This window comes from Acinetobacter sp. WA-87 (genome assembly GCF_039938935.1).
Lineage (GTDB): Bacteria > Pseudomonadota > Gammaproteobacteria > Pseudomonadales > Moraxellaceae > Acinetobacter > Acinetobacter seifertii.
On the sequence record NZ_JBDUVF010000001.1, the window covers coordinates 1151537 to 1209207 of the forward strand.

The 57671-nt window shown below is 36.2% G+C and carries 46 protein-coding genes and 1 pseudogene (2 of these 47 running past the window's edge); 23 read left to right on the forward strand and 24 right to left on the reverse strand.

Going from position 1 to position 57671, the window contains the following annotated elements; genetic code table 11:
- From ABFY81_RS05465 to ABFY81_RS05475, 3 genes are all read right to left on the reverse strand, one after another.
- Positions 1-1393, reverse strand: partial view of an amino acid permease gene (locus tag ABFY81_RS05465; RefSeq protein ID WP_019458197.1) — the 5' portion only. 71 nt of this gene lie to the left of the window's left edge; the window shows 1393 of its 1464 coding nt (coding positions 1-1393); it begins with the start codon at positions 1391-1393; the stop codon falls past the left edge of the window.
- 331 nt (positions 1394-1724) lie between these two features.
- Positions 1725-2819, reverse strand: a complete 1095-nt coding sequence (gene astA, locus ABFY81_RS05470; protein WP_347913270.1) for an arginine N-succinyltransferase — start codon at positions 2817-2819, stop codon at positions 1725-1727.
- Positions 2816-4051, reverse strand: coding sequence for an aspartate aminotransferase family protein (locus ABFY81_RS05475; protein ID WP_347913271.1), 1236 nt, complete (start codon positions 4049-4051; stop codon positions 2816-2818). The genes astA and ABFY81_RS05475 overlap by 4 nt, the downstream gene beginning before the upstream one ends.
- Before the next feature lie 135 nt (positions 4052-4186).
- Here ABFY81_RS05475 and ABFY81_RS05480 point away from each other — a divergent pair, with 135 nt between their 5' ends.
- The 10 genes from ABFY81_RS05480 to ABFY81_RS05525 all read left to right on the forward strand — a co-directional run bounded on the left by ABFY81_RS05480 (position 4187) and on the right by ABFY81_RS05525 (position 14668).
- Positions 4187-4609: an Lrp/AsnC family transcriptional regulator gene (locus ABFY81_RS05480; RefSeq protein ID WP_002001056.1), complete on the forward strand. Its 423-nt coding sequence runs from the start codon at positions 4187-4189 to the stop codon at positions 4607-4609.
- Positions 4610-4929: 320 nt separating this feature from the next.
- Positions 4930-6360: a gamma-aminobutyraldehyde dehydrogenase gene (locus ABFY81_RS05485; RefSeq protein ID WP_347913272.1), complete on the forward strand. Its 1431-nt coding sequence runs from the start codon at positions 4930-4932 to the stop codon at positions 6358-6360.
- 28 nt (positions 6361-6388) lie between these two features.
- Positions 6389-7159 carry a nuclear transport factor 2 family protein gene (locus ABFY81_RS05490; RefSeq protein ID WP_191000488.1) on the forward strand — a complete coding sequence of 257 codons (771 nt, stop codon included), beginning with the start codon at positions 6389-6391 and terminating at the stop codon, positions 7157-7159.
- 59 nt (positions 7160-7218) lie between these two features.
- Positions 7219-7938, forward strand: a complete 720-nt coding sequence (locus ABFY81_RS05495; RefSeq protein WP_240060731.1) for a GntR family transcriptional regulator — start codon at positions 7219-7221, stop codon at positions 7936-7938.
- A gap of 65 nt (positions 7939-8003) precedes the next feature.
- Complete coding sequence (locus ABFY81_RS05500; RefSeq protein ID WP_049064971.1) at positions 8004-8717, forward strand: cache domain-containing protein; 714 nt, start codon at positions 8004-8006, stop codon at positions 8715-8717.
- Positions 8718-8912: 195 nt separating this feature from the next.
- The gene (locus tag ABFY81_RS05505) at positions 8913-10244 is read left to right on the forward strand and encodes an APC family permease (protein ID WP_347913273.1); all 1332 of its coding nucleotides are present in this window, start codon (positions 8913-8915) and stop codon (positions 10242-10244) included.
- A gap of 19 nt (positions 10245-10263) precedes the next feature.
- Positions 10264-11709 carry an FAD-dependent oxidoreductase gene (locus ABFY81_RS05510; RefSeq protein ID WP_347913274.1) on the forward strand — a complete coding sequence of 482 codons (1446 nt, stop codon included), beginning with the start codon at positions 10264-10266 and terminating at the stop codon, positions 11707-11709.
- A 145-nt stretch (positions 11710-11854) separates the two neighbouring features.
- On the forward strand, positions 11855-13213 hold the full coding sequence (locus ABFY81_RS05515) for an amino acid permease (protein ID WP_347913275.1): 1359 nt from the start codon (positions 11855-11857) through the stop codon (positions 13211-13213).
- A 386-nt stretch (positions 13214-13599) separates the two neighbouring features.
- On the forward strand, positions 13600-13959 hold the full coding sequence (locus ABFY81_RS05520; RefSeq protein ID WP_000416091.1) for a hypothetical protein: 360 nt from the start codon (positions 13600-13602) through the stop codon (positions 13957-13959).
- Between the two features lie 238 nt (positions 13960-14197).
- Complete coding sequence (locus ABFY81_RS05525) at positions 14198-14668, forward strand: hypothetical protein (RefSeq protein ID WP_347913276.1); 471 nt, start codon at positions 14198-14200, stop codon at positions 14666-14668.
- 238 nt (positions 14669-14906) lie between these two features.
- Here the strand turns inward: ABFY81_RS05525 and ABFY81_RS05530 are convergent, their stop codons facing one another.
- The 6 genes from ABFY81_RS05530 to ABFY81_RS05555 form a co-directional block, all read right to left on the reverse strand.
- Positions 14907-15260, reverse strand: a complete 354-nt coding sequence (locus ABFY81_RS05530; RefSeq protein ID WP_347913277.1) for a hypothetical protein — start codon at positions 15258-15260, stop codon at positions 14907-14909.
- A gap of 209 nt (positions 15261-15469) precedes the next feature.
- Positions 15470-15823 (reverse strand): hypothetical protein, encoded by a 354-nt coding sequence (locus ABFY81_RS05535; RefSeq protein WP_347913278.1) that lies wholly within the window; start codon positions 15821-15823, stop codon positions 15470-15472.
- On the reverse strand, positions 15823-17070 hold the full coding sequence (locus ABFY81_RS05540; protein WP_347913279.1) for a hypothetical protein: 1248 nt from the start codon (positions 17068-17070) through the stop codon (positions 15823-15825). Before ABFY81_RS05540 ends, ABFY81_RS05535 begins: the two co-directional genes overlap by 1 nt.
- Positions 17071-17072: 2 nt before the next feature.
- Complete coding sequence (locus tag ABFY81_RS05545; protein WP_347913280.1) at positions 17073-19826, reverse strand: type VI secretion system Vgr family protein; 2754 nt, start codon at positions 19824-19826, stop codon at positions 17073-17075.
- Between the two features lie 256 nt (positions 19827-20082).
- The gene (locus tag ABFY81_RS05550) at positions 20083-20637 is read right to left on the reverse strand and encodes a TetR/AcrR family transcriptional regulator (RefSeq protein WP_347913281.1); all 555 of its coding nucleotides are present in this window, start codon (positions 20635-20637) and stop codon (positions 20083-20085) included.
- A gap of 763 nt (positions 20638-21400) precedes the next feature.
- On the reverse strand, positions 21401-22660 hold the full coding sequence (locus ABFY81_RS05555; RefSeq protein WP_347913282.1) for a ParB/Srx family N-terminal domain-containing protein: 1260 nt from the start codon (positions 22658-22660) through the stop codon (positions 21401-21403).
- Between the two features lie 585 nt (positions 22661-23245).
- On the opposite strand from ABFY81_RS05555, the gene ABFY81_RS05560 reads away from it, so the two are divergent.
- The 4 genes from ABFY81_RS05560 (at position 23246) to ABFY81_RS05575 (ending at position 27294) form a co-directional block, all read left to right on the forward strand.
- Positions 23246-24064, forward strand: a complete 819-nt coding sequence (locus tag ABFY81_RS05560) for an alpha/beta hydrolase (protein ID WP_347913283.1) — start codon at positions 23246-23248, stop codon at positions 24062-24064.
- Between the two features lie 67 nt (positions 24065-24131).
- Complete coding sequence (locus ABFY81_RS05565; protein WP_019458229.1) at positions 24132-25196, forward strand: hypothetical protein; 1065 nt, start codon at positions 24132-24134, stop codon at positions 25194-25196.
- 43 nt (positions 25197-25239) lie between these two features.
- Positions 25240-25983 (forward strand): TSUP family transporter, encoded by a 744-nt coding sequence (locus ABFY81_RS05570; protein WP_019458230.1) that lies wholly within the window; start codon positions 25240-25242, stop codon positions 25981-25983.
- A 180-nt stretch (positions 25984-26163) separates the two neighbouring features.
- Complete coding sequence (locus ABFY81_RS05575) at positions 26164-27294, forward strand: DUF389 domain-containing protein (RefSeq protein ID WP_347913284.1); 1131 nt, start codon at positions 26164-26166, stop codon at positions 27292-27294.
- Between the two features lie 69 nt (positions 27295-27363).
- Here ABFY81_RS05575 and ABFY81_RS05580 read toward each other — a convergent pair whose 3' ends face one another.
- From ABFY81_RS05580 to ABFY81_RS05595, 4 genes are all read right to left on the reverse strand, one after another.
- The gene (locus ABFY81_RS05580; RefSeq protein ID WP_347913285.1) at positions 27364-28242 is read right to left on the reverse strand and encodes a MetQ/NlpA family ABC transporter substrate-binding protein; all 879 of its coding nucleotides are present in this window, start codon (positions 28240-28242) and stop codon (positions 27364-27366) included.
- A gap of 541 nt (positions 28243-28783) precedes the next feature.
- Positions 28784-29128: a DUF3969 family protein gene (locus tag ABFY81_RS05585; protein ID WP_347913286.1), complete on the reverse strand. Its 345-nt coding sequence runs from the start codon at positions 29126-29128 to the stop codon at positions 28784-28786.
- A gap of 366 nt (positions 29129-29494) precedes the next feature.
- The gene (locus ABFY81_RS05590) at positions 29495-31243 is read right to left on the reverse strand and encodes an FAD-dependent monooxygenase (protein WP_347913287.1); all 1749 of its coding nucleotides are present in this window, start codon (positions 31241-31243) and stop codon (positions 29495-29497) included.
- Positions 31244-31963: 720 nt separating this feature from the next.
- Positions 31964-33391 (reverse strand): Na+/H+ antiporter NhaC family protein, encoded by a 1428-nt coding sequence (locus tag ABFY81_RS05595; protein ID WP_347913288.1) that lies wholly within the window; start codon positions 33389-33391, stop codon positions 31964-31966.
- Between the two features lie 114 nt (positions 33392-33505).
- Between ABFY81_RS05595 and ABFY81_RS05600 the strand changes: the two genes are divergently transcribed.
- The 5 genes from ABFY81_RS05600 (at position 33506) to ABFY81_RS05620 (ending at position 37158) form a co-directional block, all read left to right on the forward strand.
- The gene (locus ABFY81_RS05600; RefSeq protein WP_347913289.1) at positions 33506-34384 is read left to right on the forward strand and encodes a LysR family transcriptional regulator; all 879 of its coding nucleotides are present in this window, start codon (positions 33506-33508) and stop codon (positions 34382-34384) included.
- Between the two features lie 80 nt (positions 34385-34464).
- Complete coding sequence (locus ABFY81_RS05605; protein WP_347913290.1) at positions 34465-35706, forward strand: D-amino acid dehydrogenase; 1242 nt, start codon at positions 34465-34467, stop codon at positions 35704-35706.
- 1 nt (position 35707) lies between these two features.
- Positions 35708-36067, forward strand: coding sequence for a RidA family protein (locus ABFY81_RS05610; protein WP_212511760.1), 360 nt, complete (start codon positions 35708-35710; stop codon positions 36065-36067).
- A 166-nt stretch (positions 36068-36233) separates the two neighbouring features.
- Positions 36234-36551, forward strand: coding sequence for a cupin domain-containing protein (locus ABFY81_RS05615; RefSeq protein ID WP_347913291.1), 318 nt, complete (start codon positions 36234-36236; stop codon positions 36549-36551).
- A 4-nt stretch (positions 36552-36555) separates the two neighbouring features.
- Positions 36556-37158 (forward strand): TetR/AcrR family transcriptional regulator, encoded by a 603-nt coding sequence (locus tag ABFY81_RS05620; RefSeq protein WP_347913292.1) that lies wholly within the window; start codon positions 36556-36558, stop codon positions 37156-37158.
- A 480-nt stretch (positions 37159-37638) separates the two neighbouring features.
- On the opposite strand, the gene ABFY81_RS05625 is transcribed toward ABFY81_RS05620, so the two are convergent.
- The 6 genes from ABFY81_RS05625 to ABFY81_RS05650 form a co-directional block, all read right to left on the reverse strand.
- Positions 37639-38877, reverse strand: a complete 1239-nt coding sequence (locus ABFY81_RS05625; protein ID WP_199999971.1) for a hypothetical protein — start codon at positions 38875-38877, stop codon at positions 37639-37641.
- Positions 38874-39869 (reverse strand): hypothetical protein, encoded by a 996-nt coding sequence (locus ABFY81_RS05630; RefSeq protein WP_320159201.1) that lies wholly within the window; start codon positions 39867-39869, stop codon positions 38874-38876. The genes ABFY81_RS05625 and ABFY81_RS05630 overlap by 4 nt, the downstream gene beginning before the upstream one ends.
- Positions 39866-40993, reverse strand: coding sequence for an exodeoxyribonuclease VII large subunit (locus ABFY81_RS05635; RefSeq protein ID WP_199999970.1), 1128 nt, complete (start codon positions 40991-40993; stop codon positions 39866-39868). Before ABFY81_RS05635 ends, ABFY81_RS05630 begins: the two co-directional genes overlap by 4 nt.
- A 172-nt stretch (positions 40994-41165) precedes the next feature.
- Positions 41166-42902, reverse strand: a complete 1737-nt coding sequence (locus tag ABFY81_RS05640) for an alpha/beta hydrolase (protein ID WP_199999969.1) — start codon at positions 42900-42902, stop codon at positions 41166-41168.
- A 1-nt stretch (position 42903) separates the two neighbouring features.
- Positions 42904-43962, reverse strand: coding sequence for a T6SS immunity protein Tli4 family protein (locus ABFY81_RS05645; RefSeq protein WP_199999968.1), 1059 nt, complete (start codon positions 43960-43962; stop codon positions 42904-42906).
- A 19-nt stretch (positions 43963-43981) separates the two neighbouring features.
- Complete coding sequence (locus ABFY81_RS05650; RefSeq protein ID WP_199999967.1) at positions 43982-46714, reverse strand: type VI secretion system Vgr family protein; 2733 nt, start codon at positions 46712-46714, stop codon at positions 43982-43984.
- A 177-nt stretch (positions 46715-46891) separates the two neighbouring features.
- On the opposite strand from ABFY81_RS05650, the gene ABFY81_RS05655 reads away from it, so the two are divergent.
- Together ABFY81_RS05655 and ABFY81_RS05660 are read left to right on the forward strand one after the other, a co-directional pair.
- Complete coding sequence (locus tag ABFY81_RS05655) at positions 46892-47494, forward strand: TetR/AcrR family transcriptional regulator (RefSeq protein ID WP_199999966.1); 603 nt, start codon at positions 46892-46894, stop codon at positions 47492-47494.
- Between the two features lie 356 nt (positions 47495-47850).
- The gene (locus ABFY81_RS05660) at positions 47851-48774 is read left to right on the forward strand and encodes a hypothetical protein (RefSeq protein WP_199999965.1); all 924 of its coding nucleotides are present in this window, start codon (positions 47851-47853) and stop codon (positions 48772-48774) included.
- Between the two features lie 248 nt (positions 48775-49022).
- On the opposite strand, the gene ABFY81_RS05665 is transcribed toward ABFY81_RS05660, so the two are convergent.
- The 4 genes and pseudogenes from ABFY81_RS05665 to ABFY81_RS05680 all read right to left on the reverse strand — a co-directional run bounded on the left by ABFY81_RS05665 (position 49023) and on the right by ABFY81_RS05680 (position 54004).
- On the reverse strand, positions 49023-50858 hold the full coding sequence (locus tag ABFY81_RS05665) for a hypothetical protein (RefSeq protein ID WP_199999964.1): 1836 nt from the start codon (positions 50856-50858) through the stop codon (positions 49023-49025).
- Positions 50859-50862: 4 nt separating this feature from the next.
- Positions 50863-51324, reverse strand: coding sequence for an ABC-three component system middle component 2 (locus ABFY81_RS05670; protein ID WP_199999963.1), 462 nt, complete (start codon positions 51322-51324; stop codon positions 50863-50865).
- A complete protein-coding gene (locus ABFY81_RS05675; RefSeq protein ID WP_199999962.1) occupies positions 51317-52327 on the reverse strand; it encodes an ABC-three component system protein in 1011 nt (336 codons plus the stop codon). The genes ABFY81_RS05670 and ABFY81_RS05675 overlap by 8 nt, the downstream gene beginning before the upstream one ends.
- 660 nt (positions 52328-52987) lie before the next feature.
- Positions 52988-54004: pseudogene (locus ABFY81_RS05680) on the reverse strand (DUF932 domain-containing protein).
- 178 nt (positions 54005-54182) lie between these two features.
- Between ABFY81_RS05680 and ABFY81_RS05685 the strand changes: the two are divergent.
- Positions 54183-55685 (forward strand): NAD(P)/FAD-dependent oxidoreductase, encoded by a 1503-nt coding sequence (locus ABFY81_RS05685; RefSeq protein WP_347913293.1) that lies wholly within the window; start codon positions 54183-54185, stop codon positions 55683-55685.
- Positions 55686-56247: 562 nt separating this feature from the next.
- Here ABFY81_RS05685 and ABFY81_RS05690 read toward each other — a convergent pair.
- The gene (locus ABFY81_RS05690; RefSeq protein WP_347913294.1) at positions 56248-57198 is read right to left on the reverse strand and encodes a helix-turn-helix domain-containing protein; all 951 of its coding nucleotides are present in this window, start codon (positions 57196-57198) and stop codon (positions 56248-56250) included.
- Positions 57199-57593: 395 nt separating this feature from the next.
- On the opposite strand from ABFY81_RS05690, the gene ABFY81_RS05695 reads away from it, so the two are divergent.
- On the forward strand, positions 57594-57671 hold the 5' end (the start) of the coding sequence (locus ABFY81_RS05695; protein ID WP_323739518.1) for a phenylacetaldoxime dehydratase family protein. The gene runs 972 nt beyond the window's last position; 78 of the gene's 1050 nt are visible here — the first part of the coding sequence; the start codon lies at positions 57594-57596; its stop codon lies beyond the right edge, outside the window.

Below are 57671 nucleotides of genomic sequence, written 5' to 3' on the forward strand. Positions count from 1 at the left end.
CAATAAATAATCCAACAAACCATACTGGTGAAAACTCTAAAGCAATCAGTGTGTCATGATCTAAAGCTAAAATGACGATCGTAAAAACTAAAAATAGCATCGTCAGCCATGCCATAAATAAACCACCCGGCATTTTATATTTTGATTGAATATGTAATTCAGGACTTTTCTTACGATAATAAATATATGACATCACAATCAGCATAAATGTAAAAATACATAAAATTGAAGTGAGTGCTGAAATAATCGTAAAGGCAGTCATAACATTTGGAACAATAAATAAAATAGAAGTTCCAAGCGTTACACAAGCCATTGAAAAGACGAGTCCTCGAATTGGAACTTTTCTTTTAGACAGCTTACTAAAGCTTTTCGGTGCATCATTGTCTAATGCTAAACCGTATAGCATACGGCTGGTTGCAAAGATTCCACTATTTGCCGAAGAAAGAGCTGAGGTTGCGACAACGAAGTTAATTAAACCTGCCGCAATTGGTAAGCCAACTAACGTAAACATTTCCACAAATGGACTTTTTTCTGGTGAAATTTTTGCCCAAGAGGTAACTGCAATAATACAAACCAATGCGCCTACGTAGAATAATAAAATACGTAAAGGAATAGAGTTAATGGCTTTTGGCAGTGAAGTATGCGGGTCTTTTGTTTCTGCGGCAGTTGTACCAACAAGCTCAATACCCACAAATGCAAATATGGCAATTTGGAAGCCCGCTAAGAAACCTGTTACACCATAAGGAAACATAGATTGTGTTTCAAACAAATGGCTCATCGAAGCTTTGACGCCATTTGGAGAAGTAAAGCCCGTACTAATTAAATAAATACCAGCCAAAATAAACAGGATAATTGCAGTAATTTTGATGAGTGAGAACCAAAACTCAAGCTCACCAAACAGCCGAACTGCCACAAAGTTGAGTATGGTTAAAACTGCCAATGAAGTAAATGCTGGAATCCAGACAGGTAAATCGGGATACCAAAACTGCATATACCCTCCAATCACAATCACATCGGCAATCGCTGTAATAATCCAGTTACACCAATAAGACCAACCCAGAAAAAAACCTGCCCATGGACCTAAATAAGCGGTTGCGAAATCGGCAAATGTTTTAAAGTTCGTGTTGGCAAGCAATAACTCACCCATTGCTCTCATCACGAAGAAAAAGAAAAAGCCAATAATTAAATAGGTTAAAATAATTGAAGTCCCGGAAACACTTAATGTTTTTCCAGAACCCATAAATAATCCAGTACCAATTGCACCGCCAATCGCAATCATTTGAATATGACGATTGGTCAATGAGCGTTGCAACTTTTCCTCCTCTTGCTCAGTCATGTGCTGACTGCCTAGGAGGTCTCCTTCCAGGAACTGCTTTCCTTTATTATTACTCATGTAATATTAGCTCCAATTTATAGCAACCGTTATAAACGTTTTAATAATATGAGTGATATGAGCTTCGATTAAGCCGAATAAATCATCTTATCAATATTATTAAAACCACTTATAATTTAGTAAATTCCATTTTTAAATCTTAAAATAGTTATTTAAAACAATAAAATATAAACCATAGAATTATCCCGTTATACCTCATCATCTTAATATCTAAAATGAAATAATAAGTTCCATTCATTCAATTAAGATGATGTATATCCATATCAATTTTTTGACTCAGGGATAATATAATATTCCTCATAAAATGTGGTGAGTTGTAAAAACTCACTGCCTAATTAACCGCCATTTGCAAATATTGATTATTTTCCAATCTATTCATAGCTTTTGATTTTGAAACCTGTTGAACATTAATACTCAATATTCGAACCTCTGCCCCATTTTGAACATTCAACTGTTTAGCCTGCTCTAAACTAAGCTGTATTCGATTTTGATAAGGTACGCTATACACTACAATTGCCCGATAATTTTCATAATCATCATTGGCAATAATGTAAGGTTCATCACCTAAACTTAGATGACTAGGCTCTACAATCTTTACAGTTAAAATCTGACTTTCTTTAATGGCACGTAAATTTTCAATATCGGCCTGTAATGTTGCTCCGCCATCAAAAATATCGACATAGCCTTTGTAACGAAGCCCTTCTTCTAGCAAAAGATTGTAGGCTGGCCGCGTATTTGGATGAACCATACCAATTGCCGCTTTAGCATCGTCTGGCAACATATCGACATAGAGCGGATGTCTCGGCATCAGCTCGGCAATAAAAGCCTTTTGCCCTATTCCGCTTAAATAGTCCGCTTTGGTAAATTCAATATTAAAAAATTTATGACCTACCGCATTCCAAAATGGTGATTGCCCATTTACATCGGAATAGCCACGCATTTCAGCCACAATCGTTTCTTCAAAGTATTGGCGAAATGCGGACAAAAACAAGAAACGGACTTTTGATAAAAACTTGCCATTTTTATTTAAACGATAGTCTGGGTCTAAAAATAACGTACAAAGCTCACTACAGTTGGTATGGTCATTACTCAAGTACAAAGTCGGTAAAGCGTTATAAACACTTAAAGGTTCGGACGCGTGAACTTGAGTACCCACATGGAAGTTATACCAAGGTTCTTTTAGACCGAGTGCCACTTCAATACCGCAAACACCTACGACTTTGTTGAGTTCAGTATCTTCCAAAACAAATAAGTAAACCTGATCTGCTTTTGGGAGTTCGCCTGCTACTGTTTTACATGCTCGTTCAATACGTGCAGCCAACTTTTCCATATTTGGCTGCAAAGATGTCAAACCAAAACCCGCTTTTTGAGCCAAAAGGTAAAGATCATTAACATCCTTAGGTTCAATGTAGCGAATAATCATCATGCGGCTTGTTCATCCTTTTGAATTTCTACAAAGCGAGCAAGTGCACGTTCGAAGCGTTTTAAACCTTCATCAATATCAGCAAACGGAATAATTAAAGACGGCGTAAAACGTACAACATTTGGTCCAGCAATCAGACTCAGTAAACCTTCCTCACCCGCAAGGTTATTAATATCTTTTGCTTTACCAGCGAACTTGTCTTTTAAGGCACAACCAAGGAGTAAGCCTTCTCCCCGAATTGTTTTAAAGACTTCATATTTTTCATTTAATTTATTTAAAGCGTTTTTATAGTAATCATGACGCTCTTTTACGCCTTCAAGCACTTCTGGCGTATTAATAAACTCAAATACAGCACCAGCAACCGCACTTGCTAATGGGTTACCACCGTAAGTTGTACCGTGTGTACCCACTGAAAAATGCGGAGCAAATTTATCAGTTGTTAACATTGCACCGACTGGGAAACCACCACCTAATGCTTTTGCAGTGGTAAGAATATCCGGAGTAACACCTGAGTTCATGTAGGCATAAAGTGAACCTGTACGGCCTACACCAGTTTGTACTTCATCAAAAATAAGTAACGCACCAAACTCATCACAGAGCGCACGTAAACCTTTTAAAAATTCGATGTCAGCAGGAATAATACCGCCTTCACCTTGGATCGGTTCAACAATGACTGCACATGTTTGCTCATTAATCACCGCTTTTGCAGCTTCTAAATCATTGTAAGCAACATGGCTAATGCCGTTTGGAAGTGGTGCAAAGTCTTGTGAATATTTTGGCTGACCACCTGCTGAAACGGTAAATAAAGTACGGCCGTGGAAAGCATTATTAAATGCCACAATGCCACTTTTGCCTGCAACACCGCTGTCGAGTCCAACTTTACGAGCAAGCTTTAATGCTGCTTCATTCGCTTCTGCACCTGAGTTACAGAAGAATACTTTGTCTGCAAATGTATTTTCGGTGAGTTGTTTCGCAAGGCGTAGAACGGGTTCATTGGTATAACCATTGCCGACATGCCAAAGTTTTGTTGCTTGTTCTGTTAACGCATTGACTACCACTGGATGCGCATGACCTAATGCGTTTACTGCAATCCCGCCTGCAAAATCGATATATTCTTTATTTTCTTGATCCCAAATACGTGAACCTTCACCACGTACCGGAATGAAATTTGCCGGTGCAAAAACTGGAACCATCCACTCGTTAAAGTCGCTACGAGAAACTGCAAAATTATTCATCTTATCTAGTCCATTAAATTGAATTATTCGGGTGAGCTAATGCCCCTATTATTCAAAATCAAATTGATTCACAAAATTTGTAATTCAGCAAAAAATGAATTATTTTTTACCAATTTGATAATTGACAATGACATTATGGACAATATTGATCAAATTATTTTAGGTTTACTCAAAGACAATGCACGGATGTCTGTAACCGAGTTAGCCGAAAAAGTTCACGTCTCAAGAGCAACCATTAAAAAGAGAATGGAGTATCTTGAGTCTTCGGGCATCATTACTGGCTATACAGTTCGTTTTAAACCGAATGCGGAACGCAACGTTATCCGTGCATGGATGAGCATTATGGTCGAAGGTACCAAAGCACAGTCTGTGATTAAAGAATTACGCCTAGAAAGTGCGGTGGAATGCTTGCATAAAACCAATGGTAAATGGGACATTTTAGTCGAGCTACGCTCTGATACTTTAGAAAATTTTGACAAAGTTTTAGAGAGAATTAGGAATATTTCAGGTATTTATAACAGTGAAACTAGCATTCTGCTTGCGAGTCATAAGACCTGATCATTCACTTTAATTTCAAAAAATAAGAATTGATGAGCTAAGCATAAAGTTTGGCTCATCCCTCCATTCATACAAAGAAATTTCCTTGAACACCCACTATTAAAATTAAAAACCATCACAACCATAATCCACTCTAAAAAGCCTCAATAAATTTTTAATTTTTTTTAAATAATCAAATCAAAAACTTAAAATCCAATTTGATTTAAATTTTCACTTTTTTCACTCACTCCTCTCATCAAGGCATTTGACAGAAAAATTAAAACATAATACATATAGTATTATATGTTATATGTTAAAACCTAAGGACAAGGTATAAGAAAATGGCTAAAACTCAACTAAAACACTTTATTAACGGCGAATATGTTGCTAGCAAAGCAAATGATTACTTCGACTTGGTGAGCCCAGTCACTGGTGAAGTTTATGCACAGTCACCCAATGCAACCGATGCAGAAGTTGATGCAGCCTATGCCGCTGCCAAAGAAGCATTTAAAATTTGGGGACGCAATACACCATCAATGCGTCAAAAAGCATTACTGAAGTTAGCAGATGCTATCGAAGCAAATGCTGACCGTTTAATTGAAGCGCAAAGTCGCAATACAGGGCAGTTAAAACACTTAATTGCATCTGAAGAAGTCGGTGTATCAGCAGATCAAGTTCGTTTCTTCGCAGGTGCGGCTCGTTTACTCGATGGCTCAGCAACTGGCGAATATTTAGAAGGTTTAACGTCTTCTATTCGCCGCGAACCCATCGGTGTAGTTGGCCAAGTTACACCTTGGAACTATCCACTTATGATGGCAATCTGGAAAATTGCGCCTGCCTTAGCTGCTGGTAACACAGTGGTACTCAAACCAAGTGATACTACACCTGAAAGTACTCTTTTACTTGCTGAAATTGCTGCACCATTTTTCCCGAAAGGTGCATTTAACGTGGTGTTAGGCCAAGCGCAGGTCGGTTCAAAAGTGGTATCACATAAAACCCCTGCACTCGTTTCGATTACAGGTTCTGTTCGTGCCGGATTACAGGTTGCAGCTTCAGCCGCTGCAAATTTAGCAAAAGCTCATCTTGAGCTTGGTGGTAAAGCACCTGTAGTGGTTTTTGAAGATGCCGACATCGACAAAGCAGTTGAAATGATTGCTTTAACGGGCTATTTCAACGCAGGACAAGACTGTACTGCGGCAACACGTGTGATTGTGGCTGAAGCAGTTCATGATGAGTTTTTAGCTAAACTCGTTGAAGCTGCCAAAAATACCCGTTTTGGTGATCCCGATGATCAAGATGCGCTTTATGGTCCACTTAACAATGCCAACCAATTGAAAAATGTTAAAGCATTTATCGACAACTTACCTGCTCATGCCAAAGTTGAAACAGGCGGAAAACAAGCAGACCGTCCGGGCTTCTATTTTGAACCGACTGTTATTAGCGGTTTAAAACAACACGATGAAGCCATTCAAAAAGAAATTTTTGGACCAGTCATTACCGTCCAGAAATTTACCGATGAAAATGATGCCATTGAAAAAGCCAACGATGTTGAATATGGCCTAGCTTCAAGTGTCTGGACTAAAAATCATGCCCGTGCGAATCGTCTGTCACGTGAACTTGATTTCGGTACAGTTTGGATTAATACCCATATTCCTTTAACTGCGGAAATGCCACACGGCGGCTTCAAAAAATCAGGTTATGGTAAAGATTTATCTGGCTACGGTTTTGAAGAATATACCCGCGTTAAACATGTGATGAGTTCAAACGAATAATAACAATGCGTTTTGAAAGGAGATCAAAATGAATAAGCAAGAAATGAAAGACTTGGTGAGCAAAGCCCATCACGAGCTATTTAATTTGCATGACACCACTGCTTTGGACCGTTATTTTTCTGAAGACTTTATAGAGCACTCACCACTCGTTGCAAATGGTATTTCGGGTCTTCGCCAATTGGTAGAGGACTGCCCAGACATGCAACACCAAGCTGTACGCGTGCTCGCAGATGGTGATTTGGTTGCAATTCATGGCCGCTTTCAGGGATTAGATGAAAACCCTTTGGTTGGCTTTGATATTTACCGAGTAAAAGACGGCAAAATTGTGGAACATTGGGATGGGCTTGTAGCAGAAGCAGAGCCAAATGTAAGTGGTAGAACCCAATTAGACGGCCCAACCGAAATCGTCACTCACCATGACGCAGAGAAAAACCGTGAGATTGTGACGTCTTTCTTTAAGGAGTCATTAATTGATGGAAATTACGATGCTTTCAAAGAATACACCCACGGCGATCAGTTCATTCAACATAGTCCAGATATTGGAGATGGCGTTAAAGCCGTCATTGATTTTTTGAACAATATCCGTAATGAAGGACAAGGTTTGGTATACTCAAAAACGCATCGCTCCATTGCTGATGGTCAATTTGTATTGACTCATTCCGAAGGTAGTATTGCCGGAAATCGACATGCCTATTTTGAATTATGGCGTGTAGATAATGGCAAAATTGTTGAACTTTGGGATGCAATACCAGCCGTGCCTGAAGATGAACAGGCTGTCCATGGTTATGGCGTGTTTTAATAATTATTTATCCGCTTCATTAAGCTAAGTCTTTCGACTTAGCTTTTAGAGAATTCGCCATGTCAGCATATACGATAATTTTTGCACCTATTGCTCAAGCAACTCGTTCTGAACAAGTTGTAGAACGCTTGGAAAATGCAATTATCTCTGGTTTGCTCAAAAGCAATGAACAACTTCCTAATGAAGCAGACTTAGCACGTTTAATGGGCGTTTCACCCATTACCGTTCGCGAAGCTTTAAATACTTTACGTGTAAAAGGTTTAATTGATACACGTCGCGGCAGAAATGGTGGAAGTTTTGTTTGTGAGCTACCTTCAGATTTACTGTTAAACCAACATCCATTGCGCCAAGCTTCAAATGAGTATCTTGCCGATTTAGGCGAGTTTCACAGTGCAATTTTAAGTCATAGTGCATATTTAGCCGCTCAAAGAACCACAGAATATGAGCTAGGCAAAATAAAAGAGTTGATTGAACAATTTGAACAAGCCGTTGAAGCAGACACACGCGCACAGCTTGATTTACGTTGCTTGCTGACACTCACCTCATTTGCTCAATCTGCAAGACTCGCAAATCAGGAACTGACCATTCAGGCTGAATGGGCTCCACTGATAGCTGTGCTTTATCAAGACGATGATTTTCACCGTGAAGTTGTAAAGCAATATCATCATCTTTTGTCATCTTTTGTTGAAAACAATGAAAATGAAGCTGTGATTCAAGCCAGAAAAATAGTTTCAATGCTCACCGACCAAATGCTTCGCTATAAGTTATCGAGTGAATAAAAATAATAAATGAGATGGCTTATCAATAATCAAGTTAGAAATATGGAATTTTAGGAGTTATCGGAATGACCCAACACTTAGATTTAGATATAGAAGAGCTTCAAAGTTTATTAAAAAGTGTTGTTGAGGAAACAACAACAATTACGGAAACACTGGCGGCTAAAGCAAGCAAAATTCTGTCAAAGCATGCATCTGAAAAAAATGCAGATATCAAGCTTTCAACTTCAGAACGCTCTGCTTTGCAGAAGGAAATTAAAAATGCGCTAAATCAGAGCCATTATAGTCAAGGAACTGGTTTTGCGAGTTATAGTCCAGCGACTCAAGACGAGCAAGACTACTGGACACTCGAATGGTGGTATAAAAAAGAAGACCAGTTACAACAAGCGAAACTTGAAAACTACCAAAATGCGCAGCGCTTTTTAGATTTCCGCTCTTTTGAATGGTTCCACAAACCTGCTCAAGATAAAAGCCCCTGCATACATGGCCCTTACGTTGATTATATTTGTAACGGTGCCTACACCATCACCATTGCCCACCCTGTCATGATTCATGATCAGTTTATTGGTGTCATTGCTACCGATATTTTAGTTTCGGCGCTTGAAAAACTACTTATGCCAAAACTCAAAAATATCAAACAAAAAGCAGTCATTATGAATGATTCATCTCGGGTCATTACTTCAAACGACATTAGCATCCGAACTGGAACCTTATTTAAAGAAAAAGCTGTTCAACAGTTTTTCTCGCGACCCTGTCCATCTTTCCAGTTGGTTGTGATCTAAAAAGAAAAGAATAATAGCTCTTTATTCTAACTTTAGTGTGCCACCAAGGTGAAATAGCACTTTAAGCCTCTAGCTACTGTTCAAACTTTCTTCAATCAGACTTGTTTATTCAGGTCACGGGGAAGTTTTGGCCTAAAAATAGCATCGCCTTTCTGGATGAAAAGCAAAAACAACGAAATTTGAGGTTGAAAAGACATGGAAAATAAAGCGTCTTCCTTAAAAAAACTAACACTATGGCAAGTCACGATTATTGGTATTGCCTATATGACCCCCATGACGGTTTTTGATACTTTCGGCATTGTTTCCGGAATTACTCAAGGGCATGTTCCTCTCGCATATTTACTTGCTTTAGGCGCGATGCTGCTCACCGCTTGGAGCTATGCGAGGTTTAGTAAAAATTCTGAAAGATCAGGTTCGGCCTATAGTTATACTGCTGAAAGTTTAGGGCCTAAAAGTGGATTTTTCGTTGGCTGGTGCTCTCTACTCGACTATCTGTTATTACCCCTTATTAATGTGTTACTGGCTGCAATTTATCTCACCGCACTCATTCCGAGTATGCCTTATTGGTTTTGGGTATTGGTATCGGCGGGCCTTGTGACTTTAGTCAACTGTTTCCGTATTCGGTTACTTGCCAACTTAAGTCTCGTGTTTGTGTTTGCTCCGATTATCCTCATGGTCATTTTTGTATATTTAGTGGTTCGTGGTATTGGCTCAACTCAAGGTTATGAACACGTGCTGACCTTGGCTCCGCTATGGCACGGTCAGCAGTCACTATTACCGCTCGTTGCTGGCGCTTCGGTTTTATGTTTTTCATTTTTAGGTTTTGATGCAGTCACTACACTTTCAAATGAAACCAAACAACCCACCAAAAATATTCCCCGAGCAGTCATGTTAACAACACTTACTGGCGGACTTATTTTCTTCACAGCCGCTTGGTTTATTCAGCTTTATTTTCCAAACAATGTTCGTTTTCACCACCCTTCAGAAGCACTCCCTGAAATTGTGCTTTATGTCGGTGGTGCTTTATTCCAGTCAATATTTTTGTGCGGCCAAATTATGAACACAGTCGCCTCTGGTCTTGCCTCACATGCCAGTGCATCGCGTTTACTGTATATAATGGGCACCGACAATATTTTCCCTAAAAAGTATTTTGGAACCATCCATAGCTCTTTAGGTACGCCATTTTTCTCGGTTTTATTTGTCGGGCTTATTTCAATGTCGGCTATTTTTTTAGATTTAGCTCAAGTCGTAAGCCTGATCAGTTTTGGTGCGCTCGTTGCTTTTACGGCCGTCAACTTCTCAGTTTTTATGAAATTTTATATTAAAGATAAACAGCGCTTAGGTTTTAAAAATAAATTTCTAAACCTATTTTTACCGCTTTTATCGGTCATTAGCATTATTTGCTTGTGGCTCAATCTCGACTCATCTTCACTCATTTTTGGATGCTTCTGGTTATCTTTAGGCATTCTTCTATTTATTTATAAAACGATTAAAAAACAAAGTATTGCCATTAGTAATGCTTATTAATTTTTTAAGGAACTTCTCTATGAAAATTATTTCTAAACCCCAGCTTTTAAAAGATGTGGAATATAAACCAAGTAAATCTCTACAAGTGGGCAAAGAGTGGAGTTGGTTAAATCCAAAACATGCAAAATTTGATACAGCCACGGTTAATGATGCATCGATAGATAACCCAGCCAACTACTATGAAAGCTCACTGTCTGATTGGCATACCTTTGATAGTTTAAATGCTGACATTGAATGTGATGTCGTGGTTATTGGTGGTGGTTTATTAGGTTCATCGACTGCCCTACACTTAGCTGAACAAGGTGTAGATACGGTTTTATTAGAAAAAAACCGTATTGGTAGTGCAGCTTCAGGGCGAAATGGTGGACAACTTACTCCTGGTTTAGCACGCTGGGAAGCTCAAGAAATGGCCGATCGCTTAAGCTATGAAGATGCCAAAAAACTATGGCATTTTACCTCTACTGAAGCCATGCAGCTCATTGATGACATCTCGGAAAAATACCAACTCAACTTTGACCGTAAATATGGGCATATTACTGCCGCCATTCATGAAGGACATTTGGTTGGCTTAACTCAAGGCGCCGATGCCCGAAAATACTTAGGTGAAGACCATACCCGTATTGTGGGTAAACATGAACTCATGGACTTTATTAAGTCAGACTACTATACAGGTGGTTTAATTGATGAGTTAGGTGGACAAATTCATCCGTTGGCTCTAAACCGTGGTTTAATTTATGGCTTTTGCCAAAATGGCGGTACTGTTTATGAACAAACAGAAGTTATTTCAATAGAAGAAAAAGAAGATGGTATTTATGTTCACACAGCAAATGCTGTCGTAAAAGCTAAAAAATCTGTAGTTCTGGCAGTACACCATGCTTCATTTAAACTTTTATCAGAGCAAAGCAATACCACTATTCCGTTTTATACCTATGTCGCGACCACTGCTCAATTAGAACTGGATACCAAAGAGCTTCTGCCATTTGGGCATCCAGTTTATGACACTCAGTTCCAGATTGATTACTACCGCCCTGTGTTTAACAACCGTTTACTGTTTGGTGGACAAGGCACTGGCACATGCTGGGGACCAGAGAAAACTTTAAATTATTTAGAGCATCGAATTCATACAGTTTTCCCACAAATTAAAAATCTAGAGATGGATTTCGTCTGGAGTGGCACTACTGATTTAACTGTAAATGGTGCAGTCGACAGTCGTAAGTTTGGTAACAAGTTTCCGATTTATGCAGTTCACGGATGGAGCGGTCACGGCGTGGCACAGACAGTACGCATTGGTAAAGCCATTGCAAATGACTTTGTTGGGCAATCTAATGATTTTGAAATGTTATCTAAAATTGACCATCAAAATATTATTTTTGGCCGTACCCTTGCCCCTGTTGTTATTCCACTCGCGAAAAGCATGTATGGCATCGGAGCAATGATAAACCCGGGCAAAATGGTGTCTTTCTAATTTATAGAACCACTAATTTTCCAAAAAGGATTCGTACAGTTGTGTGAATCCTTTTTATTTAGCTGAGTAAAATCCTTTTCAAATTAGGTTATCCCTAGCCAATCCATTACAATAGCGTCGGCTTTTTTAGACAGCGCATAGTATTTTGAGTAACTCAACTTCCCAATTAAAACGTGGACTTAAAAATCGTCACATCCAGTTAATCGCTATGGGTGGTGCTGTGGGCACAGGACTGTTTTTAGGCTCTGCACAAGTCATTCAATCTGCTGGTCCTTCAATCATTTTAGGTTATGCCATTGTCGGTTTAGTTGCATTTTTAATTATGCGACAAATGGGTGAAATGATTGTAGAAGAACCTGTGGTTGGCTCTTTTAGCTACTTTGCACAAAAGTATTGGGGAAGATTTCCCGGTTTTTTATCGGGCTGGAACTATTGGGTAGTCTACATTTTAGTGGCTATGACTGAGCTTACCGCCGTAGCGAAATATGTACATTATTGGTGGCCTCATATACCTGCGTGGGTTTCGGTTTTATTTTTCTTTGTACTGGTCACTTGCTTAAACCTAGGCAACGTTAAATTTTATGGTGAATCTGAATTTTGGTTAGCCATTATTAAAGTTACCGCGGTCATTTCAATGATTGTGTTTGGCTTATATTTATTGCTGACGGCAGGCAACGACTCTATAGCGAGCTTTTCAAACCTATGGCAGCATGGCGGCTTTTTCCCGCATGGTTTTTCGGGTTTGTTCTATATGCTCGCCTTTTTAATGTTTGCATTTGGCGGTATTGAACTGATTGGAATGACTGCTGCTGAAGCTGAAAATCCTGAAAAAAGTATTCCACAAGCCATTAACCAAGTTATTTTTCGAATCTTGATTTTTTACGTGGCTTCACTCGCGATTATTATGTCGCTTATTCCTTGGAACCAACTAGACCTTGGTGGTTTAGATAAAAGCCCATTTGTCATGATTTTTAGTCAGCTTGGCATTGGATGGGCAGCACATTTACTGAACTTTATTATTTTGACTGCTGCACTGTCAGTTTATAACAGCGGTATGTATGCCAACAGCCGTATGTTGTACGGACTAGCAGTACAAGGCAATGCACCTAAAGTTTTTGGACAAGTAAGCAAACAAGGTGTACCCACAGCTGCTGTTGTCTTCTCTTCTATCCTAATTTTTGGGTGTGTTTTACTTAATTATTTTGTACCAGAAGAAGCTTTAAGCCATCTTATGTACATGGCTGTTGCAGCTTTAGTTTTGAACTGGGCGATTATTAGCTTTACCCACTTAAAGTTTAAAAAAGCTATGAAACTTGAAGGCGAAGTTGCCAAGTTCCCTGCTCTATTTTCACCTTTAAGTAACTATGTCGTGCTCGTTTTTATTGGCATGATTTTATACATTATGTGGACTCAAGGCTTTAAAGAATCGGTAATTTTGATTCCAATCTGGATTGTTTTAATGCTTGGTTTATATAAAGTTTTAAGATTAGATAAATCACTTTGAACGTCCTAAAAGGCTTATTCAAACAGAATAAGCCTTTATTGTTTTAAGCAGCTGTAAATAAGTCTCACCTCTTTGCAAATTTCAACAGACCAAATATCTGCATCTCGTCTGATCAATCATCCATCACTTAGTAGTTTTTAGCTATATGCTATCCATTTAAAAATGGTGCTTAAGACATTTTTAAGAGATGATTATTAAAGTACAAGTGTTTACATGATCTATAAATATTTGTGCCAATGTTCAGCTAAAATCGTGGCTGACCAGGTATATCGTTGCGATCACCAATCAGGAAAAAGACGCTTCGCCATAAGTCGTGTTCTTTACCCACTTTACTGATTCTGCTCCATTCACTGCGTCACTTAATGATGAAAGACAGGAAAAATTTTATGGAAAAAACGCTGCAATGCCCAAAGTGTGGTTCTACAGAAATTGAAACACGTGATCATGATAAATTACTTAAAACCACTGGCGGTGTTTTACTAACAGCTGCGGGAACAACAGCGGGTACCGTAGGCGGTGCTGCAACAGGTGCTTCTATAGGAGCAGCGATTGGTACTGTAGCTGGGCCATTAGGTGTGATTGTTGGTGGGACTGTAGGAACATTTGTCGGTGCAATCAGTGCAGGTATTACTGGCGGTGTAGTTGGCAATATTTTTGGTAAAAAAGCAGGCGTAATGATCGATAAAAATATATTTCAGGACTACCGCTGCCTAAAATGTAAATACCGCTTTAAAGTAAAGAAATAACTCTATTTCATTAAGCTTAGTTTTAAAGCTTTTCTCATAATTTAAAAACAAAGGAAAGTTATCATTTAGGTTGCTTTCCTCCCCCTATTATCTCATCTAGTTCAAAGAAAACTTAATTTAATAACAACCTTTTATCGACACTATATTTTATGTGTAGACTATAAAAATCAGCTACTTACTTTACGCTACTTATAAGATATGAAAGAATTACGACCTCATATAACTTTTGAAATTTAAAATGAGAAAAATACTATTTTTAAGTTTAGTCAGTCTGCTTAGCTCATATAGCTTTGCAGAAGTTAATAATTCGGTTTATAGAGGACTTGGTACTGGGCCTCAGAATTTTTTAAAGTTCCAAATACTCAAACAAAAAGGCTTTTTAGCCAAGAAACCTAATATTTCGCGAGCAGACTATAACGATATATATAAACTCAAGAAACCTTATGAGTTTATGGGACAAAATGTCGTACTCATTTCAGATGAATATATGTCTGAATATGTGGGCTGTTGTGTAAGTGAAGGTTGGGGAGCTGTATTTAAGCAAAATTCTAATTTGAAATTGATTGAAAAATTTGCAAAAACAAATCAATGTAGTGTCGGCCCTATAGAGTCAACTAGTGATTACTATGGCTTTAAAATTCGTTCTCTGCCAAAAGGTAATTACTATGAATTATCATGTCGTGAACGTGACTTGGCTCAGTCTGAATAGATAGGAATTAAATTCTAAAATAAGGGCCAAACAAGTTGTTTGGCTCAAAACAATAAAGGAATACATAGTTAACTCAGTAATAAGAAGCCATAATTCAATTATTTATCAAGTCTTTATTGTTGCTGCAAGTCCTACAAAATTAGCACCATCAATCATAATTAAAATACCATGTATTACTATATTTTTAAGTTTTCTATAAAAGCGTACATAAAAGTATAGATACTAAATGATATTTCTTTCATTCAACTTTAAAAGTATAGGTTTTATTAATCTCATTACTACCACCTCCATAAAAACCCGCCCAAATATGAATTGTAAATGTACCTTTATACTTTGGGGTTCCCTTGACTTCAATAATATTATAACCATCGAGATTATTAGCAGGTTGAACTGTTATTCCTAAATCTTCAGGTATATTTGTATTCAATGGTTGATCTTTATCAACGACTTTACCACCTTCAATATGAATCTCTTGATAATATTTTTGATTGACCTGAGCAACTGGTAATTCATCAGGTGTAATCGTATATTTCTTACCACAACCTGTAAGTATCAATAATATTGAGAAAATAGCGATAAGTTTAATTTTCATTAAAATTTCTCCTTTTTAACAATTAAAGTAAAAAATACTTTTTTGTCGAAATTAACTATCACGACTAAGGAGGCTTCCAAATATTAAAATTTATTATTAAATTTGCATTGATAAAATGTGCAAATAAGAAATAGTCTAAAATTAATAGACTATTTCTTATTTATAAAGGAGAATAGTTTAATTTTATAAATTCTTAAAATTCAAGATATTTATTTCTCGACTTTAAGAGTATAGGTTTTATTTATTTCAGCATCACCACCAGCATAGAATCCCGTCGAAATATAAATAGTAAATACACCTGTGTATTTTGGAATACCTTTGATTGTAATTTGATTATAGCCACTACTTTCATCTGGACTAACCGATATACCTAAATCATCAGGAATATTATTTTTAAAATCCACATATTTATCCACTGTTTTCCCGCCTGAAATATTAATAATTTGTTGATAATTTTGATTAACATGAGCTATAGGCAGACTATCAGGTGTTATTGTATATTTCTTACTACATCCAGTAAGCATCAACAGGACTGAAAAAATGAAGATTAGTCTATTTTTCATTAGAAATTTTCCTTTTTTATTACAAGTGCAAAAAAAACCTTTCGATCAAAGCTATATAAAGATAATTCTTTCTTCAATCTTGTTCTATTCTCACCCCAAGTAAACATTTTGAGTGTTACTTTTGTATCAAATGTATTTGAAGATTCATTAATGGGTTGGCCATTTAAGTTCCTTAACTTATCGGTCCAAACAATCCAGTGATCAGGAACCAGTTTAGTTCCTGAACTAATACCACTATCCAATAGACTTGCTGAAATTAAAGTCACAATATAATAATCAGGTCCAGCATATTTACTGTTAATGTCAGAAATAAAATATCGATCATACCCTCCCATTTTGATTGGGTATGAGGCAGCTACGTGAAAACCTGATTTTCTAAACCATCGTTCTAACTCCATAGGCGTCGTAATCCCTGCTACCTCATGTCCGGGATCATCTAATTTTAATTTAAAATTTTCTGACTCACGTAAACTTGCAAGTGTAATCCAGTCAATTGGAGGAACTTTAGGTATACCATTAGAACGATAGAAATTTTTTACTCGTCTACATCCATCCTGTGAAGGTTGAATTGAGAGTTCACCAATTTTAGTTTGACCAGTTTCCCAGAGTTGTTTTACTGCTAATTTATATCTAGAGGGACTTAAGTTTATTAGACAAAAAAAGTAAGCTGCTGCACCACACAATGATGAAAAATCCTGATCAGGAAAAGGTTCATTTAATCGGGATTGTAAACCAGCTTCAATTTGGGCCTTAGAAAAAGGATCTTTTGCCTCTCCTGGTTTACACCCAGAGTCTATACACTGAAAAATTCGATTTCTATTTAAAGCGAGTTCAAAATCATTTTTAGAAACATCGCCTTTAACAACTTTAGTGACAGCTGTTGACTCAACATATTTTGTTACTGGAATATTTTTATTCTTTTCATGATTTGGGTAAGGATAAGATTCAATTTTATCTGGAACAATATATCGACTAATTACTAAACTTTCTTGCCCAGAAGTAGTTAGTCGATATAAATTAAGAATAATGACACAATCCCTCAGTCTTTCTAACCCTATTTTTGAGCTATCGATTTCAACCGATTTAGTTTGATAAAGCTCATTACCTACTTTCTTAAAAGCAGTATCTTTAAAAAGGATAGCTGTCTCAGCTTGGTTGAGTACTGTGTTGTATATATAAATGTTATATTTTAACAATTTAGGACTAACATTTGTTTTTAATACAACATATGGATAGAATTTTGTCATGACTAATCTATATTAATTTCTTCATGGTTATACAAATGGATAGATATTTCTTCTGGACGTACAGTATTAATTAATTGAGTATATCCATTCTTATCAGTGATACCTTCCAGCTTTTTTCCATCTTGCAAAAAAGCAATATATTTATGATGGGCAAACGGAATACCTTCTTTATCTTTCAAAAGATACCGCAAATTATGCTGATTTCGCTCACCTAATACAGGTAATTGGGGAACTGCGTTATTAACTTGCTCTCCTCCCATAAACAAATGCTGTCCAGCATTGACTTGGAATTTCCCGCCAGTTTTCGGAAAGATTCCTGAACCATTTAGGGTAATTTGAGATGAGCCACCCGTAATTTTGACTTCTTTCGGGCTACTAATGATGACCTTGTCATCGGTTGATGAAATAGTAATTCCAAGTTTGCTCAACACATCCAGCGCATCTGCCTGAGCTTGTATTTCTACCTTGCCTTGTGCTGCTACAGCTTTTAGTCCACTTTGTGCTGCAAAGAGGCTGATCTTATTTTGAGCATGGGCAATGACATTCTTTTGAGTACTTATATTGATACTGTCTCCAGCAACCTGATTGATTTGTGAATCAGCCGAGATATGAATATCTTCAGACGTACTCAAAGCTATGCCATCTGGTGAACTTAAAAGCAGTAAAGCTTTTTCAAATTTAGCGACGTTCTGCTGAATTTGTGAGGCAAAATCTTTTAACTGTTCAATCGATTCTATTTCATCGGTTTTCTGGTTTTTAGCGATGTCACTCAGTGCTTTACTGTTAGTCTGACTACCTTCAAGTTGCTTTTTGGCAACTTCGGCATCGAGGTGTTCGCCTTTAGCATTATCCTGTTTATGAGTGGATACCAATAAACCTTGCCCTGCACGCAATGCTCCCCATTGGTCCGTTCGCAGTTCAAAACCTTCACCGCGGTCTTCACTTTCCGCTTTATCTTTAGGATGACTGAGTTTCCCCAGATTTAACTGGCTTGCACCATGACTACTTTGTAGCTGGGTACTAATTTGGCCCGGTGTATCATCAAATCTGAGTTGTCCAAAGCCATCACCCGAGACTTCTTTAGAACGAATACCACTTAGCTTTTTCGTATCGGGAAGCTTACCTTTGTTATCAAATTTAGTTGGTTGGCGATGAGCCTCATGCACTCGACCCATCACAAACGGTCGGTCTATATCGCCATTAAAAAAGTTAATAACAACAATTTCACCAATACGCGGTAAAAAACGTGCACCGTAACCTTCTCCAGCCCACGGTGTTAGAACGTCAATCCAAGCTGAATCAGTGTCATTATTGTTGGTTCCTGCTCCACCATCATGGCTATGGTCATCACTGCGGGTAAATAGGAAGCGGACTTTAATACGCCCCCATTCATCTACATAGATTTCTTCACCTTCAGGACCGACCACTTTCGCACGTTGTGGATGAGTGGCAGGACTATGGGTTTGTGGGTTATACGCTGGAGTAGTTGGAATATGACGACGTTGTAAAATCAACTGATTCGCTTGACGCTCGTCATTATTACTCGCTTGCCAATCACTTTGTTGAACTAAAGTCTGGATTTGCTGGTTTAAATCTTTGGGTAAATTATTTTGGTTATAGTAGTTCTTACCTACAATTAAGAACTCTTTATCTGCACCGTCATGCTGATCAATTTCAGGGTGTTCATTGAGTTCAAACCAATAGCCGACTTGGGTATCTCGTACTGTGGTTTTAGCAATAAACTGCTTAGACTGAGCATCATAATAAGCACTTAGGTTCTGATTGAACTTTTCTAGTTGTTGATTACTTGCTGAGGTTGCCCCATCTTCGCCATTTAAGTCTTGCATCCATGCCGGACTATAGTGCCATGCTTCTTCAAGGCTTAAGCTTTGATTGTCGTAGTTAGAGCTATGTTGATGTTTGCTTTGGACACTGCCTACCCCATCAGTTTGCTCTAATACATCTGACTGCCAACGCTGCACAAAAACAGAGGTCGGCTGTAAACTACGGTCAGCCATGAGGCTAGTCATGCTATCGAATTGTTCAGTTGCACTGCTGCGGTGGTAACGAATCGCTCTTCTTGTCAGTGCTTGATATTGGTTATTATCATCAATCAGACGTAATTTTTGTGGCTGAATATCATCTGTATTGCTCGCGACAGTAAGCTCAGCTTCGTCAATGAGCCAGCTTATGCCTTCACTACGCCATAAGCGAGTTAAGAAGTCATAATCACTTTCATTGAGCTGCATAACAAAAGGACGGACATCATAGGTCTGTTTCAATCCGCTCAAATCTAGAGTCAGACTAGAAGCAAATAATGGACTTTTCCCCTGCCATTCCTGAAATAGAATTTCACTAATTTCTTTCACGCTCTTGTTCATAAACACACGACTATTTCTGCGTTTATGCCAGAGATAAGTTGGATCACTTACAGCAAGCTTATATAAAGTTAAAGCACCATCACTTTGTCCCTGCGATGCTCCAGTAATAATACCAGTCGTACGGAAAAAATTTCCTCGGTCTGTTACTTGGTCAACAGCAACTTGCACTCCAATAAATGTTTTGAGTGGAATATGGGCATTTGTTGATAAACAAATCAGCTCTGCTGTCATGCCCTGATTAAGATAATGTTGCCCATCTATACGTTGTAAAAAGACCTGACTATTCAGGGATGCATCTGAAAACTGGAGATACACCGAACGATGTTGTGAGAGAAAACCAACACTCTCTAAAACTTGGGTAATATTATTAAACATCACTTTATTTATAAATTTGAGTTACAATCGACTATATTTTATTAAAAATAGACAGATTTGTCTATCTCGTTTGTATTAACTTCAGTTTTAACCTTAGTTTTATAACTATTTTATAGAAAAAATATAAAGCTAAAACTTAAGTAAATAGTAATAATTTAGTAGGGCCTAGTACTAGAGTTCAAATTATCATTATTAAAAAAAATCATAATAAATCCCCCTCAGGCCATATACTGAATAATGAGTATGAGTTTTTCCTCTATCCCACTGACATAAAGAACTGTTCCACCACCATATCTCTTTCTTCCAAACCGTTTGAGCTTAAAACTTGTAACAGTAAACCATCTATAAGGTTTACCACCATATTCGCATCGAATTTTGGCTCGCGGATTTCTCCGCTAAAAATCAGATCAAAAATTTCATGGCTCAGCCATTTTCGATATTCAACCGCCATACGGTAAGCCTGTGGGTGAAGTAGTCTTATTTCAAAAATAGCTTTAAGTAAAAGGTTATACAGGCTGTTTAAATTGGCATGTAACACAATAATTTCTTTGATCTTATCTTTTGAAGTGTAGTAACGGTTTGAGTAAATGATAGAGAGCACTTCCTCTCGGAGCAGGCTCTTTTGAAAGGCGATGCACATTTCAATTAAGCGTTCTTTTGAGTGGAAATAGTTGTAAAGCGTACCTTTGGCGATTTTAGTTTCTTTAGCAATCAAGTCTACACCTACATTATGGAATCCATGTGTTGTAATGAGTTGTATAGTAGTTTGAACTACATGTAGTTTTTTGGAAGAGATTTCTAAATTTCGCATAGTTTTACCGTTTTAAATTTTTGTTGTTTCTAAAAGAGAAAAAAGCCTGTGCCCTTTCTGGGAGAAAAAAAGGCACAGCAAAGCCGTAAGACAGTGCTTGGCACATCTCAAGTTTTATAGTTGATGCAAGTTTTTTGAGCCGTAATGACTTAAAGCCTGAAAACCCTAAAGGCCATCAAGCTGCTTTAAATTTTTAAGTGGTGTCGTTATAGCTTTTGGCAACGGCTGCCAAGAAATAATGGATGTGCAAAGCCAACTCCTTTTTATTGGGAGTTCTGCCAAAACATTAAAATTATGGTGGCAGAACGGAAGAAGGTTGACAGACTGGTCAAACGAGGCCAGCACACCCAAAGGTGTCCCCCTCCCGTTCCACCGCAGAGGGGGCACGAGGGTGCACACACTAAAAGTATAAAACCTTTAGTGCTCGTTTGAATCAGCCTGTCAAAGCCGGCTGGCAATGTGGCCAGCAGGCAAAGAATAGTTCCCAACCCTCTTACAGTCAAGCACACAAAATGACATTTGTTTTAAATTAGATCATTAAAAAGTAAGGATAAATAATTAAGAATTTATTGTTAATTTGAGGTTTATAAAAATAGAAAAAATCTTAATAACGTGTGCAAGGTGAGATGTTTAGGACTTAAGTGAGAGCAAATGATGTTTTTTAATTTTTAAATAATTAATTCTATTCTGATCAAACGCTAATGATTTAACCATACAAAAAAGGAGTGACTTTACCACCCCTTTCTTATTAAATATTCGTGAATTACCAACCCCAACACGTTCCTGTAGCGGGTTTTCCACATAACTTGTAATTTACCGCATACCAAATACTTCCACCTGTACGCGGTGTTTTATCTTTCTTAATTTCGTCACGGGTCAAATCTGCAAGATTAGAAATTGAAGTCGCCGTAACAGAACCTTTAGCAGCATTTTTCACAAGCTGTAATACCCCCAAATCTGCGGCAGTTGAAGTACCATAAATAATATCAGTCGGTTTGGTACTTCCCATCAATAATGAATAATCAGCAACCGCTGCCTGATAGCCTGTTGCACTACCCGATACAGTTAAATCAGCTTTTATTTCAGTAGTTGCCAATACATCTGCAGCACCATACACATTCGCATCGGTATGATAGAAACTTAAAGGATGTACCAAGTTCTTGTCGATTTGCTTATTAAACCAATCTTCCCATAAAAACTCAGTATAGTCCGTTGCATTAGCAACTTTGCTATAACCAATATCACGTGTGAAATAGACCAGTGAACGATATGGATTATTTTGCATACCATCAGGGTTACTTGCCGATTTTAGGCCTAAGTTTTTAGGTAATTGTTGATATGAAATCGGTTGGTTTTTCCCATCTCTTAACCATGCTTGGCCATTGGCAAGCATTTTCGCCCAAAACTCATCCGCAGTTTTACTATCGCTATAATTCCCAACAACTTTTACCCATACTTTAAGTTGACCACCGCCATCAGGCAGCTCACGGAATTCGGTCATTGTATGATGACCATCGGTCAGATAAAGGCGCCCATCATAACCAACAACAACTGTTTTCAAATCAGCCGTTTCAGTGCCCGGCTGTTCTTGACAGTTAAATGTCTCCAATTGTTTTAAATTGGCTTTTTGAAGGTCTTGCAGACTTGTAAAATCATCACGACCTTTTGCACCAATCGCTTCACAATAATCACTAAACTTCTTACCAATGGTTTTATTTAAATAAACTAATTGATTGACTGGATCTGCTTGCCAAGTTGGGCGCTGTAAATCACCTTGCCAACGCCCTAATTTATAATAAATTTGATCATAACCAATTGCACCCTGCGTCGGAATCAAATCAGCAATCGTAACTTGAATTACATCATTGGTTTTGAGTGTAAGAAAACGCTGGTCACGGGTATCTGTAGGTGTTGGAGAAACTGCCGTAGATTGCTGATCATTACTATCATTGCAAGCAGTTATAGCCATCATGCTCGCAACAAGAAATACCAAACTTAGAACTTTATAAGATTTTTTCTGCATGACTGGAATTTACCCCAATAAATTGCATTATTTTTGTACAGCAGGATTTCATTTATATGACCAATCGATGTCATTTTGATGAATACATAGTTCGATTAGTCAAATATGGTTTTCTATACTCAGCATTTCAAAAATACTTAACAATGTCAGAACTTTGTTATTTTTAAATTAAAATCAAAAAATAGTTATTTAATATCTGCAAATTCAGAAAAGGTTATTTACTTCAGCCTTTATATCCCCTGATCTTTTACTTTAAGAAAACAGTAAAACTCACCTAGCTTTATATAGCTTTCACAACACCCAATAAATTGACGTCAAACTTTGTAGACCTTGCAACCAGCTTACCGAAGCTGAAATCATTCATTAGATTAAGGTCACCTATCAAGAGCCACTATTTTACCCATTACAACTGTATCTACATATTATTCGCTACTTGTAAAAGATATATTAAACTCAACATATCTATTCAAATAATATTTATTCAAATAGAATATAAAAATTTAAAGATAAATATTTAAGCTCATTATTATTTAAATTTTATTTTATATAACAAAGTTTTTACACTTTTAGCAGGAATAATCAGTCATGGAAAAGCAAGATAACTTATCAATTGCTCATAGATATCTTTCTAATACTATTTCAAAAGTAACAAGCTTGCCCACACACGAGCTGAAAAATTACAATACAGCCGAAAATGTAAATTCTTTCTTTTTTACTCATGACTTTGGTACTTATGAGTTAGAGGCTAAATTTAGTTATGGCGAGGATTCCCCACAGAAAGTAGCATTACTTATACATGGGGGTAACTCTGATCTAAGCTCTTTAACCCCTTTAGAAGAGCTTCTTAGAAGTAAAAATATTGCAACACTTTCCTTTAACTTAAGTGGTTTAAACAATACAAGCGAAACGACGTCATCGTTATCTCAAAACATAAATGAAAGTATGACTTTTTATAGCCTTTTAAAAAAAGTAGATATTGTTATTGGATATAGTTTGGGTGGTTATATTGCAATTCATTTAGCAAAAAAATTTCAAATAGATGAATTAATTTTATTATGCCCAGCCATATATTCAGATCAGGCAGTAAATAAAATGTATGGGCCAGATTTTAAAAATGAAATTTCAAAACCTTATAGTTTTTATTATTCATCAATTTGGAAATTCTTAATGAGTTATAGGAAAAATGTATTAATTATTTATGGCGAACTGGATGGAGTAAAAACTAACAATGGTAAGTCAAAAGGATTTTATGAGATTAATGAAGTTACGAAGTACTCTCCTATTCCGTATGAAATAGTTCATACTTTCAAAACAATTTCTATGCGAAAAGCAAACTTCAATTTAATAATTGAGAAAGACAAAGATCATTACTTAATAAAAAATATAATAAAATATAATATTTAAAAAAATATTGATTTTTTAAAAGAGACGCTCTAGTCTTTAGCTGAATTTTAATCACAATAAACTAGCCATGAATCAAATAGTTAAAAACTTAGACACTTATCATCTTTATCTTTCTCCCGAAATTTCTCATTTAATTAGTGAAATGTCATATGAACTGGCTTTACTAGGAGGCCCTGATTCTTTACATGTTCAAGATAAAATTCTAGCTTTTAAAGAAATACTAATTGCAAAGTTAAACTCATATGAAAAAAGTATTATTGAAAAATATATTCGTAGAGAAATACCTTATCTCGTTCTTGAAGGACTCAATATTAAAAAGTTAGATCGTAGTAAAATTGATATTACTCAATCAACACAATTACCGTCACTTGAATTACTTGAAACAGATATAGATATATTAACACTCGCTTCTTCTGAACAAATTATATTGGCACTGCTTGAGGAAGATGCTTTCGCATTTGATATAGATAATTTAGGCAAAATCGTTAGAGTTGTTGCAAACTTAAAAGGTGGTGGAATCACAAAAATTGAAAATGAGAATCCTGACAAGAGTTCACATTCAGGTATAGCACTAACTGCACACACCGAAGCTCCTTATCATACAGTGACTAAAGTTGTTAATAATCATTCACCTGCTCCCTCTTCTTTAATTTTAACAGCAAGATGGAATCCCTTAAATGAACCTACTAGTTTAATTCCAATCTCAAGAATCTTAAGTCAATTAACTCTTGAAGAGACAATGGCTTTAACAACAGAAAGTTTTAACTTTACTAGAAGTGAAACTTTTAATGAAGGCCAAGGATCTGGTGGAGAAAACGTTTCTATTTTAGAAGTAGATAAACATGGTTATATAGCCATGAAATATAATTCCTATAGATTCACTCCAAATGAAAATGCTTCTTTAAAAATTAAAAATGCTTTTTATAAATTTGAATCAATTGTTCGACAAGCGCATATTGTTGATTCAATTAATTTAAATCCTAATACAGTTTTAATTATTAATAATAGTTTATGCTTACATTGCCGAGATATTATTAAAGATAACCGTAGAACATTAGTTCGATTATTTGGTTATAGAAAAAATCTTGATTATATTGTGCTGCAAAAAAATCCACTTATTGTGAAAGGCTAATAAATTGAATTTTGAACTCCTCCTTATCTTAGGCTTAGTGGCTATGGTAGCTGGATTTATTGACGCTATTGCAGGTGGAGGAGGTTTAATCACTCTACCTGCATTGCTTTTATCAGGTGTCCCTCCCGTATCTGCAATAGCAACCAATAAATTACAAGCAGCCTCTGCAACACTTTCAGCAACTATTAGTTTTGCAAGAAAAGGGCTCATCGAGTGGCGTAAAGCAATCCCTATCGCTTGTATGTCTTTTTTAGGGGGAACATTAGGGGCACTTTCAGTTACCCTGATGCCTAAAAATGTTCTTTTAACTATCGTACCAATACTTTTAATTTTGGTTGCTTTATATTTTATTTTTTCACCAAAGCTCAGTGATGTAGATAAAAAACCTCTTATTCCTTATTTTTTATTTGCACTTCTAGTAGCGCCGTTACTAGGGTTCTATGATGGCGTTTTTGGTCCCGGGGTTGGTTCATTTTTCATCGTTGCATTTGTACTGTTATTAGGATTTAAGCTAGTAAGCGCTTTATCTTATACCAAGTTAGCAAATGTGGCTTGTAACCTAGGTTCGTTATCTATATTTATCATTAAAGGATACGTCATTTTTCCAATAGCTTTTGTGATGGCTGGTGGAGCTTTTATTGGTGCCTCGATAGGCGCAAAATTTGCGGTAAGATTTGGCTCAAGAGTGATCAAGCCCTTACTCATAATCATCAGCTTATGTATGGCTTTAAAGTTACTTTTAGACCCTAAAAACCCAATTTTTATATATTTAAGCCATTTCTTTTAAGTTGTTTCTTCAATATTTGCAGATCAATAGCATGTTTCCTTGAGGTTCTTAAATCTGGTAAGAACCTCTTGCTACAGGACACAACAAATAATTTCACACTGCTACATTTAGAAAAACTTGATTTCTTTTTATTTTTTTAATAGTAAAGTTTAATAATTGAACTATAAAATAGAACTAAATATGGAAAAAAAAGATGATGCTACAATCATTGTAGAAGAAAAATCAGATCAACAAAAATACGAAGTACTAAAAGAAAAGCTGAGATATAAACAGGCACTTAGAGCCAACACACAAAAAATTGATCACAAAAATGTTCGCTTAAATATTCAAGCCGATGCTTTACCTAGTAAGACTTTTTTTATAATGAATGCACTTGCGGCGATCATAGCTGGATATGGTCTTCTTGCAGATTCATCCGCTGTAGTCATTGGTGCAATGTTGGTAGCAATGATGCTTGGCCCTATTTCAGGAATAGCTCTTTCATTTATTGATAATAGATGGATTTTATTTAGAACGTCATTCATCACCCTTATTTTGGGCTTAGTAATGATTTATTCGATTGGTATTATTCTGGGGCTCATTAATATAAATATACCAATCACTGGTCAAATTTTAGCTCGAACACAACCTACAATAATGGATCTTATGATTGCGCTCGCAGGTGGAGCAGCAGGTGCTTTCGCCGCTATATCACCTCGACTCTCTGTTGCTGTTGTAGGTGTGGCTGTAGCGACTGCTTTAGTTCCACCATTAGTTGCAAGTGGTATCTTAATTGCTCATTTAGAATGGAGAAGTGCTGCAAATGCTTTGATTTTAGCTATAACGAATATTATAGCGATTCAAGTCAGTTCCTCATTAGTTCTTTGGATTGCAGGTTTTAGACGAGGTTCTGATACTGAAGTAAAAAGTAATGTCTTTGAATTTATAAAAAGAAATATCATTAGTTTATTGTTTTTAGTGGGTTTAGCGATTTACTTAACTCTAAATTTTATACACATGCTAAATAAACAAATTTATGAGAACGAAGTAAAATCATTTGTTAATCAATATTTTAATATTAACAATAATATTGTCGATACAATCCAATTCGATAAACGAGATGCTTTTACGCTCGTTCGTATTGTAGTGCGTGGAGACACCACTCCAACAGCATTAGATATTCAAAAGCTTAATCAACTATTACCAAAAGATTCAAATAATAAATCCACTATTGCTCAAATTAGATTTATTCCAGTAGAGATAATTGAAGCTCCAAACAGTCCAAGTAATACAGTGATTCAACATAAAGAAGCAGAACGTTTAGTTAAATAAATATTAAAAAAGCTAAGCCCCGATTAGCGGGGCTTAGCTTTTAAAAAGTAATTCTAATTTAAAAATTACTTATTTGATGTCTGCAAATTCAGAAACAGGTTTGTTCACTTCAACTTTTGTGCCACCGAATTTTTCACTTACGAATTTTTGCACTTTCGGTAAGTGGTAAAGTTCACCAAGTTTCGTATAGATCGGGTCATTTTTGTTTGCTTCAGCTACGCCCAATAAATTGACATAAAGCTTAGTAGACTGGTCAACAGGCTCACGGAAGATAGCGTCTTTCATTACATTAAGACCACCCTCAAGTGCCAATGTATTACCAAGTACAATTGCATCTACATCGTTTTTAACACGAACTGCTGTAGTCATTTGAATTGGTTTTAATTGTAAATTTTTAGGGTTTTCAGCAATGTCGTTCGTAGTCCCTTTTATAGGATCAAAGTTTGGTTTAAGTTTAATCAGTTTAGCAGATTGTAATAATATTAATGCGCGAGCTTCGTTAGCAGTATCGTTTGGAATCGCGATGGTCGCGCCTTGTGGGAACTCTTCAACAGTTTTAATTTTATCTGCATAAATACCCATTGGTTCCAAGTAAGTTGTCGCAATAGCTACAACTTTCGCTGTATTTGAAGCATTGTAAGCTGCCAAATAGTTAAATGACTGGAACGCATTTACATCTTGCTCACCATTTGCGACAGATGTATTGAGCACAACATAGTCAGTCAAATTGGTAACTTGAAGTTTAATACCCGCTTCTTTAGTCTCAGGAAGCGTTGCAACATATTTCCATACATCCGTATCTGAACCTGTTGAAACCAGTTTAATTGTTCGAACAGACTCAGTTTTGTCTTTGGTCGTTGCAGTATTTTCAGTTTGTGCAGGTTGTTTATTACATGCAGTCAGTGTTAGTACAGATGCGCTGAACAATACACTAAATAATTTTTTCATAGGTACATCCTAAAATAGGAAACGCCTACCCTACAAAAGAGTGAGACATTCCCAACCATTGGGTCGAAATGCAATATTTGGCCGGAAATAATTTCCAGATATAGGGTTTAGAAGCCTGAATTCAGCACTATTCATTCCTTGAACTTGCTCGCTAAACAATAGAATTATGTTTTGAAACAGCCTCTAAATATGGGATCATCATATATCAACAAGTGAATATTCTACAAATAACTTGTTCAATTCTGATATATAGTCATGCTCACAGCAACATATTGAAAACATAAACATTTTTTAAAATACTGCATACGTATTTGATTTATATGAAATTTTCAGGATTTGTTATCAATATTTAAGCTAACTATAGATTTAATTTGTTCGTTAATCATGTGCTTAAGATAGACAACGTATCTCATAAACTTTCATTTGAGCAATATGCGATTTTAATTAATGCAAAGCAGATAAGTTTTCATTTCTTACAATTATCACCAGATGTAAAACTACATCTAAGGTATCAGCAATATTTTTATATATTACAAATATTTTAATCATATTTATCGAATAATTTTTGATCATACCACTTTTCAAATTCAAAACTGGTTACAGGCAATTTTTTGATCATGTCCTCACTTTCCTTAAACATTTTTTCGATTTCATCTTTAAAATCAATATTAAATCCTTCTAAATCTTCTAGCTCAGTCCCTCTATGAATTATATTAATTAAGTCCATAGAACAATTATTTTCTTTCAAAAGTCTAAGCATATATGGTGTATACAAAAAATGTTCAGCCTCATTTATATCTATATAATTATTTTTTAAAGAATGCAAAAGCCCGAGATTAACTAGTAAAATTAACTTTTCCAAATCAGTTTTTCCTGATTTATTCATTTTTCCCTCCAAAAATCCTATCTTAGCTTCAAAAACCTAAACAAAAGTTCTTTAGTAATAATGGATATATTCACTTCACATCCAAGTAACTATATTAAATTTTTCTTTTTTGAACTATTTAAAATTTTACAAAATAGTTAGGTACTTTTTGAGTCTGTTATATGTATTTATACAACTACGAAATAAGTATGATAGCCACTGACATCAAGGCCATATGTTGTTTCAACTGAATCAATTTATGTTATAGAAATAAAAAAGCCCCTGCTTGTAACAGAGGCTTTCAAAATTTGATGGATACCATGAAATCCAAATTCAATAAAATACTTCTCAATAGATTTTATTAAAGTTTATTTCCTTGGTGAGCAATTAGCTCAAACTAAGTATGGATGATATAGCACTATGTAATTCATCTTCTGCATTTTCAATTTCATTGCTTGTCCAAGCAATATAGCCGTCTGGTCTAATCAGCATGCATTCATTTTCATCATTAGTCCAACAGCGTGAAAGCTCTCCATAAGAGTCTTCCACATCTCTTTTTGGCCCAACCTGTATAACTTTAATATCCAAGTTAAGCTGTCTATTAATATGATCTACAGCAAGCTTCCATTTATCACCTTGCAACCAACAGAAAAGCGTAAATTTTCCATTGCCAATTAAATCCAAAGTTGAGATTTTTCTATGATTTTTGACTAACCATGTATGAGGGATTTTATGGCCAGCATTAAATGAGGGATAGTAATAAAGATCTTCATCTCGACAAGAATCTAATTCATTTTCACTATGATATTCTGCTCCAATAATTGCAGATGAATGATATCGCACATTAGTTTCTACACCTAAAGCAGCAAACTCATAAGCTTTATATTCAATTGCAGACCTTAAATCACGGCGTTTAAGAGCACATTTTTCATTACTCTCACTCAAATCATTAATGCTTTTTTGCATCGCCTCTGTACTGTACTTTCCATCTAACTCTAAAGCAGAAAATATAGTAGAGAACTCTCGGACACTTTGGTTTGCACGCTTAACAATTCGCTCACCAACAGGTGCTCTTTCATCATTAAAACTGTCTAATAAACCACGACCCGCTTTGCCATTTAATACAAATGCTAATTTCCAACATAAGTTATAAGCATCTTGTATAGATGAGTTTGAACCGAGTCCATTAGAAGGTGGATGGCGATGGACAGCATCACCAATACAGAAAACTCGACCTTTCGAATATTGCTCCGCATACATTTCATTGACTGTCCACAATGACTTACTACTTATATTTATTTCAATGTCGTTATCGCCAATAAGCTGTTTGCAAATCGCAATCGCTTCATTATCAGTAAGAGATGGCTCTTCTTTTTCAATGTCGTAACCCCAAACAATCTGCCATTCATTCCAAGGCCTAACCATTCGCAGTAAGCCTAGCCCAATTCCTCCAATGTTTGCTCCGGGTTGTATAATCCACCAGAGGTATCCAGGTCGATGCGAAACATATTTTGTTAAATCGGCTTTAAAAATAATGCTGATACTGCCACTTTTCCCCATTTTACCAGACATAGGTAAATCTAAATCTTTTACCACTTGGCTGCTTGCACCATCAGCTCCGATTAGATACTTACATCGGATTAAGTATGTTTGTTTAGTTAATCTATCTAAAACAGTGACAGTTACTCCATCCTCATCCTGCACATGAGATAGATATTCCGTATCAAATCTTGGATGGCTTCCTCGTGATGCCGCATTTGAAAGCAAAATAGGTTCAAATAGGTGTTGAGGAAGATCACACTGTTCATAAGGGCTCGCTTTAGCATACTCAGACATTCTTTCTGGATGATTCATTCCATAAGGAAAACGTCCAATTTCATCACTAGTTAAAGATGTGCAATAAACCACATCTCCCATAACTTCTTTTGGTGCTGCTTTTGCGATTACTTCATCTGAGATGCCTAAGTCTCGTACAACTTCCATTGTTCTTTGACTGATATAATGGGCACGAGGACTGTTTGCTAGCCATCTATATTTAGTTATTATGATATTTCTAATTCCATAAGTACTTAACATAAGTGCAGCCGAAGAACCAGCCGGACCACTCCCAACAATTAAAACATCAGTTTCTAACATTTTTATCCTACTACTTACATATTTTTAGCATCTAAATAGTTATTGCATATATTTAAAGCAAATAACCATCTTAAACATAATATTGCTTCAAAAACTCTTTAAAACAAATTGGAGATAAAGGCTTTACTATATTAATTTTCAAATAGATCTATAAAATAGATAAAATAAATTTCCACATATTTATAGGTCTATCATTTCCACAAATATAACATTTGAGGTTTATTGATTACATTGGCAAATCCCTACACAATATATCTTTTAGGCACATCTAAATCTCAGATTAAAATTATATTTTTTAGCAGGATTTTTATTTATTAAAATTATATGAGCCATACCTTTAAAAATAAAATTATAAAACAATCATTATTTCAATTATACTTTATAAAAACAAATATTTTGATACTATCAATAGAAATATGAGTCATGAAAAAATATTGTCGATTATAGATAGATATTTTCCAATAACATTTCCAATAAAAAAAATTCCCAATGCATAAGCTAATAAAATAATAAATCCATTGAAAATTAAAATTATTTTTACACATAACCTTGGTACTTATGAATTAAATTAGCAAAATAAAAAACAACTATTCTATTTTAAATAAATTATTTTTAAAAAGACCTATTAATTATACAGTACAAAATAAAGCCTTTTAAACTTTCTAGTTTAAAAGGCTTTTAACATTTATTTAAATAAGAAAGACTTTTAATTTATAGGAACTAATTCAAAATCTGGAACAATACTGCAAAAAGTAGAATATTTGCGATCACTATGGCCCAACCACCGTATAACATGTATTTGAGTTGACTTGAACGTGCTAACCCCATTTGACCAAACATATCAGAAGATGGGAAAGGACCAAACCAGTCTACTTGGGAACTTGATAATAGAACTGCTGTAACCGCAACAGGTGGAACACCATTTGCCAGTAAAATTGGTCCAAAAATTTTATTGGTAAAGGTCATTTGTGCAACAGCTGCCCCTGGAATATGCCCCACAATATTAAATAAGAAAATACCAAAACAGAGCATCGCAGGACTTAAGTCGACCAAATACGGTGTCGCATTATCCAACAGTGTTTGGTAAGCGTTAAGTTTTTCAACAAGAACTAAAATTGGATTGTATAACCAGTAAAGAATAAACATCCAGACTAATTTACCGCATCCCTCATAGAGTGCTTCTAAAATCTGCTTAGGACTAAAACCCGCAATTAACCCAGTCAAAGTGGCAACAGTGAGCATCACAATAATTGCAAAACTAAAACCTGCTTTAAAAATAATTCCAAGAATTGCCATCACGATAATTGTGCCAATGAATACAATCGCCGCACGTTTACTTCTTTTCAATTCGGAGGCACTTTCTATTTTTTCAGAAGGCTCTAAGAAGTTTTCATTATAGGTATATTTTCCAAAAGTCCACTTTTGTATATAGCCAGACATGAACCAACCTGTAAGAAGTGTGACAACACTCATAGGAATGGCACAAGCACTTAAGTATTGCGGGTAAGTCAAACCTCCCAACTCTAAAATAGTCACTGTACTTGGTGTAAATGGTCCTATAAAAAGACCGACCGAACCGGCTGTCATCAATAGTAATGCAACGGTGGGTGGCGTTAAACCAACAGCTGCTGCAATGGGAATAATGACAGCAACAATAATGGCATTACCACCTGCCATAGTCCCCAATGAACCACAAATAACAACTGATGAAATCATGATGCCAAGTTTCACGCGAGGAATACTTGAAAGCCCAACTTTATTGACAATAAATTTGACTAATTCTTTCGCTGCACCTGTTCGGTTGGCGACTTCACCAACCCCAGCACCCAACATAATAATAAGACCGACAGTTGCAATAAATGAACCCGTAGACTTTGCAAGTATTCCACCTAGTTCAAATACACTGGTAGATGTCATTATCACACTAATAACAATCGCAATAATCACTGCAAGGACAATATCTAGACCGATAACAGTTAAGAGTGCTAAGGCAAAAATAGGCAATAACCCAATTAAACCGACCTCCTCTATAGGTAAGCCTTTTGCATAAAATGCTAAAACAAAGCTAAGAATAATAATTGCAATAAGGGCAATATTTTTAGGTGTCCTGATATTAGGTATTGTTATAGAAGATTGCTCAACTGACATATGTATCACTCCTTGATCATTGGCATTGAATTTCATACCAATTTACAAGGGTTCATTGACATTAAATAATGAATTCTAATAGATTACCTATAACTATTAGTTATGTGCTCATTTATGAATCTTCGACACCTAGAGATATTCTATTTAGTCATGCTTTTTGGTTCACTCACAGAAGCAGCAGCATCGTTATGCATTTCACAGCCAGCAGCCAGTAAATTGCTCAAACATGCAGAACAACGCCTTGGTTTTGCTCTATTTAAACGGGTCAAAGGGAAATTACAACCCACGAAAGAAGCCTATACTTTATATGATGAAATTAAGCCAATTTATGAAAAAATAAATGAACTAAATAAGTTGACGGATAATTTAGCAAGAAATACTCAAGGTCAAATCACACTCGGATGTTTACCCAGTTTAGGTTTGAGCCTCATTCCCAAATTAACTGCAAAATTTCTAAAAAAATACCCTGATGTTTTTGTCAATATTGGTACCGATCATACTCAAGCCTTAGAGCAAAAATTATTAAGACGTGAAATTGATATTGCGGTGACATTTCAGCCCCATACTCAACATGGCATTATTGCCACACCTGTTCTGGAAATTCCTCTGGTTTATATTGATTCTCAGCCTATTGATTCAAAGCAAGATATTCATTCAATTGATGAAAACAGGTGGATTCAACCCTACTCAGATTCCCTCATGCAAGTCGTAAAAAAGTACAGAACATTTAATAAAAGTATTGTGAATGTACAAACTTACTATATGGCGAGTGAACTGGTACGCGAAGGTTTAGGATGTAGCATTACCGATATTTATACTGCTGCACACTCTTTACCAAATCATATGATTCACCCAGTAAAACCAAGTTTGTATACCACAATTTATATTTTAAAAAATGCAAATGTAAGTACGACCAAAGCGACTGAAGATTTTATTGAATTAATAAAAAGAGAAATTGCTTCGATGACACCATCGATTAACCAAAAGTTATGAGTACTATGTAAAAACTCATTTGTTTAACCCTTTTTCTTCTTCTTTAATACAAATGTGTGTTGCAAATATAGCATGGAAGAATGAAAAAACATGTCGTTGTCATTGGTGGTGGAGTCATTGGTTTAAGTACAGCCTATGCACTTATTCAAGCAGGTCATAAAGTTACAATAGTGGAAGCGAATGACAAGATTGGCTGCCAGACAAGTTTTGCAAATGGCGGTCAACTCAGTTATCGCTATGTTGCACCTTTGGCGGATGCAGGCATTCCATTTCAGGCGCTGCAATGGTTAGGAAAAGCCCATTCACCTTTAAACTTTAAATTGAATTTTTCACCTCTTCAATGGTCTTGGTTATTCCAATTCCTCATGGCATGTAATCGTAAAGACAATATTGTGAACGGCAATCATATTTTACGGTTATCCCTATATAGTCAAAATGTTATGTCTACATGGCGTGATGAAATTGATGATTTTGACTGGGCAAAATCGGGAAAAATGATTATTCATCGTGATGAAAAAGCTTTTAAAAAAGCAATCTCTGGGATAGATCCAACTGTACAAAAAGTGCTTTCACCGGAAGAAACCGTTCAACTTGAACCTGCCTTGAAAGGTATTGAATCTACATTAGTGGGTTCAATTTATACACCTGATGATGAAACAGCAGATTGCTACAAATTCTGTTTAGCTTTGTATAAAGCACTAGAAAAGAGTAGTAACTTCACATGCTTATATACACATGAAGTGACAGATTTTTTTGCAGAAAATAATAAAATTACTGCAATTGAAACAAATCAAGGACGTATAGAAGCAGATGAATTTGTCGTAGCTGCGGGCAATAGCAGTACCGCACTTTTTAATATGGTAGGTATTTCAGTCCCAGTTTATCCATTAAAAGGATATAGCCTGACTCTACCATTCCCAGAAAAAACCAATGTTGTACCCAATATAAGCGTAACCGATTATGCAAATAAAATTGTATATGCAAAATTGGGGAATCAGCTTCGTATTGCAGCAATGGTCGATATTGGCTATCAAGATATCTACATTCGAAAAGAACGTATAAATGCATTGAAAGATACGGTACGAAAAACATTTCCCGATTTATTGGGTGTAAATACTGCACAAGAATGGAGTGGTTTACGTCCATCCACCCCTACCGGCCTACCTATTTTAGGTCGTACGAAATATTCGAATTTATGGGCAAATATTGGCCAAGGTAGTTTAGGTTTCACATTGGCCGCTGGTTGTGCCATGGTCATTAGTCAATTAATAAGCCAAGCAACATCACCAATTACATTAGATGGTTTATCTCTGGAGAAATAAAATGAGTCATGATATTCAACGTATTGACACAAATGCACGTTTATCAGGTTGCGTGCTTCATAACGGTTTAGTGTATGTTTCGGGTCAAGTTCCAACAACTTTAGATGCTGATGCTAAGCAACAAACTTTAGAAGTTCTAGCAAAAATTGATGCTTTACTGGAACAAGCTGGTAGTGATAAAGGCCGTATTTTAACTGCACAAATTTGGATTAAAAATATTGCCGAAGATTTTGCAGTGTTCAATGAGTGTTGGGAAGCATGGTTACCAGATGGAGCAGCACCAGCACGCGCGGCTATTCAAGCAGATTTGGCACGTCCGCAAGTATTAGTAGAAGTAATGGTTACGGCGAGTGTTAAATAATATTTGCCTTAAATAAAGCCAGTGAATTTACTGGCTTTATTAATTTCATGTTCAAATATAGCCACTCATAAACACCTACTATTCTTCACTAACAATTTAGTTCAGATTGACTTTCTAACAAACGTTAGTTAGATTAATTAAAATTCAATCTCCTAAGAAGCTATAAATGATTTTAGTTCAACAAAAAGATCGCATTTGGACAGAAAGTGGTATTTCTGGGGTTCAAACCTGTCAAACTTGGACCTATAAAGATGGAGTTGGGAGCTATCTGGCAAAATTTCAGGCTGGAGCAAGCTTTCCTAAACACACTCATATTGGATGGGAACAGATTGTCGTTCTAGAGGGAGTAATCCGTTTCAATGATGTCGAAATGCAAGCTGGAGATGTGTTACAAGTTCAGGGCATCGATGAACATGAAGCGTTTGCAGTAGAGAACACACTCGTGTTCGTTACACATCATGGCGGCATTGAACTAACGGATTAATATTATGGCATCCACTAGAAAAACTCATCAACCGCTCACACGTGAAAAAATATTGGACGCATCAATCCATCTTTTTCAACGGCATGGATTTAGTGGACTAGGTATGCGACAAATCGCTGATTGCTTACAAATTAAAGCACCTAGCCTTTATTATCATTTTGAGTCTAAAGATGATTTGGCTCGATATGCTCTTCAGCAGTACCGAGAGCAACAATTCTGCCGATTGCTTGAAATTGAAAAGCAGGATGGTCTAAGCGAAAAACTGCATGCATATTCTGAACTTTTTGCCGAGATGTTGAATGATGAAAACCGCCTATGCCTGTACTTGATAATGTTAAGGGAAGCCTCTTTTCAGCAAGAGCCGTGTTTGAATGAATTACGGCTGTTCGCCAAACAAAATATTGATTGGCTAGAAGATACTCTGCTCAAGGCTAAAAACAAAAAGGAATTATCTCAAAACATCGGATCTGAGCGAAATATGGCAGAACTTTTATTCTCTTCTTTAGAAGGCATTATGGCGACCTCGCTAGTTGATGAGAGTCCATGTAAATCTTTCCGATCAAGAGTCAAATCCCTTATCAATATTTGTATCGTCTGTAACGAATAACTCAATGAGAAATCAGACTCTAATTGTTCTCAAATCCGTGTGATGTTCGGATTTTGAGATCAAGAGCTGTAATACACATCTTATTATAACAAACTGTTATTGCCTTCTTATTTGTCAAGATTTTTACAACTCAAGCAAATTTGCAGTATGAAAATCTTATTTCTCATCTTTGCACAAAATAGATCATGATAATTGGACATGCTTTCTCAGAAAGTAGTTACCTATTGATGATGCCAATTAAAATTAAGTATTAAATACCCATATAAAAAAAGCCCCTGCTATTAACAGGGGCTTTTCGAATTTGGCGGAAGCGGTGACAGTCAAATTAAATGCCTAACCACCTGATTTATAAATAATTATATATTAAAATTTAATTTTTTACTGCAATTTTTACTACAATGGATTTCTTTCTAACGACCGTACATTTATCGAGCTTCTTGCCGTAACAGCACCATTGTCGAGGATATCCTATACTCTCTGTCATGGCAAACTATCGCAGAACTTAACTACCCTTTGTACAATCTCTGGAATGATACGATCAATGACTTCATTCTTAAACTTGTGTTGAGAGTGTGGTCTAGCAATTACAATTTCTCGAAGTTCGCTTAAGGTAAGAACAGAACTAGGAAAGTGGATCATCGAACGCTTTCCGCTTAACTCCAACACTTCCCGCCCAAAATTCAATGCCATATCGACACAATCAACGCACATTGGAGCAGGATTAGAATCAAAATTCATATCTTTAATGGAGAATAAAGAAGCTGTTTTAACCTCAAATATCCATGAATTTTTCTTTGAAGGCCTCACACAATCATATTTATCTCTAAAACAACAAGGACAGAACCACTCACCTTCATATCTGTTCCAATACTTCCCTCGTGTAGCGACAAGATGGGCAAGCTCATTGTTTGAAGGCTTCTTTTTAACTATAGGGTTATCTTTTAACCGCCATGAACTGTTCGCACCTTTAAATGGTACTGGATTATAAAGCAGCCTCTCTGGTTCATATCTATCAAATTGGTGTAATCCATGACGTTCAAAATGCCATTTAGCAAGTCGTTCAATTTGCTTAGCAGTTCTTTCTGATGGTTGATACCAATCTTGATTTTCAGCCGCAATTTTTGCGAATCTTTCAGCAAACTCCATTCTCATTTCAAAAATAGGTTTAGCCCTTTCCCATACTTGTTGTGCAAGTAGCGGATCAATTTCATGCTCTTGATTCGGTGTGGGTTTAACGAACTCTGCGATCTCACGTGGCGAGAAAGAAAAATACTTGTGCGCTTTTACTATCTTTTTGGCATCTGCATCTGCTTTATTACAATCGAAGCAAACAACCGTATTGTCATAAGCAGATAAAGAGAATGCTGCCTTGATGGCAAATCTTTCAGAAAGTTCATCAGCTACAACGTGATCTTTTTGAATCGAATACTTTTCAAAAAGTCCTTTAACCACATCTTTCATGTGATCATGATGTTCATGTAATTGGCAGGTTAGATAATTATTTTTATTTAACCTTACTATTTCTGCCTTAGTCCTTTTACAACAAGGGCAAGACCAGTTCACAGGGGTCATTACCCACCAACGGTTCATGTGTGGACCACTGGCATTGAATGACTTAACCAAGGCAAGTGTTGAGCAAGTATGTTCCGAATCTATGCCATCTAAGTCTCTCTCAGCTATAGATGACTTAAACTCTTCAAATGTTATAGGTTCTGTCATAGGTCACCTGATGGAGTATGTTTTGTGTCCATTGTGACACTTAAAAGGACTCTTTCAGGGCTATGTAACTGCGCCATTAGTTTAAGATATTGATTAAATTCAAGTGATATGTCTTCATCGCTCAATTTAAATCTTGGATCACCACCGCAATGAGCTTCGTATAAGTAAAGCTCTGACATTAAATCCAATAACAAAAAGAGTCTTACACAATTTTCTCTAGTAGCAAATTGTGAATCACTAAGCAGATGAGATGCTAGATGCCTATTAAAGTTTGAATATGCATCACCCTCTTGCGAGTCTTTAAATAAGTGTTCTGTAAGTAACTTATCGCATGCTTTTGAGAAAACATCATAAAACAAAACATTACCCGGACATGGTTGCCTCTGATAAGAATTGCAAAAGAATGGCTTTAGATCAGGAAAGGTAGGCTTTTTACCCGTTCCGAAATAACCAAGCCACCTTAACATCACCCCCTCAATAACAGGAATCAAGGTCAAATAAGAACCAATGAAATTGCCTCGATAGTAAGAAATCACAGCAGATTCAATGATGTGTACAAAGCTTTTAAAAGGAGGGAAATGTTCAAATCGACCCTTTTTCTGTCGCGCTCGCATTACAGGATTCATGATAATACTTGCAAAGGCATCTATGATTTTATGTTCATTTGCTGGCATATCAGAAATTAACTTTTGAATATTAGATACATCAGCCCACGTTACAGTTGATGGTAAACTTAGAGCATATTGTACGAGGTTGTTATTCAACTGAATGAGATCATTGATTTCTTCCAGCGGAGTAACAATTACATGCCGGGTTTTAGCATCTAATTTACGTTGTCGACGTGCTTCTTGAAAATATAAATCATAAGCTTTTTTGCTGACCCTATCCCAGTCAGCGTTATCTTCATTACAAATCTGCTTTTTAATATCCTGTACCGACGATTTATGTCTCAAAGCCTCTATCACCAGCTTAGCTTTATCTACTGTCTTCACATTAGTCTTCCTAATACTGCTCCTGCAATAACAGCAACAACGGCAATAATAAACATCACAACGGAGCCTCTTGTGTTGGTTAAGTCGTCCTTTCTTCCATTACTCACTTGTTGTTTGAATTCATGATTAAGCTCAACCAATCTCTTATTTTCGTTCATTAATGTCTGTATATCTGTTCGATCAGACAATTGCTTTAAATTAGCAGACAAAGCAATCACATCATCACTTTTTGCTTTAAGGTCACTCTCTAGCTTAAAAATTTTAATTTTCTGTTGCTCTAAGATGTCATTTCTAGAAAACAATTCATCAAACTGCCCTTTTAGATGTATTCCTGCATCTGATGGAGTAATTGCAGAATGATCCGCCAAATAGTCTAAAAGCGTTACATCGGAATTATGACCCAAGCCTACAATTCGATATCCATTCAAATTAGAAAAGGCCTTTAATACTTTTTCATCATTAAAGATATCAAATGCATCACTACTTCCCCCACCTCGAATAACCACAACAATATCGTAGTCAATACAAGAACTGATTACATGAGATAAGGCATCAACATTGCTCAAACTGACAGGCTTCTCATCGAAATTGAACTCATCACGATATTCATTTAGATAGTTGTAAAAGTCTTTTTGTATATCAACTTTACTTGCTGAGGAGTAAATTACCGCAACTGAAAGATCAAATTGATTGGGGAAAGTATGGCTCTTTGGTCTATGCTTTTTTAAATCATCTAATGTTGACAGCTTCGACTGGAATGCTTGTATTGCACTATCATCTTCAATTGCCTTTATAGTGTACCCCTTTAATCTTTTAGTGCATTGCTCTCTAAAAAAATTAAATGTTGGCACTCCATGTATTTCAACATAACTACCGTTTTTGAAACTAGATAGTAGATGTTTTGGAATCTCAACTTCAATCGCCCCAGTGGTATCTTGAATGATCAAATCATAGACTAATGACCATTTTGAGTTTTCAACTGCCTGCTCAACATTTTTTAATATGCCACGCACACAAAACAATTGTTGTCCTTGTTTCCTCTGAGCAATACAAGCATTTAATGTATCATTTAAAAAGTTATGTAATTCACTGATATTAAAAATGGGTAAAAAATTCTGGTTCATAATACATCTTAAAATTTATATACAACTATCTAGCTAAAGTTTTAGCTCGCAAAAAATTTACTTAGGCTATTCATCATTCCAATACCCCCTTCCCACTATGATTTTGAAAGTAGTGAAAATATATCTTACTTAACAATAAAGTCGCGCATTTAAAGGAAGATACCTTTTTGATTTATCTATATTTCGGTTGAATATTATTTTCCTTAATAATTTTGACTATAGAGTAAAGTACAGAACGCTTAACTTGCGTATTATTATAACTACCTTGATGATCAAAACCTGTCATTTTGAATACCTGTTTAACTCCGGCCTGTTTTAGTGGAGCACAACCAGACTGATACGGTACAGTACCATCTCCAGGTGCGTTTTGATTGGAGATTGTAAATACGCCTAGATTACCGCTTACTAACGAGATATAACGGATACCATTATTCTCAAGTGCTAAGTCACGATTGTTAGCATCTGTACCTTTGCCTTCTTTAATTTTTTTCATTTGTTCTTGAACAATTTTTTGACGATATGTACCTATTTGATTTGCTGTTGCTCTTGGTAACCTTTTCATTTGCTCGGCCGTTAAACCTCTCAACGGACGATCCAATGTCCATGTTAGAGTGCCAAAACTTGAATGTTTAGGATCATGTCCATAATTAACATAGGTACATGGATGATATTTATTGGTGATTTTATCGTGGAAATTTTTAACTTCATTAATTTTTAATTTATAGATATTTTTCACTGATTTTTTAGGATTGCTCTTTTTCACCATATTGGCAGGGTCAATCAATTCTTCCTTGACCATTTCCCACCAAACGCCATCAGCTTTATAAATTTCTTCATATGGATCACTTTTAGGAAGGGAAACAACATTAGTCTGTAAGTCTTTCCCGTTCATAAGTCCAGAACCATTCAGGAATAGCCATGGTCGACCATTATTGTAAGCTTTACTTGGTAAAAGCTCTAAACCACCTGGAGCATTTGCAAGTACAGCGGTCACATGCTCAGTATTTTTACCAATGACATTAGCCGCAACTGCACTTACCAACCCTCCCTCTGATGAGCCTGCAACAAGTCGTCTATAAGCAGCTGCCGCTCCTTCTGCCGGCATAACGCCATGCACCACACCAGCAATATCCCCTCCACGTAATTGTACTAATCTACGTGTTAAGAGCCCCCCCATAGAGTGAGTAACAATAATAAATTTATGGAACCGTGCACCATATTCTTGCTTTATTTTATCTAATTTTTGAGCAACAGTTGCTGCTCCATTTTCACTAGATTGTAGCCAGTTATAGCCCATGGCATAGACAGGAAAATGAAATTTTTTTAAATGTTCTATCTCTTGTTGATTAATTGATATAAATGGCTCTTGAGGAGTCCATTTTTTTGATTCTCCCTGATTAAGTAAACTTTTCCACTCATAAACAGCTTCTTGCTGTTTCATTTGATGAATTGCAGCATAGCCTCCTCCGACTCCTCCTCCATAAATTGGCTTTTCATTTAAATCCACATTATTTAGTACCATTTGTAAATAAGTTAAAATTCCACCATAACTATCCCAATGCACTGTACCCCAATAGCGTTCTCTTAATGTCTTTTCAGTTAATTTAAGTCGACTATCAACTTTTATATCACCACTTGTATCAACTCTTGTATTTAACGGATCCAACTCATTCTGTAATGTCGCAGGGCTTTTTTGCATTTGTGAATAAATAGTACCAACCATGCCTCCGCCATTGCCCAACTTCCATACAGGCTTATTCAAAGCAGTATTAAAAATGTTTGACCCCATAATTCCTGGTACAAAAATAATTGGAATTGTGTCTTGCAAAGGCACTTCTACATAAGTTCCAGCCTTATTTGTAGTAGGACTAGTCGCCGAGCCTGATTGAGCAATAGACTTATTTACCATCTCATTGTTCCTTTTTATTATTAGGGGCAATTTGGATGCTGTTTAGAATAAAGTCATGTAGTTGGAAAACTTTCTTTTGACTAACAGTAGATTGAAGCGGCTCGTCATCATGGACAAGTTCAGCACTTTCTAAACTATAATGAATAAATGGATCATTATTATTTTCCAGTGAACCCAAATATTGCCAAGCTGCTGACTCAAAACCACGCTCAGAGAAGCCTCTACGATGGGCATAGCCAAATATCTCTTCACCAGCTAAACCATTGATTTCTTTATTTTGCTCTCTTAAATTTTCTGTGCTCATCATAGCTTTAAAAACGGCAGGGGCATTTGCCTCATTTTCCTTAACCATCTCGATTAATGGACGATCAGATTCCAGTCGAACTCGATGCTCTATATCTACTCGAACTCTTGGATAACTTGGAAATCTAAAATGTAAATAGCCGCCTGTAAACGGAATATTTTTACTCATATCATCTAAAATAAAGAAATCTTTCCAACACAAACCAGCTTGTTCTTCTCCTTTAGCCGATCTAATTTTTATACTTTTTAATGTTTGTTTCATGTCCTCAATAGCATCATCCAATAAATCATTATCTGCACCGCTTTTTAGAACCAACAATCCTTTGAGCGGGAAGTATAGATAACCATCAATTTCATATGCTTCAGTGGTAAATTTATTACTTCTATAAATAATAATATTGCTTACGACCCGCCCATCTTTATTTATAGGACCTTGTATTTCTCGTTTTAATAAAACGTGTTCTGTTTCATGAGGCTCATGCTTTAAATACTGAATCTTGTCATTAATCAATTTTTGATATGCTTCGTATGTTTTTACATTTTCATCAACTTCTATATCACTGCCATTATAGTTGAACTTGCTGTACTCAACTTCAGCCTCTTTAGGGACCGTTAATTCAATTCGACCAAAACATACTTTCTTAGGGTTACTATAATCAATCACTTTAATTCCTTCTTGTTGTTTCTCAACATTTGAACACGCACTAAAAGAAACTGCTGTTAATAAGCAAAGTGTTAAGCGCTTTAATAAATTCATTCTTAACCTTCCTAATGCTTTATTCTGGAGAAAAAACTTCTATATTTAATGCAGTCATAGCATCTTTGGTAAAAACTGTAGTTTTTCCATCCTCACCAGATACACCTTCAAAAACTTGCCCATCTTCAGCCGTAATTCGGTACTTCAGATTCTTAGCAGGTTCGCCGTCTGGATAATGCAAAATAAAATGCTCGTCATATTGTGATTTTAATTCTGGCATTGCTGGTAATTGACTTGAAAGAGAAGCACCACCTTTTGTCTGGATTTGACCAGCTTTAAGTTCCATTAAACCAGGGCATGCAATTTCTATATTTCCATCTTGAATTTTGATATAGCCGCCACCGGCAGTAATCAAAACTCCTTTTCCACTTTCGATTCGGACAAAATCATTAAGTGAGTAAACATGCATTTGTTGTTTGGAAGATAAGGTCATTTTTCCTTTCTGTGCAGCTACTTCTACATCACCTTCACCAGATTTAATTTTGATTCCTGCATGTTTGGCAAAAATACTAATTTTATCCAATGCTTTTGCAATCCAACTTTTACCAGTGAAAAATTGTAGATTTTTTGGTGTACTGACATCGATATTTTGTTTAGCAGCAAGTTGCAAATTCTCTTTACTATCTAAAATCATTGCCGATTCACTATGCAAAGCCACTAAAGCATCTGAACTTTCATTCCATTTATCAAATTTTTCTTTAAGTGAATCTTGTGAATCTAAATCTGGCTCATCCACTTCATGGGCCGAAGCAAGTTCTTTAAAGTATTTATTACTTTCAGTATGAAAATTAATGTTCTCTTTTATATTAGACCTTGTCAGTTGTTCGCCTTGTGCTTGTTCTGACGATTCGGACGTTAAGAGTATTCCTTTAGTAGCACGAATAGCTCCCCACTCATCGGTTCTTAATTCAAAGCCTTGTCCACGTCCTTCACTTTCCGCTTTATCTTTTGGATGGCTTAAATTCCCTAAGTTAAGCTGAGAAGAACCGTGACTGCTATGTAACTGAGCACTAATCTGCCCAGTCGTGTCGTCAAAGCGAAGTTGGTTATATCCACTGCCGTCAACCTCTTTTGAGCGAATACCACTCAGTTTTTTTGTGTCAGGTAATTGCCCTTTAATATCAAACTTCGTTGGAGAACGCTGTGCCTCATGGATGCGTCCCGTTACAAATGGCCGATCAATGTTGCCATCAAAGAAATCAATTACTACGATTTCATCTTTACGAGGTAAAAAACGCGCTCCATAACCTTCACCAGCCCAAGGAGTGAGGACATCTACCCAAGCCGAATCTGTATCAGTATTATTGGCCCCCGCACCACCATCATGAGCATGGTCATCTGTACGCGTAAATAAGAATCTAACTTTTATTCGCCCCCATTCATCCACATGAATTTCTTCACCATCACTAACTACCTTGGCACGTTGTACGTGGGCAACAGGGCGATGCTTTAGAGGATCATATTCAGGTACAACGTTAATATTTCTACGAACAACTACAAATTCATTGGCCTGACGCTCTTGTTCACTGTCTTTACTGTTTTGCCAGTGACTTAAGGTCAATAATTTTTCTACTTGGTCTTGAATATCTTTGGGGAGGTTATTTTGATTATAAAAGTGCTTATTAAGGATTAAAAACTCCCTATCTTGCTGACTATGATTTTTTTCTAACTCTGGATAGTCAATCAATTGGAACCAATAACCGACTTGAGTATCTCGTACACTACTATGCGCTGTAAAATACTTGGCTTGTAGGGCTTGATATTGGTTTAAATGCATATTCAGTTTTTCTAACTGAGAATTACTTGAAGCGGTGGCCTGATCCTCTCCTTTAAGATCACTTATCCAAGCAGGAGATATATTCCACGCCTGTTCCAGGCTTAGGCTTTCATTGTCTCGCTGAGCGCTGTGTTGATGTGAGCTGACCACTGATCCACTGGCATCTTCTTGACTTAGACTATCAGCTTGCCAACGTTGTACATGGATAGCTGTTGGTTGTAACTGCCGCTGAGCAATAAAACTAGTAATGCTGTCATATTGTTCAGTCGCATTTGAACGGTGATAACGAATGGTTCTGCGTTTGAGCGTTTGAAACTGAGCATTATCATCAATTAAACGTAGTTTTTGTGCCTCAATATTTTGGCTATTACTTGCTACAAGATAACTCGCCTCATCCACAAGCCAGTTAATCGATTCTTCACGCATTATTCGAGTTAAATATGCATAGTCACTTTCATTCGACTGCATAGAGAATGGGCGTATATCATATGTTTTTGTTAAACCACTCGTATCTAACTGTAAACTTGACGCAAATAAAGGACTTTTACTCTGCCATTCCTTAAAGATGACTTCAATAATGTCCACAACGCTTTTATTCATAAACACACGACTATTACGTCGTTTATGCCATAAGCTCGTTGCATCCTGCATAGTCAAGCGATATAAACTAAAAGCACCATCGCTTTGACCTTGGCTAGCACCAGTGACAATACCTGTAGTTCTAAAAAGCTGACCTGAATCTGTAACTTGGTCAACTGTAACCTGACATCCAATAAACTGTTTTAATTCAATATATGGGTTTGTAGATAAGCAAATAAGCTCTGCTGATAGTCCATCATTAATGCCATGATAACCATCAATACGTTGCAACATTATTTGTGAATTAAGCTCTGCATTTGAAAACCGAACATTAATTGCACGCTTTTGAGCACCAAATCCTATTTTTTCTAAAATACCAAATATATTGTTCAACATTATGATAAAAGATTTATTATTAATTGAAATAATTTTAACAGAACGGTCTGTTCAGTTCAATTTCACAAAAAATACAGATCTTTTTATTTTTAGATCCCCCCTCTGATGACTAGCTTACAATCCCTTCTATACACTAGAATAAAAGCATAATACTTCGGCATATTGCGCTAACCCATTATGAATGCAGAAATAAAATTCAAAAAAAAGCAGCCCAAAAGAGAAATAATCTTAAACACAGCAACGCAGCTCTTTATTCAAGAAAGTTATATCAATGTCGGTATAGACCGTATTATTGCAGAATCAGATGTTGCTAAAGCGACCTTTTATAAAAACTTCCCATCGAAAGAAGAACTGGTATTTGCCTGCTTAAAGGAATTAAAACTCAATATTCAAATGGCTGTGGAAGAGCATATCGCAGAACGAACAACACCATTGGAAAAATTAGAGCAACTCTATCTTTGGTATATTGACTGGGTAAATCAAAATGATGCCAAAGGGTGCCCATTTCATAAAGCACGCATGGATATAGGAGACTTATACCCATCTATTCTAGTCGTATTGGATGAATATCGGAATTGGTTATTCGATACCACCACTTCTATTTTGATGGAATTGGGATTGAATGATCCTATTGCTATTGCTCATCTATTTATCTCACTTCTGGATGGCATCATCAATAGCTCAGTTTGTGAAAAAGCCCCAATTAAACCTAAGAAAACATGGGGCTTTATCCAGACTTTGATTGAATTAGAAAAAAAGGAAATAAATCCTTTACGTTAGGCCATGTTAATGTGTCTTTAAGTATCCAAAAATTGATAGTTCTGGAAGCCATCAAGTATTAGAATCACATGAAAAACTAATATCTGGTATCTGGATTTTTTCACTACAAACTTGCTATGGACAAATTACCCAACAAAACCATCAGAGAAAATTAACATCGTTATTATAGGTGATTTGCTGGTATTGATAAAAAGTGAAATTTTCACCTTCCTAAAAACAAACTTATTACAACATTCAGCTATAAAGCTTTTTTAAATTCCAGCGACATATTTTGTCGCAATACAGACAAGTCTGTATTTTAAATTCAATTAAAATTTACTACTGTATATTTTTTAACTTATAACCAGTAGGTGCTTATGCAATTACCTTCTCCCCCTCCTCAAAAAATCGACTTTAGTGCTGATGGATTCTCTAAATATTTATCCCTAGCCTTTAAAATTAGTACTTTTTTGGGTGGTCTATGCTTTGTTCTGTATTGTCACCGTTTGAATTACTTTCCTTCCGGCGTGACTATTGGTGATAGCCTGTTATTTATTATCTTTGCGGCCAGTTTCGGCTTGGTGTATGGCTTTGTCACTGTAGGCCTGCTCTCCGTCGGCGTCTGTGGAATGTATTGGCTCAAACGTTTAGTTAAACCTGTTCATGGATGGCTAAAAAAATATAAACCATCTAAAAATCGCGCTGGTACTCCTGAACTGATCTTATTTGTTAAACCAGAGCCTCTTCTTTATTTCTTTGCACTATTCGGTGCCATGTTCATTTATCTCATGTATAAGGTAGAGCCTTCCGCAATCATTTTAATAAGCCTTCTTGCAACAACAATTTTTCAAGCGATGCTTTGGAGTGGTTACAATGACAACCGAGTAATAGTGAGTCGTATTTTATTACATTCAACCAATGAACGTTCTCTTGCACAACAAGAAGACCATAGCAGAAAAATGCGATGGTTATTTCTCGGATTGATTGCAGTGATGCCGCTATTTTTTAGCGGGGTAGCAGGCCGGATTTTAGATGGTGGAATGAAATTTGCTCATCTTAGTACTGGTCCTTCATATGTCTTGCTTAAACCACCGTATGATCAAGCCATCCCTGCGACCTATCAAGATAATACCCCGATGTTTACTGAGTCAGGTTATAAGTCTTTTAAGAATATTGATGTAATGCTCACGGGAATCGGGCAAAAAACCGTAATTCAGTTTATACCCAAACCAGGAGCTCAGGCTAAACCACTTGCAATTCCAAATGACCAGATCAAGGTATTCCCAAACCTTACACAATAAAAAATAATAGATTCAATTAAAACTAAGGCATCCATGGATGGATACCTTAGTTTTAGCAATCAACTTAAAAACAAAACAAGTCATATCAGAAGAGATATGGAATGGTAGATACGGTAACACTTTCACAAGAAGCATATTCTTAAAGCGTTGAAAGGATACATCAGCATTAATCCACACATTCTGATCTGTATGAATGATATGAACTAATTCTATATATCCTCCAATCTGAATAACCTAGCTTTTAACTTTCAATTTAGTGGGAAAAAACCGATCCTTTCATTGTCAGTAGCACTTGGTCCAGAAAATTCCGTATAACTTAATTGACTTTTGTGCTGCTCACTTGGTTCTTCATTTTCTAAAACTATAATCTGCCCTGTATCGTTTCGTGTCGTTAACCACCCATAAAAACTATCCTTAACACCTTCAGGTAACAATTCTCCATCTGAATTCATATTATTTTCATTTAATTGCTTTGATGAATATTTAGGATCTTTATAAGTAACTACTGGAGAGTCGATAAGAACAAATCCTAAATGAGGTAAATTTTTCTCAATATTAAGCTCCATCAAAGCGATCATATACGCAGTTAAAAATATTCCTCGCTTTCCTTTTCCATAGGAAACCCTAGCTCTTTGATTAATTTTTATATCAACACATTTATCATCAAAATCAATCGTTCGAACATCAGGAACTTTCCATTCTTCTAATAATTCTTTGATTCGTAATGTTAAATCTGTTGCCGAATTAGCAATATTTCTTTCTATTTTTTGAGTCATACGTTTAGATTTTGGTATTTCTTTCTCTAATTGTATTTGCAATCTTTCAATAATCTTAAAATTATTCAAATAAATTGATAACTCAGTTTTTCTTTCAGTAAGTTCATTTAGATTAGCTTTAACATTTGAACCATCAGCTTCTAGTAAATTTTTTTGCTGGATTTTATTACTCTCCAACCAATTATTTAAACTATCCAATTTCAGAGAAACTTCTGAACTTTCTGACTCGATATCTTCTATAGCATACTTTAGACCTTCTCTTAATCGATTTATTTTTTGAATTTCTACCGCAGCACCATTTCTTATTTTAACAAAATCTTCTTCTGAAATATGATGTCGTTTTTGGTGATCTAAAGTAGTTAAACAAATTGGACAGGATCTATTGGGCAAATTAGCTACAATTGAGGCAGATATATTTGTCATCTCTAGTCTACTAATATCATTCACATACTTCTGATCAAGTATAGAGAATTGCTCTTTAGCTTCTATTAAACTTATCATTTTCAAATTAGTTTCTTTTATTTCTCGCTCAAATAAAGAAAACTCACTCTTTAATTCTTTTAATACTTGATAGTCATATGACAAAAATTTATTAATTTTCTCTATTTGCAAAGAAATTTTCTCAAGATTATCCTCTACATCCTCCTTACTTATATCTTTTGGAATTTCATCATTGAGTATTTGTATCTGTTCTTGTAAAGATAATACTTGACCTTTAGCTTGATTTCTAGCATCCGTTGAAATAGCTAATGGCATTTGTGAATCATCAGAACCTGTCAAAAAAAAAGATAAAGCAGATCTATTTCGTACCTTTGTATTGGAGTCTTTACCTTCAAAATTAATATTATCGAGTGTCTGTATCTCATCAAATATACTAATTCGCCTTAAGTCGTTTGCTGTAACACGGCCTAAAGTTCCTAATTTAACTAATATTTTGTTTTCCTGAATATTATTCTCAGTTATCAAAAAATCATCTACTTTAATATCAAGTTTTTTAGCTAAGTCTATTGGGATATCTGAATACACCCCTTCATATACACTTTCTAGACTATTAGCTAAGCTTTTAAAAATGGTAAATTTTTTTCCACTATTCGATTCAACATGGAGAATAGCTAAGCTATATCCTTCACTTAAGCCTACATCTTTAGGAATTTTTTCATCTCCTAAGCAAAATCGAATGCATTCAACGATATATGATTTTCCAGTATCAGTAGGACCAAAAATTAAATGAGACTTTTTATCAAAATTTAATATAGCTGGCTTTTTATTATTTCCAATAACCATCAAAGCTTTTATAAAAAATTTCATTTAACTATTCACCCAAGTAATTTAAATTTGAACCAACTATGATACTTTCATTAAAAAAAATATTTCGTAATTCATTTTCGCTATAGCTACCAAATTTGTTAGCAACCCATTGACATCTTTCAATTAGTTTTTTTGAATATTCATTATTCATTACCGAGATAATACTAGGCCCATTATCACCTATATAATAATTAACTCCGTCATCATCAATAACAACATCAATCAGTGAGCGATTTAACATTAAAAATATACCACTTTCTAAAGCATCTTTCTTATTTGAAAATTCTCCGCCCCGAAAAGGTACTAATGTATGTAAGCTTGAAGGACCACCAAAATCTGAAGAATAAATTACAGCATAGTCTAGATATGCTAATTTATGGATATCTGCTCCCCTAGGATATAAAGCTCCTAAGAGATAAACTATTCGCACCCCTAATTCTAAGGAAGTATTAAAAATATCACTCATCATCAATCCATTGAATTTTTTCTTGATTAACTAGATGGTGACAAGAACCTTGTAAATCACCAGCCTGAAGTCGTGCATGTAAAGGGTTTGATGTAACTTGCAGTGAAGACGCTACATTTAAAACACCACGAATTTTTTCATAGCCTGTTTCATGGGGATAAAGGAGCTCATTTCCAATACCTAGCTCAACCTGCACGAGCAGCTCATCAAAAGCACCTGGCAACTTGTCACGGCTAAAACGATTCAGGCCTTCCGCAGAATAAAATAGTCTACGTTGCATCATCAAATGTTTATTAAGTGTTTTTGATAAAGTCGTTAGTTCCAATAAATTCCCACCAATTTCCTTATATACTTTCAAAAGTTCCTTTAAATATATCTCTTCTTGCTTTTCATGTTCCATTGGGACTTCTGGGTTTTGTTCACGAGGCCCTAATACACCGAATAAACTCCAATGATTTGGCGATCTCGCATGTATTTCTAAAAGCTCATTGGAAGGTTTTATTTTAATTATTTCAAAATCAAATACATTGATAAAATTTTCCAACTCATCAGAAAATGGAAAACTAAAGTCTCCCTTTTTCCATGTTACTAGAATCCATTCTTTTAAATCAGCAGGCTTCATTACATAATCGTATAATTTAGGGCCTACTTTTAAAGCACAAATAAAATAATTTCTAGGAACTGTATATTCATCTTTAAATACACACCAAATAAATTTTGCTAACTCTCCTCCAAAATTACTAGGGCTCAGACTATCTCCATAATGTTTAGCTTGATATAAGTCCCATGTACCTGCTTCAGGTCTATCTAATGTGTTTCCACAGACATCCCTACCTTTATCGCCTGCGCCACCTAACCTGTACACATGTTTATAATTATTTTCATTTTTTAACTGCACAACACACTGCTCGATAAACAACTCCCAATCATCTTCATTCATTAAAAAAAGTCGCTGTTCTGGAGTCGGTTGAGCAGGTCCTGCATCGTATGGCAATTGACTCATATTCAAATACCTTCTACTTATAAAAGTAACACTAAAACCTACGTTACTTTTTTAATTTTATTGAATTAAACTTACATTATTAAATAATACTTTTAGCCAAGTAGCTATTGGTAAGTATTCGCATTTGCAACAGTTCACTTAATCATTTTGTACTCAACCTAACTATGGCTTGCGTAGTCTTTAGCCGTCTTTGTTTTACCTAAAACATTAAGACCCTCATATTGATGGTCTTCTTTTACTTCGACAATAATGTAATGTTGATTTTTCATCTGTACCAAAAATCAGATTAATAATTTTTTAGAGCAAAAAATTCTGGATAAAACTACTAAAATAAAAGTAAAATTCAGTTTTAGATTTATCTGTAAACATGCGTGTAAAGTAGATTTTTTTCAACATTATCATCTTTCAATAAATCACAAAACATATTCAGGATTTGAATCACAGGCATAGAAGTGAATAAGTTTTTACTCGAATAAGTGAACCTATAAAAGGTTGGATTGATCCTATAAGGATAATCTTATATTTTTTAAGGCAAAAAAAAGCCACATTAGGAAAAATATGGCTAGAAATAGACTTGAATTAATCTTACAAACGCAGCGTAATTACTAGTCTTAGGTTAAACAGGTAAACTTAAATTAAACTGAATAGCCAACTATATAATTAAGATACCATTCTTAATGCTTGCTCCAGCCCACGTTGCTTCATCATTGCACCTGCACCGAACCATGCCGAATCAAGTCTGTGGTCAATGCTCATTGCACGGCGTTCATGATCTACAAACTCGGTTATTGAACAAAGCAGTCCATAAGCAGTATCTTTAGCTGAAGCTAACTCAGCTCCTCGCCCTTGTCCATTAAACATTTCCATAGCTTTAGACATTGCTCGTCCATTCGGTTCAGATTTAGAGTTTGATTTTTTATCCATAGAGGCTGCTTTAAGATAATACTGAATAATACTTTCCTCCTGATCTGTAGCACTCATCGTAGTGTTATTAAACACTGCATCGAAGTAAGCAGCAGCTTCACTCTGGGTTACTTTACGCTGGCTGAGTTGCTTCATTTCATATATGTGTTCATCCCATGCACGCACTGAAATACCAAGTTGTTGCTTAATCTTCTCAGCATCGAACTTGGTACTATGTGGAACTTTCACGACTCCCGCATTGGAGTTCTGCCCTTTCAAAGCAATCGCCAAAGTGTTGTTACACACCACACGTATAGAGGTAAATTGCGCCGTTGTTGCGAGTGTGCCATCACATGCCGTTGCCAACAAAATATAGCCATTACTGACATCCTTGCCTTTCAGTGCTGCCGATTGCCCAGTACGAGCCAATGCCCAAAATTTACGTCCACCTTTCAGTACGCCCGCTGTTTCCAGCTCAAAACCTGATTGCTCCGTCAAATCACGGTAAAATTCTAAAATCTCTTTAGGTTGTACTTCCTGAAAACGTTGACTTACAACAGATAGCGGTGCATGAGTATCTGAAAGAAAAAGTACTCGTTGCTCTTCATATGACATCAGAATATTTTCCCCTCGTTCATTCTTTGCCATATAACTGGCATTAAAGAATTCTATTCGCCAGTCAATTCCTAGCTGTTGAGCGCAAATTTCTAAAGATTGATTTTGAGTGAGTCGATTACCTAGAACATGCCAATGGCTTTAAATGACAAAATCCATTCTCAAAAGTACTAATTGGTACTTGTGATGTATAACGATGCTCTATAGTCTATAAAACCTTGGCTGAACAGTATCTTTGTCCAAGCCAGATACTAAGTTAACCAACAGGGCTATACTTGAAAGGTATGCAGGTATCCCCCTAAGGTGAATAGAAAAATAATGAGTTAAAGAGGTCAATATGACTGAACATCACGAGATCGTTATTGTTGGTGCAGGCTTTTCTGGTATTGGTATGGCTATAGCACTTCGCAAGGCAGGGTTTGAAGATATCCTCATCTTGGATGACGCTACGGGACCTGGCGGTGTTTGGCACTGGAATACTTATCCAGGGGTGGCAGTTGATATTCCATCATTCAGTTATCAATTTTCTTTTGAACAAGGCAGCACTTGGTCGCGCAGCTATGCCCCAGGTAAAGAGTTGAAAGCCTATGCCGAAAAATGTGTGAACAAGTACAATCTGAATAAACTGTTCCGTTTTAACACCCGAGTACACAAAGCAACTTTTGATGAAAATGCTAGTCAGTACGAACTTGAAACCAGCAGAGGTAACTTAACCGCACGCTGGCTGATTCATGCAGGCGGCCCCTTAAGTCAACCAAAACTGCCCGATATTGTTGGTATTGACAGCTTTAGAGGCAAGACCATGCACACCAGCCGCTGGGATCACTCAGTGGATTTAACTGGCAAGCTTGTAGGTATTATTGGTACTGGCGCTACGGCTGTACAGGTGATTCCTTCAATTGCTCCCAAAGTTAAACAATTGACAGTGTTCCAGCGTACTCCTATATGGTGTTTGCCAAAACCGGACTTCCAACTGTCCGACACCGCACGTCGCAGTTTAAAGTTCTTCCCAGGTGTAAAAGCAGTTTCTCGCCTTGCTAGTCAAGCCTTTGTAGAGCTTACCTTTCCAGTAATGGCTCATTATCACAGCCTAATACCCGGTACAGAACTGATTGAAAAAGCCGCACGCGCCTATGTAGCCGCGCAAGTAAGCGACCCAGAAATCCGCAAAAAGCTGACACCAAATTACGCGATCGGCTGTAAGCGTCCAAGCTTCCACAATTCTTACCTAAAGACCTTTAACCGAGACAATGTGACGCTGGAAACCAGCAACATTGTGGAAATTACCCCGAATGGTATTCGCACCAGCAATGGTGTAGAGCATGAACTCGACGTGCTGATTCTGGCTACCGGCTTTAAGGTATCAGATAAGGATGCTCTGCCAACTTATGCCGCTTTTGGCCGTAATGGCGTTAATCTGGCGGATGACTGGGATGAAAACCGTCTGCGTTCGTACCAAGGTATTTCGGTTGCGGGCTTTCCTAACATATTTACCATTTTTGGCCCGTACGGCTATAACGGCGCATCTTTCTTCACTCTAATTGAGAATAATGCGGCACACATTGTGCGCTTATTGAGTGAAGCCAGAAAACGTGGTGCTGTGGCTATTGAAGTAACAAAATCTGCGCAGGATGCCTATATGACAGAAATCCTTTCACGTAAGAGCCGTCAGGTCTTTGCCAATCCAAGCTGTCAGGGTTCCAACAGCTACTACTTTATCAAGCAAGGTGATGTGCCTTTTCGTGCGTCCACCACACTGGAAGCTGCATGGAAAAGCCGTCATTTCCCCTTAAAAGACTATGAATTTACTATAAAAAGTAAGACAGCTCAGTTAGTGTAATTGCTACAATTAAGTTGTATAGCTGATCAAACTTTAAAACTTCTGCGAGCACTGTGATAGATTTATCAAGTGCTGGCTGGAGTTGTTTATTTTCAGCTAAATTACAGTCTAGGAATTTAACACACATTAAATAATTTGAGGTTCATAAAAAAAGAAGGTTTGAATACCAGAGCCAATAATCAAATCTGCTGTACTAAATACCCTAAAGTTAAGAGTAAACTTCTAAAAGATGTTTAAATTCATATTGCAAAAACCTTAAATGAAAAGCACTTAATTTTGTCCTATGGTAGTAAGCTAAAGCATTTTAAATTGTGATTAGCTTAAAATTTCACTAATTTATATAGCTTTATTAAATATTTTTTGAATTGTGATACACAGAATTATCTTGATATTCTAGATGTTTGTGGATAAAAGGTTTGACGTTTCAACTATGCTCTTCTGTATAGCTCAGAATATACCTAATTAAATAATTAGTGATTCCTCTTCTCAATTCAGGTGCACCTCTGTCTAAAGAGAGGCTCTGTCAGACTCGCCTAAAAGTGCTGAAAAAAAACTAAAGAAACTAACACTTTTTAAAATATTCTCTAGGCGTTACACCAAAAGCTTTTTTGAATGCATGGCTAAAATGTGAAAAATCAGTAAAACCATAATCTAATGCCACTTCAGAAATGCTAACCACTCGGCCACTTTTTAGTGCATCACGACTCGCTATTAAACGTTCACACCAAATTACCGACATTACTGTTTTTTGATGTCTCGCAAATGCCCTACTCAATGTGCGTGTTGATACACAATGTGCCTGTGCAATCTTTTCTAGGTTAAGTTCAGGATTTTGTAAATTCCTCAAAATAAAACTCATCGCTTTACTATATAAATCCCGTTCAATATTTACTTTAGCAATATCCTGTACTTCTAAACTTAATACCAATAACTCTAAAGCTGATTTAGCAAAGCGTTCAGCAAAATCCATGTTAGTAAAATCAAATTTATCATCTACTGATTGGCGTAGCATTTCACGCAGAGGAACAATTCCCGGCCGCGTTTCATCTAAAACTTGAGCAGTTAAATGTTCAATGTTAGGCACACGATTGATTAATAAATGACGAGGGATTCGGATTAGGTGATTTTTGTTCCCTGCTAAATTGAACTGAAAGGTTTGTGCAGCATCGTATAGCATGAGGCTATTATTTTGGTATTGGGTTGCCCTGCCACCTTGGGCTATTTGTCCACAGCCATCTTCCATAAAGCCAAGCCATAAGTCGTCATTTGGCCCAAACCGTAGATGCTTTTCGGTGCGTTCCCAAAAGTGCATAGTGGATGAAACAGTGCATATATCTATCAAACCAAGCTGACGTACACTTAATTCACCATTAAAATTTTTTTCATCTTCAGGCTTACTTTGAGCTGGAATACAGTGCCGAAGGACAACATCATTCCAATATTCGAAACGTTCGGATGCACTTATATCTTGAGTTGAATAATGAATCGGATTTAATGACTGATAATGATTCATAGCAATTTAATCCCTTATACGACTACGCAAGATGTCAAAAAATATGGCCTTGCTTTCATCAAGCAACTTTCATACCACTACTCTTCTGTTATCTCTGTGCATAGTTGAAGCCTTTTCCATAAGACTCATCTGTTCTATTTATCTACTTATACTTTTACATGCTGATCGAGCAATCCTGCATCATCAACAGCTCACTATAAATTAAACGATATATTTTTTTTGATCAAATTGAAACCTGTCTTTTTTAAACAAGAGATTGTCCATTCTGACCAAGTTTCATTTTATGCCTTGCGTAATATCAATATAACAACGGCGCTCCAGAACATAGATAACCGTTAAAGCAATACAAATTTTGCGATAGAAACCGCTGCAACAAGAGATGTAGGAGAAAGAAAATGGAATCAGCAATCGACAAACATCTAAAATGCCCTCGCACACTTAGCCGACGAATTCATGATGAATATGAACCACCA

What these genes read in the sequence shown, in the direction of transcription:
- astA (WP_347913270.1), bottom strand. Translation starts at nt 2,819, where the DNA reads ATGATGATTATTCGCTACATTGAACCTAAGGATGTTAATGATCTTTAC.
- ABFY81_RS05475 (WP_347913271.1), bottom strand. Translation starts at nt 4,051, where the DNA reads ATGAATAATTTTGCAGTTTCTCGTAGCGACTTTAACGAGTGGATGGTT.
- ABFY81_RS05480 (WP_002001056.1), top strand. Translation starts at nt 4,187, where the DNA reads ATGGACAATATTGATCAAATTATTTTAGGTTTACTCAAAGACAATGCA.
- ABFY81_RS05485 (WP_347913272.1), top strand. Translation starts at nt 4,930, where the DNA reads ATGGCTAAAACTCAACTAAAACACTTTATTAACGGCGAATATGTTGCT.
- ABFY81_RS05490 (WP_191000488.1), top strand. Translation starts at nt 6,389, where the DNA reads ATGAATAAGCAAGAAATGAAAGACTTGGTGAGCAAAGCCCATCACGAG.
- ABFY81_RS05495 (WP_240060731.1), top strand. Translation starts at nt 7,219, where the DNA reads ATGTCAGCATATACGATAATTTTTGCACCTATTGCTCAAGCAACTCGT.
- ABFY81_RS05500 (WP_049064971.1), top strand. Translation starts at nt 8,004, where the DNA reads ATGACCCAACACTTAGATTTAGATATAGAAGAGCTTCAAAGTTTATTA.
- ABFY81_RS05505 (WP_347913273.1), top strand. Translation starts at nt 8,913, where the DNA reads ATGGAAAATAAAGCGTCTTCCTTAAAAAAACTAACACTATGGCAAGTC.
- ABFY81_RS05510 (WP_347913274.1), top strand. Translation starts at nt 10,264, where the DNA reads ATGAAAATTATTTCTAAACCCCAGCTTTTAAAAGATGTGGAATATAAA.
- ABFY81_RS05520 (WP_000416091.1), top strand. Translation starts at nt 13,600, where the DNA reads ATGGAAAAAACGCTGCAATGCCCAAAGTGTGGTTCTACAGAAATTGAA.
- ABFY81_RS05525 (WP_347913276.1), top strand. Translation starts at nt 14,198, where the DNA reads ATGAGAAAAATACTATTTTTAAGTTTAGTCAGTCTGCTTAGCTCATAT.
- ABFY81_RS05530 (WP_347913277.1), bottom strand. Translation starts at nt 15,260, where the DNA reads ATGAAAATTAAACTTATCGCTATTTTCTCAATATTATTGATACTTACA.
- ABFY81_RS05535 (WP_347913278.1), bottom strand. Translation starts at nt 15,823, where the DNA reads ATGAAAAATAGACTAATCTTCATTTTTTCAGTCCTGTTGATGCTTACT.
- ABFY81_RS05540 (WP_347913279.1), bottom strand. Translation starts at nt 17,070, where the DNA reads ATGACAAAATTCTATCCATATGTTGTATTAAAAACAAATGTTAGTCCT.
- ABFY81_RS05545 (WP_347913280.1), bottom strand. Translation starts at nt 19,826, where the DNA reads ATGTTTAATAATATTACCCAAGTTTTAGAGAGTGTTGGTTTTCTCTCA.
- ABFY81_RS05550 (WP_347913281.1), bottom strand. Translation starts at nt 20,637, where the DNA reads ATGCGAAATTTAGAAATCTCTTCCAAAAAACTACATGTAGTTCAAACT.
- ABFY81_RS05555 (WP_347913282.1), bottom strand. Translation starts at nt 22,660, where the DNA reads ATGCAGAAAAAATCTTATAAAGTTCTAAGTTTGGTATTTCTTGTTGCG.
- ABFY81_RS05560 (WP_347913283.1), top strand. Translation starts at nt 23,246, where the DNA reads ATGGAAAAGCAAGATAACTTATCAATTGCTCATAGATATCTTTCTAAT.
- ABFY81_RS05565 (WP_019458229.1), top strand. Translation starts at nt 24,132, where the DNA reads ATGAATCAAATAGTTAAAAACTTAGACACTTATCATCTTTATCTTTCT.
- ABFY81_RS05570 (WP_019458230.1), top strand. Translation starts at nt 25,240, where the DNA reads ATGGTAGCTGGATTTATTGACGCTATTGCAGGTGGAGGAGGTTTAATC.
- ABFY81_RS05575 (WP_347913284.1), top strand. Translation starts at nt 26,164, where the DNA reads ATGGAAAAAAAAGATGATGCTACAATCATTGTAGAAGAAAAATCAGAT.
- ABFY81_RS05580 (WP_347913285.1), bottom strand. Translation starts at nt 28,242, where the DNA reads ATGAAAAAATTATTTAGTGTATTGTTCAGCGCATCTGTACTAACACTG.
- ABFY81_RS05585 (WP_347913286.1), bottom strand. Translation starts at nt 29,128, where the DNA reads ATGAATAAATCAGGAAAAACTGATTTGGAAAAGTTAATTTTACTAGTT.
- ABFY81_RS05590 (WP_347913287.1), bottom strand. Translation starts at nt 31,243, where the DNA reads ATGTTAGAAACTGATGTTTTAATTGTTGGGAGTGGTCCGGCTGGTTCT.
- ABFY81_RS05595 (WP_347913288.1), bottom strand. Translation starts at nt 33,391, where the DNA reads ATGTCAGTTGAGCAATCTTCTATAACAATACCTAATATCAGGACACCT.
- ABFY81_RS05600 (WP_347913289.1), top strand. Translation starts at nt 33,506, where the DNA reads ATGAATCTTCGACACCTAGAGATATTCTATTTAGTCATGCTTTTTGGT.
- ABFY81_RS05605 (WP_347913290.1), top strand. Translation starts at nt 34,465, where the DNA reads ATGAAAAAACATGTCGTTGTCATTGGTGGTGGAGTCATTGGTTTAAGT.
- ABFY81_RS05610 (WP_212511760.1), top strand. Translation starts at nt 35,708, where the DNA reads ATGAGTCATGATATTCAACGTATTGACACAAATGCACGTTTATCAGGT.
- ABFY81_RS05615 (WP_347913291.1), top strand. Translation starts at nt 36,234, where the DNA reads ATGATTTTAGTTCAACAAAAAGATCGCATTTGGACAGAAAGTGGTATT.
- ABFY81_RS05620 (WP_347913292.1), top strand. Translation starts at nt 36,556, where the DNA reads ATGGCATCCACTAGAAAAACTCATCAACCGCTCACACGTGAAAAAATA.
- ABFY81_RS05625 (WP_199999971.1), bottom strand. Translation starts at nt 38,877, where the DNA reads ATGACAGAACCTATAACATTTGAAGAGTTTAAGTCATCTATAGCTGAG.
- ABFY81_RS05635 (WP_199999970.1), bottom strand. Translation starts at nt 40,993, where the DNA reads ATGAACCAGAATTTTTTACCCATTTTTAATATCAGTGAATTACATAAC.
- ABFY81_RS05640 (WP_199999969.1), bottom strand. Translation starts at nt 42,902, where the DNA reads ATGGTAAATAAGTCTATTGCTCAATCAGGCTCGGCGACTAGTCCTACT.
- ABFY81_RS05645 (WP_199999968.1), bottom strand. Translation starts at nt 43,962, where the DNA reads ATGAATTTATTAAAGCGCTTAACACTTTGCTTATTAACAGCAGTTTCT.
- ABFY81_RS05650 (WP_199999967.1), bottom strand. Translation starts at nt 46,714, where the DNA reads ATGTTGAACAATATATTTGGTATTTTAGAAAAAATAGGATTTGGTGCT.
- ABFY81_RS05655 (WP_199999966.1), top strand. Translation starts at nt 46,892, where the DNA reads ATGAATGCAGAAATAAAATTCAAAAAAAAGCAGCCCAAAAGAGAAATA.
- ABFY81_RS05660 (WP_199999965.1), top strand. Translation starts at nt 47,851, where the DNA reads ATGCAATTACCTTCTCCCCCTCCTCAAAAAATCGACTTTAGTGCTGAT.
- ABFY81_RS05665 (WP_199999964.1), bottom strand. Translation starts at nt 50,858, where the DNA reads ATGAAATTTTTTATAAAAGCTTTGATGGTTATTGGAAATAATAAAAAG.
- ABFY81_RS05670 (WP_199999963.1), bottom strand. Translation starts at nt 51,324, where the DNA reads ATGAGTGATATTTTTAATACTTCCTTAGAATTAGGGGTGCGAATAGTT.
- ABFY81_RS05675 (WP_199999962.1), bottom strand. Translation starts at nt 52,327, where the DNA reads ATGAGTCAATTGCCATACGATGCAGGACCTGCTCAACCGACTCCAGAA.
- ABFY81_RS05685 (WP_347913293.1), top strand. Translation starts at nt 54,183, where the DNA reads ATGACTGAACATCACGAGATCGTTATTGTTGGTGCAGGCTTTTCTGGT.
- ABFY81_RS05690 (WP_347913294.1), bottom strand. Translation starts at nt 57,198, where the DNA reads ATGAATCATTATCAGTCATTAAATCCGATTCATTATTCAACTCAAGAT.